This window comes from Anaerostipes butyraticus, assembly GCF_016586355.1.
Lineage (GTDB): Bacteria > Bacillota > Clostridia > Lachnospirales > Lachnospiraceae > Anaerostipes > Anaerostipes butyraticus.
In genome coordinates, this window is sequence record NZ_BLYI01000027.1 from 230,687 (window position 1) to 285,983 (window position 55,297).

73 protein-coding genes and 1 pseudogene (1 of these 74 only partly in view) are annotated in these 55,297 nt (G+C 42.7%); 8 read left to right on the forward strand and 66 right to left on the reverse strand.

Features of this window, described 5'->3' with window-relative positions:
* The 5 genes from JMF81_RS06510 to JMF81_RS06530 form a co-directional block, all read left to right on the forward strand.
* On the forward strand, positions 1–136 hold the 3' end of the coding sequence (locus JMF81_RS06510) for a sensor histidine kinase (RefSeq protein WP_201310642.1). It extends 1,220 nt beyond the left edge of the window; only the last 136 of its 1,356 coding nucleotides appear in the window; the start codon falls outside the window, past its left edge; its stop codon occupies positions 134–136.
* Entirely contained in the window at positions 114–881 is a 768-nt protein-coding gene (locus tag JMF81_RS06515; RefSeq protein WP_201310643.1) for a LytR/AlgR family response regulator transcription factor, read from the forward strand. Before JMF81_RS06510 ends, JMF81_RS06515 begins: the two co-directional genes overlap by 23 nt.
* Positions 882–959: 78 nt before the next feature.
* On the forward strand, positions 960–1,811 hold the full coding sequence (locus tag JMF81_RS06520) for an ABC transporter ATP-binding protein (RefSeq protein WP_201310644.1): 852 nt from the start codon (positions 960–962) through the stop codon (positions 1,809–1,811).
* On the forward strand, positions 1,808–2,554 hold the full coding sequence (locus JMF81_RS06525; protein WP_201310645.1) for an ABC transporter permease: 747 nt from the start codon (positions 1,808–1,810) through the stop codon (positions 2,552–2,554). Before JMF81_RS06520 ends, JMF81_RS06525 begins: the two co-directional genes overlap by 4 nt.
* A gap of 430 nt (positions 2,555–2,984) precedes the next feature.
* Complete coding sequence (locus JMF81_RS06530; protein ID WP_201310646.1) at positions 2,985–3,869, forward strand: 3-isopropylmalate dehydrogenase; 885 nt, start codon at positions 2,985–2,987, stop codon at positions 3,867–3,869.
* A gap of 52 nt (positions 3,870–3,921) precedes the next feature.
* Here the strand turns inward: JMF81_RS06530 and JMF81_RS06535 are convergent, their stop codons facing one another.
* The 19 genes from JMF81_RS06535 to JMF81_RS06615 all read right to left on the reverse strand — a co-directional run bounded on the left by JMF81_RS06535 (position 3,922) and on the right by JMF81_RS06615 (position 14,499).
* Positions 3,922–4,533, reverse strand: coding sequence for a CatA-like O-acetyltransferase, family 2 (locus tag JMF81_RS06535; protein ID WP_201310647.1), 612 nt, complete (start codon positions 4,531–4,533; stop codon positions 3,922–3,924).
* A gap of 11 nt (positions 4,534–4,544) precedes the next feature.
* The gene (locus JMF81_RS06540) at positions 4,545–4,979 is read right to left on the reverse strand and encodes a hypothetical protein (protein ID WP_201310648.1); all 435 of its coding nucleotides are present in this window, start codon (positions 4,977–4,979) and stop codon (positions 4,545–4,547) included.
* A gap of 29 nt (positions 4,980–5,008) precedes the next feature.
* On the reverse strand, positions 5,009–5,338 hold the full coding sequence (locus JMF81_RS06545) for a cupin domain-containing protein (RefSeq protein WP_201310649.1): 330 nt from the start codon (positions 5,336–5,338) through the stop codon (positions 5,009–5,011).
* 16 nt (positions 5,339–5,354) lie between these two features.
* A complete protein-coding gene (locus JMF81_RS06550) occupies positions 5,355–5,795 on the reverse strand; it encodes a GNAT family N-acetyltransferase (RefSeq protein ID WP_201310650.1) in 441 nt (146 codons plus the stop codon).
* Between the two features lie 37 nt (positions 5,796–5,832).
* Entirely contained in the window at positions 5,833–5,964 is a 132-nt protein-coding gene (locus JMF81_RS16515) for a hypothetical protein (protein WP_274954632.1), read from the reverse strand.
* Between the two features lie 6 nt (positions 5,965–5,970).
* The gene (locus JMF81_RS06555) at positions 5,971–6,768 is read right to left on the reverse strand and encodes a hypothetical protein (RefSeq protein ID WP_201310651.1); all 798 of its coding nucleotides are present in this window, start codon (positions 6,766–6,768) and stop codon (positions 5,971–5,973) included.
* 15 nt (positions 6,769–6,783) lie between these two features.
* On the reverse strand, positions 6,784–7,116 hold the full coding sequence (locus tag JMF81_RS06560) for an LPS biosynthesis protein (RefSeq protein ID WP_201310652.1): 333 nt from the start codon (positions 7,114–7,116) through the stop codon (positions 6,784–6,786).
* Positions 7,117–7,146: 30 nt separating this feature from the next.
* Entirely contained in the window at positions 7,147–7,656 is a 510-nt protein-coding gene (locus JMF81_RS06565; protein WP_201310653.1) for a GNAT family N-acetyltransferase, read from the reverse strand.
* Positions 7,653–8,201, reverse strand: coding sequence for a flavodoxin domain-containing protein (locus JMF81_RS06570; protein ID WP_201310654.1), 549 nt, complete (start codon positions 8,199–8,201; stop codon positions 7,653–7,655). The genes JMF81_RS06565 and JMF81_RS06570 overlap by 4 nt, the downstream gene beginning before the upstream one ends.
* Before the next feature lie 39 nt (positions 8,202–8,240).
* Positions 8,241–8,891, reverse strand: a complete 651-nt coding sequence (locus JMF81_RS06575) for a GOLPH3/VPS74 family protein (protein ID WP_201310655.1) — start codon at positions 8,889–8,891, stop codon at positions 8,241–8,243.
* 111 nt (positions 8,892–9,002) lie between these two features.
* The gene (locus JMF81_RS06580; protein ID WP_201310656.1) at positions 9,003–9,371 is read right to left on the reverse strand and encodes an ACT domain-containing protein; all 369 of its coding nucleotides are present in this window, start codon (positions 9,369–9,371) and stop codon (positions 9,003–9,005) included.
* Positions 9,372–9,383: 12 nt separating this feature from the next.
* Positions 9,384–9,800 (reverse strand): YjdF family protein, encoded by a 417-nt coding sequence (locus JMF81_RS06585; protein ID WP_201310657.1) that lies wholly within the window; start codon positions 9,798–9,800, stop codon positions 9,384–9,386.
* Positions 9,801–10,029: 229 nt separating this feature from the next.
* A complete protein-coding gene (locus JMF81_RS06590) occupies positions 10,030–10,989 on the reverse strand; it encodes an amidohydrolase family protein (RefSeq protein ID WP_201310658.1) in 960 nt (319 codons plus the stop codon).
* A gap of 144 nt (positions 10,990–11,133) precedes the next feature.
* Positions 11,134–11,574 (reverse strand): hypothetical protein, encoded by a 441-nt coding sequence (locus tag JMF81_RS06595; protein WP_201310659.1) that lies wholly within the window; start codon positions 11,572–11,574, stop codon positions 11,134–11,136.
* A gap of 136 nt (positions 11,575–11,710) precedes the next feature.
* Positions 11,711–12,136 carry a GNAT family N-acetyltransferase gene (locus tag JMF81_RS06600; RefSeq protein WP_201310660.1) on the reverse strand — a complete coding sequence of 142 codons (426 nt, stop codon included), beginning with the start codon at positions 12,134–12,136 and terminating at the stop codon, positions 11,711–11,713.
* Positions 12,133–12,258, reverse strand: coding sequence for a hypothetical protein (locus tag JMF81_RS16520; RefSeq protein WP_279323885.1), 126 nt, complete (start codon positions 12,256–12,258; stop codon positions 12,133–12,135). Before JMF81_RS16520 ends, JMF81_RS06600 begins: the two co-directional genes overlap by 4 nt.
* A 23-nt stretch (positions 12,259–12,281) precedes the next feature.
* The gene (locus JMF81_RS06605) at positions 12,282–12,893 is read right to left on the reverse strand and encodes a DUF1349 domain-containing protein (protein ID WP_201310740.1); all 612 of its coding nucleotides are present in this window, start codon (positions 12,891–12,893) and stop codon (positions 12,282–12,284) included.
* Positions 12,894–12,922: 29 nt separating this feature from the next.
* Complete coding sequence (locus tag JMF81_RS06610) at positions 12,923–13,531, reverse strand: Type 1 glutamine amidotransferase-like domain-containing protein (protein ID WP_201310661.1); 609 nt, start codon at positions 13,529–13,531, stop codon at positions 12,923–12,925.
* 80 nt (positions 13,532–13,611) lie between these two features.
* Entirely contained in the window at positions 13,612–14,499 is an 888-nt protein-coding gene (locus JMF81_RS06615) for an XRE family transcriptional regulator (RefSeq protein WP_201310662.1), read from the reverse strand.
* Between the two features lie 239 nt (positions 14,500–14,738).
* Here JMF81_RS06615 and JMF81_RS06620 point away from each other — a divergent pair, with 239 nt between their 5' ends.
* Both JMF81_RS06620 and JMF81_RS06625 read left to right on the forward strand, forming a co-directional pair.
* Positions 14,739–14,948, forward strand: a complete 210-nt coding sequence (locus tag JMF81_RS06620) for an ATP-binding protein (protein WP_201310663.1) — start codon at positions 14,739–14,741, stop codon at positions 14,946–14,948.
* Positions 14,945–15,517: a 4Fe-4S binding protein gene (locus tag JMF81_RS06625; protein ID WP_201310664.1), complete on the forward strand. Its 573-nt coding sequence runs from the start codon at positions 14,945–14,947 to the stop codon at positions 15,515–15,517. Before JMF81_RS06620 ends, JMF81_RS06625 begins: the two co-directional genes overlap by 4 nt.
* Before the next feature lie 22 nt (positions 15,518–15,539).
* On the opposite strand, the gene JMF81_RS16900 is transcribed toward JMF81_RS06625, so the two are convergent.
* The 30 genes and pseudogenes from JMF81_RS16900 to JMF81_RS06770 all read right to left on the reverse strand — a co-directional run bounded on the left by JMF81_RS16900 (position 15,540) and on the right by JMF81_RS06770 (position 39,597).
* Positions 15,540–16,733: a GNAT family N-acetyltransferase gene (locus JMF81_RS16900; RefSeq protein ID WP_378171627.1), complete on the reverse strand. Its 1,194-nt coding sequence runs from the start codon at positions 16,731–16,733 to the stop codon at positions 15,540–15,542.
* A pseudogene (locus JMF81_RS16775) lies at positions 16,710–17,153 on the reverse strand (GNAT family N-acetyltransferase); the annotation flags it as partial. The pseudogene JMF81_RS16775 and the gene JMF81_RS16900, both read right to left, overlap by 24 nt.
* A 21-nt stretch (positions 17,154–17,174) precedes the next feature.
* On the reverse strand, positions 17,175–17,552 hold the full coding sequence (locus JMF81_RS06635; RefSeq protein ID WP_201310666.1) for a DUF3795 domain-containing protein: 378 nt from the start codon (positions 17,550–17,552) through the stop codon (positions 17,175–17,177).
* 23 nt (positions 17,553–17,575) lie between these two features.
* Complete coding sequence (locus JMF81_RS06640) at positions 17,576–18,028, reverse strand: GNAT family N-acetyltransferase (protein ID WP_243282554.1); 453 nt, start codon at positions 18,026–18,028, stop codon at positions 17,576–17,578.
* 17 nt (positions 18,029–18,045) lie between these two features.
* Positions 18,046–18,237 carry a hypothetical protein gene (locus JMF81_RS06645; RefSeq protein WP_201310668.1) on the reverse strand — a complete coding sequence of 64 codons (192 nt, stop codon included), beginning with the start codon at positions 18,235–18,237 and terminating at the stop codon, positions 18,046–18,048.
* A gap of 47 nt (positions 18,238–18,284) precedes the next feature.
* Positions 18,285–18,881: an alpha/beta fold hydrolase gene (locus tag JMF81_RS06650; RefSeq protein ID WP_201310669.1), complete on the reverse strand. Its 597-nt coding sequence runs from the start codon at positions 18,879–18,881 to the stop codon at positions 18,285–18,287.
* Between the two features lie 221 nt (positions 18,882–19,102).
* Positions 19,103–19,474 carry a hypothetical protein gene (locus JMF81_RS06655; RefSeq protein WP_243282555.1) on the reverse strand — a complete coding sequence of 124 codons (372 nt, stop codon included), beginning with the start codon at positions 19,472–19,474 and terminating at the stop codon, positions 19,103–19,105.
* A gap of 86 nt (positions 19,475–19,560) precedes the next feature.
* A complete protein-coding gene (locus JMF81_RS06660; protein WP_201310670.1) occupies positions 19,561–19,737 on the reverse strand; it encodes a hypothetical protein in 177 nt (58 codons plus the stop codon).
* Entirely contained in the window at positions 19,724–20,395 is a 672-nt protein-coding gene (locus tag JMF81_RS06665; protein WP_243282556.1) for a sugar O-acetyltransferase, read from the reverse strand. The genes JMF81_RS06660 and JMF81_RS06665 overlap by 14 nt, the downstream gene beginning before the upstream one ends.
* A gap of 94 nt (positions 20,396–20,489) precedes the next feature.
* Positions 20,490–21,137, reverse strand: a complete 648-nt coding sequence (locus JMF81_RS06670) for a flavin reductase family protein (RefSeq protein WP_201310671.1) — start codon at positions 21,135–21,137, stop codon at positions 20,490–20,492.
* An 87-nt stretch (positions 21,138–21,224) separates the two neighbouring features.
* Positions 21,225–22,193 (reverse strand): ketopantoate reductase family protein, encoded by a 969-nt coding sequence (locus JMF81_RS06675; protein ID WP_201310672.1) that lies wholly within the window; start codon positions 22,191–22,193, stop codon positions 21,225–21,227.
* Between the two features lie 169 nt (positions 22,194–22,362).
* Positions 22,363–22,635: a hypothetical protein gene (locus tag JMF81_RS06680; RefSeq protein WP_201310673.1), complete on the reverse strand. Its 273-nt coding sequence runs from the start codon at positions 22,633–22,635 to the stop codon at positions 22,363–22,365.
* Positions 22,636–22,701: 66 nt separating this feature from the next.
* On the reverse strand, positions 22,702–23,022 hold the full coding sequence (locus tag JMF81_RS06685; RefSeq protein ID WP_201310674.1) for a DUF3784 domain-containing protein: 321 nt from the start codon (positions 23,020–23,022) through the stop codon (positions 22,702–22,704).
* A 282-nt stretch (positions 23,023–23,304) separates the two neighbouring features.
* Positions 23,305–23,979 carry a helix-turn-helix domain-containing protein gene (locus JMF81_RS06690; RefSeq protein WP_201310675.1) on the reverse strand — a complete coding sequence of 225 codons (675 nt, stop codon included), beginning with the start codon at positions 23,977–23,979 and terminating at the stop codon, positions 23,305–23,307.
* A gap of 134 nt (positions 23,980–24,113) precedes the next feature.
* Positions 24,114–24,800: an ankyrin repeat domain-containing protein gene (locus JMF81_RS06695; protein ID WP_201310676.1), complete on the reverse strand. Its 687-nt coding sequence runs from the start codon at positions 24,798–24,800 to the stop codon at positions 24,114–24,116.
* 216 nt (positions 24,801–25,016) lie between these two features.
* On the reverse strand, positions 25,017–25,478 hold the full coding sequence (locus JMF81_RS06700; protein WP_201310677.1) for a GNAT family N-acetyltransferase: 462 nt from the start codon (positions 25,476–25,478) through the stop codon (positions 25,017–25,019).
* Positions 25,479–25,497: 19 nt separating this feature from the next.
* Complete coding sequence (locus JMF81_RS06705; protein WP_201310678.1) at positions 25,498–25,947, reverse strand: GNAT family N-acetyltransferase; 450 nt, start codon at positions 25,945–25,947, stop codon at positions 25,498–25,500.
* A gap of 52 nt (positions 25,948–25,999) precedes the next feature.
* Positions 26,000–26,521 (reverse strand): methyltransferase family protein, encoded by a 522-nt coding sequence (locus JMF81_RS06710; RefSeq protein ID WP_201310679.1) that lies wholly within the window; start codon positions 26,519–26,521, stop codon positions 26,000–26,002.
* A 41-nt stretch (positions 26,522–26,562) separates the two neighbouring features.
* Entirely contained in the window at positions 26,563–28,002 is a 1,440-nt protein-coding gene (locus JMF81_RS06715) for a B12-binding domain-containing radical SAM protein (RefSeq protein WP_201310680.1), read from the reverse strand.
* A complete protein-coding gene (locus JMF81_RS06720; protein ID WP_201310681.1) occupies positions 27,962–28,681 on the reverse strand; it encodes a class I SAM-dependent methyltransferase in 720 nt (239 codons plus the stop codon). The genes JMF81_RS06715 and JMF81_RS06720 overlap by 41 nt, the downstream gene beginning before the upstream one ends.
* 126 nt (positions 28,682–28,807) lie before the next feature.
* Positions 28,808–29,143 carry a DUF3784 domain-containing protein gene (locus JMF81_RS06725; RefSeq protein WP_201310682.1) on the reverse strand — a complete coding sequence of 112 codons (336 nt, stop codon included), beginning with the start codon at positions 29,141–29,143 and terminating at the stop codon, positions 28,808–28,810.
* Between the two features lie 23 nt (positions 29,144–29,166).
* Positions 29,167–29,997, reverse strand: a complete 831-nt coding sequence (locus JMF81_RS06730) for a DUF4299 family protein (protein ID WP_201310683.1) — start codon at positions 29,995–29,997, stop codon at positions 29,167–29,169.
* Positions 29,998–30,180: 183 nt separating this feature from the next.
* The gene (locus JMF81_RS06735; protein WP_201310684.1) at positions 30,181–31,818 is read right to left on the reverse strand and encodes an FAD-dependent oxidoreductase; all 1,638 of its coding nucleotides are present in this window, start codon (positions 31,816–31,818) and stop codon (positions 30,181–30,183) included.
* A gap of 75 nt (positions 31,819–31,893) precedes the next feature.
* The gene (gene ahpC, locus JMF81_RS06740) at positions 31,894–32,457 is read right to left on the reverse strand and encodes an alkyl hydroperoxide reductase subunit C (protein WP_201310685.1); all 564 of its coding nucleotides are present in this window, start codon (positions 32,455–32,457) and stop codon (positions 31,894–31,896) included.
* Positions 32,458–32,492: 35 nt separating this feature from the next.
* Positions 32,493–33,788, reverse strand: a complete 1,296-nt coding sequence (eno, locus tag JMF81_RS06745; protein WP_201310686.1) for a phosphopyruvate hydratase — start codon at positions 33,786–33,788, stop codon at positions 32,493–32,495.
* A 170-nt stretch (positions 33,789–33,958) separates the two neighbouring features.
* The gene (locus JMF81_RS06750; RefSeq protein WP_201310687.1) at positions 33,959–35,698 is read right to left on the reverse strand and encodes an ABC transporter ATP-binding protein; all 1,740 of its coding nucleotides are present in this window, start codon (positions 35,696–35,698) and stop codon (positions 33,959–33,961) included.
* Entirely contained in the window at positions 35,695–37,458 is a 1,764-nt protein-coding gene (locus tag JMF81_RS06755) for an ABC transporter ATP-binding protein (protein WP_201310688.1), read from the reverse strand. Before JMF81_RS06755 ends, JMF81_RS06750 begins: the two co-directional genes overlap by 4 nt.
* An 85-nt stretch (positions 37,459–37,543) precedes the next feature.
* The gene (locus JMF81_RS06760; RefSeq protein WP_201310689.1) at positions 37,544–38,500 is read right to left on the reverse strand and encodes a helix-turn-helix transcriptional regulator; all 957 of its coding nucleotides are present in this window, start codon (positions 38,498–38,500) and stop codon (positions 37,544–37,546) included.
* A gap of 1 nt (position 38,501) precedes the next feature.
* Positions 38,502–39,062, reverse strand: coding sequence for a class IV adenylate cyclase (gene cyaB, locus JMF81_RS06765; RefSeq protein WP_201310690.1), 561 nt, complete (start codon positions 39,060–39,062; stop codon positions 38,502–38,504).
* A gap of 100 nt (positions 39,063–39,162) precedes the next feature.
* Positions 39,163–39,597, reverse strand: coding sequence for an Lrp/AsnC family transcriptional regulator (locus tag JMF81_RS06770; protein ID WP_201310743.1), 435 nt, complete (start codon positions 39,595–39,597; stop codon positions 39,163–39,165).
* 356 nt (positions 39,598–39,953) lie between these two features.
* On the opposite strand from JMF81_RS06770, the gene JMF81_RS06775 reads away from it, so the two are divergent.
* A complete protein-coding gene (locus JMF81_RS06775; RefSeq protein WP_201310691.1) occupies positions 39,954–41,213 on the forward strand; it encodes a Glu/Leu/Phe/Val family dehydrogenase in 1,260 nt (419 codons plus the stop codon).
* 155 nt (positions 41,214–41,368) lie between these two features.
* On the opposite strand, the gene JMF81_RS06780 is transcribed toward JMF81_RS06775, so the two are convergent.
* From JMF81_RS06780 to JMF81_RS06860, 17 genes are all read right to left on the reverse strand, one after another.
* Entirely contained in the window at positions 41,369–41,653 is a 285-nt protein-coding gene (locus JMF81_RS06780; RefSeq protein WP_201310692.1) for a nuclear transport factor 2 family protein, read from the reverse strand.
* Positions 41,643–42,488 (reverse strand): SDR family oxidoreductase, encoded by an 846-nt coding sequence (locus JMF81_RS06785; protein ID WP_201310693.1) that lies wholly within the window; start codon positions 42,486–42,488, stop codon positions 41,643–41,645. The genes JMF81_RS06780 and JMF81_RS06785 overlap by 11 nt, the downstream gene beginning before the upstream one ends.
* Before the next feature lie 189 nt (positions 42,489–42,677).
* The gene (locus JMF81_RS06790; protein WP_201310694.1) at positions 42,678–43,568 is read right to left on the reverse strand and encodes a LysR family transcriptional regulator; all 891 of its coding nucleotides are present in this window, start codon (positions 43,566–43,568) and stop codon (positions 42,678–42,680) included.
* 143 nt (positions 43,569–43,711) lie between these two features.
* Positions 43,712–44,206, reverse strand: coding sequence for a flavodoxin family protein (locus tag JMF81_RS06795; protein WP_243282557.1), 495 nt, complete (start codon positions 44,204–44,206; stop codon positions 43,712–43,714).
* A 1-nt stretch (position 44,207) separates the two neighbouring features.
* Positions 44,208–45,332, reverse strand: a complete 1,125-nt coding sequence (locus tag JMF81_RS06800; RefSeq protein WP_201310695.1) for an aldo/keto reductase — start codon at positions 45,330–45,332, stop codon at positions 44,208–44,210.
* Positions 45,333–45,335: 3 nt separating this feature from the next.
* The gene (locus tag JMF81_RS06805) at positions 45,336–45,851 is read right to left on the reverse strand and encodes a flavodoxin (protein ID WP_201310696.1); all 516 of its coding nucleotides are present in this window, start codon (positions 45,849–45,851) and stop codon (positions 45,336–45,338) included.
* Positions 45,844–46,629 (reverse strand): carboxymuconolactone decarboxylase family protein, encoded by a 786-nt coding sequence (locus JMF81_RS06810; protein WP_201310697.1) that lies wholly within the window; start codon positions 46,627–46,629, stop codon positions 45,844–45,846. The genes JMF81_RS06805 and JMF81_RS06810 overlap by 8 nt, the downstream gene beginning before the upstream one ends.
* A 160-nt stretch (positions 46,630–46,789) precedes the next feature.
* Positions 46,790–47,665 carry an aldo/keto reductase gene (locus tag JMF81_RS06815; protein ID WP_201310698.1) on the reverse strand — a complete coding sequence of 292 codons (876 nt, stop codon included), beginning with the start codon at positions 47,663–47,665 and terminating at the stop codon, positions 46,790–46,792.
* A gap of 5 nt (positions 47,666–47,670) precedes the next feature.
* Complete coding sequence (locus tag JMF81_RS06820; RefSeq protein WP_201310699.1) at positions 47,671–48,666, reverse strand: aldo/keto reductase; 996 nt, start codon at positions 48,664–48,666, stop codon at positions 47,671–47,673.
* 16 nt (positions 48,667–48,682) lie between these two features.
* Positions 48,683–49,219 (reverse strand): flavodoxin family protein, encoded by a 537-nt coding sequence (locus JMF81_RS06825; protein ID WP_243282558.1) that lies wholly within the window; start codon positions 49,217–49,219, stop codon positions 48,683–48,685.
* Between the two features lie 159 nt (positions 49,220–49,378).
* A complete protein-coding gene (locus JMF81_RS06830; RefSeq protein ID WP_201310700.1) occupies positions 49,379–50,800 on the reverse strand; it encodes an MATE family efflux transporter in 1,422 nt (473 codons plus the stop codon).
* Positions 50,797–51,246 carry a MarR family winged helix-turn-helix transcriptional regulator gene (locus JMF81_RS06835; RefSeq protein ID WP_201310701.1) on the reverse strand — a complete coding sequence of 150 codons (450 nt, stop codon included), beginning with the start codon at positions 51,244–51,246 and terminating at the stop codon, positions 50,797–50,799. The genes JMF81_RS06830 and JMF81_RS06835 overlap by 4 nt, the downstream gene beginning before the upstream one ends.
* Positions 51,247–51,436: 190 nt before the next feature.
* The gene (gene sdaAA, locus JMF81_RS06840; RefSeq protein WP_201310702.1) at positions 51,437–52,303 is read right to left on the reverse strand and encodes an L-serine ammonia-lyase, iron-sulfur-dependent, subunit alpha; all 867 of its coding nucleotides are present in this window, start codon (positions 52,301–52,303) and stop codon (positions 51,437–51,439) included.
* 2 nt (positions 52,304–52,305) lie between these two features.
* The gene (gene sdaAB, locus JMF81_RS06845; protein ID WP_201310703.1) at positions 52,306–52,974 is read right to left on the reverse strand and encodes an L-serine ammonia-lyase, iron-sulfur-dependent subunit beta; all 669 of its coding nucleotides are present in this window, start codon (positions 52,972–52,974) and stop codon (positions 52,306–52,308) included.
* A gap of 273 nt (positions 52,975–53,247) precedes the next feature.
* Positions 53,248–53,910: a flavodoxin gene (locus tag JMF81_RS06850; RefSeq protein WP_201310704.1), complete on the reverse strand. Its 663-nt coding sequence runs from the start codon at positions 53,908–53,910 to the stop codon at positions 53,248–53,250.
* A 29-nt stretch (positions 53,911–53,939) separates the two neighbouring features.
* Positions 53,940–54,854, reverse strand: coding sequence for an alpha/beta hydrolase (locus JMF81_RS06855; RefSeq protein ID WP_243282559.1), 915 nt, complete (start codon positions 54,852–54,854; stop codon positions 53,940–53,942).
* Positions 54,842–55,195 (reverse strand): hypothetical protein, encoded by a 354-nt coding sequence (locus tag JMF81_RS06860; RefSeq protein ID WP_201310705.1) that lies wholly within the window; start codon positions 55,193–55,195, stop codon positions 54,842–54,844. Before JMF81_RS06860 ends, JMF81_RS06855 begins: the two co-directional genes overlap by 13 nt.
* Between the last annotated feature and the right edge of the window lie 102 nt (positions 55,196–55,297).

The window sequence follows — 55,297 nt, forward strand, 5'->3', positions numbered from 1 at the left end:
TCTCGGATTGTACAGCTATCAGCAGATCACGAACCAATATCAAAACATTACCTGTGCTGCTTCCTGGCGGAATCAGCGTTTTTACCAGGAATTACGAATTGGAGGAACTTCTTATGATACAAATCCTGCTGTGTGATGATGACCATCAGATCCGCGCCGAAATTGAAAAACAAATCAATAACCAGATCCTGATCTGCCAGTATGATATGCAGATTGCCGAAAGCACTGCCAGCCCGTCTGTTCTCCTGAATCATCTGAAACAGATAAAACAGCGGCAGAATCTCTATTTTCTGGATGTGGAACTAAAAGACCCTGAATATGACGGTTTTCTGCTGGGACAGGAAATCCGTCTGACTGATCCGGAAGGCATCATCGTCTATGTTACCAGTTTCCGGGATCTTGCTTACAAAACCTTCCAATACCATGTAGAAGCATTTGATTATATTGTAAAAGACCAGCCGGATAAGCTGTCTTCTTCCATCGCCAGATGTCTCCGCGACATTTTGGATCGTATGTCAAGCCAGTCTGCCTCTCTCCCGGGCTTTCAGTACTTTACATTCAAAGCAGGAAATTCTCTTCGCAGCGTCCCGGTAGATGATATCTGTTTCTTTGAGACCTCTCCAAAGGCACACCATGTCATCCTGCATGGAAAAAACCAGAGAATCGAATTCCTTGGAAGCTTAAACGACATTGCGCAGCGCCTGAACGACCGGTTTATGAAAATCCATCGTTCTTATATTGTGGCTCTGGACAAAATTGATGAAATCAATCTGAAGCATAATACCGTCCGGGCCGGAGGTGAAATCCTGAGTCTCTCCAGGAAGGAAAAATCAAAATTACTGGAACGAATGAACACGGAAGGGACATTCAGGAAGCCATAACTGCCGTTTAGGAATTTGCATCCGTATCTTTTGTTTTCCATGGTATACTGATGCCATAACATAAAGGAGGAACGACAAATGAACCACGAAGTCATCCGGCTCTCTCATATTTCCAAAAAATTCAAAGACGAGCCTGTACTAAAAGACCTGAACGCTTCGCTTGCCGAGGGAGAAATTCTCGGCTTCCTCGGTCCCAGCGGCGCCGGGAAAACAACCACCATAAAAATCCTGACCGGTCAGCTGAAGCCGACTTCCGGAGACGCCTATATTCTCGGCATCAATTCCGGCCATATCGATGAAACCATCTATGAACAGATTGGAATCGTAACTGACAGCAGCGGAATCTATGAATATCTGACCGTCTGGCAGAACCTGGAATATTTCGCAAAAATCCTGAAAGTTTCCAAAGAACGGATTCATGAAGTTCTGCATCAGGTAGGCCTCTATGAACACAGGAAAAAGCCTGCCGGAAAACTGTCCAAAGGCCAGACACAGCGTCTGGTGCTTGCACGAGCTGTGCTCCACCGTCCAAAAGTATTATTTCTGGATGAACCGACCTCCGGTCTGGATCCATCTACAGCTCTGGAGATCCACAAAATGCTGTTCCAGCTGAGGAACGAGGGCATGGCCATTTTCCTGACCACTCACAATATGGAGGAAGCAGCCAAAATGTGTGATCATGTGGCTCTGCTTAACGAAGGAGTCATCGTTGAGTACGGAACTCCGAATGAAATCTGTCTGAAACATAACAAGGTAAAGAAATATACCCTGCAGCTCAGCAGCGGAAAAACTTATACCCTGGAGCAGACTGACGAAAACATCAAAAAAATCAGCCAGTGGATGGCCGATGATGTAATTGAAACACTTCATTCCTGTGAACCAACACTGGAAAGCGTATTTTTGGAAATGACAGGGAGGGAATTATCATGACAATACATATGAACAAGGTCGCTGCCATCGCGCAGGTAAAAACAAAAGCTTTTATGGGCAAAAACTGCATCATCATGCCGCTGTTTGCCATTGGTTTTACTTTCATCATGCGCCTTCTCTACCATAATATGGATATGGGCTCTGACGCTCCTATGGAAATGCTGGACGCCTATGTGCTCAGCATGGGGCTTGTTATGAACCTCAGCATGACCGGCGTCTACTGTCCATGCCTTCTGCTGGCGGAAGAGAAAGAGAAGAACACCCTTCGGGTACTGATGACTTCCTCTGTCAATGGACTGGAATTCTTCCTGGGAAGCATTCTCCCGGTATTTGTGATTTCCGTCATCATTAACTTCCTTCTGATGCCAATCAGCGGCTTTATGATTACCGGAAGCAGTCTGGCTGTTTTCAGCGCGGTTTCCATTTTATCATCCCTGACCAGCTGTATTATTGGGATGCTTCTTGGAATCTTTGCCAAAAATCAGGTCAGCGCCGGAACGCTTATTACTCCGGTCGCATTGATCTTAATGCTGATTCCAATGTTTGCGGATATGATTGATGAGCTTTCCAACGTATCCCGCTTCCTTTTTACGGGAATCTTAATGGATATGGTCTCTGATATTTCAAAGAACGCGGACAAAATCATAAAACCGGAAAGCATTGCCATCTTAATTGCGGAAGTTGTGGTTTCCATTGTTTTATTTATCTTTTTCTATCGAAAAAACGGATTTGAAAAGGATTAGAAATCGCTGATATTATTTTCTAAAAATACACGTTTATCAATCATACTTTTGATAAACGTGTATTTTTTATGTGCCCAGAAGCTATTTTTACTTCAAAGTATAGATACAATACTTAATTCTTCATAGAAATTATATTAAATAAACCAATTATTTCATTTAAATGTTAAGTCAAATTCATCTTACTTTTTCAATGGAAAAAATTTACTTTTTCTTCGAAATCTATTCACATTTTAGTATATATTTGATATTATATAGGAAAGCATATACATTTTCTATTATTATCCGGTTCTGAGGATTGACAATCCAGAGTCTCACAGCATCTCATCGCCGAATCAACGGCGTCTTTTTAGAAAATTCATGCTTCGTTCCATTCATACAGCAGGAGTTTTCGGAAAGACGGAACCTCCTGAACATAAAAAAGGTGGTCAGGATGAAAAAGAGAAAAACAGAAGCGCGGCTGCAATGGCATCCGGCATTCTATGCCGATCTGCAGATTGAATTAGGAGCAGACCATAAAAATCTGGTATGGGAAAACGAACATCAACCGGGCACGAAACCTCTGGAAATTGACATTCTGATTCTGAAAAAAGACATCCGTCTGCCAGTCCAAAAGAACATTGGAAAAATCTTTCGGCAGTTTAACGTCATTGAGTATAAAAGCCCAGCCGATTATATCAGCATCAATGATTTTTATAAAGTATACGCTTATGCATGCCTCTATAAGTCAGAAAACAACATCCGGATGGAAGAAATCACGATCACATTTGCCTGCAGCAGATATCCGAGGAATCTGATCCGTTATCTTCGAAAAGAAAAATGCTGTCAGGTAAAATCCGTGGAGCAGGGAATCTATCATATTTCAGGCATGGGAATCCCCATCCAGCTTATCCTGCTTCACCGTTTATCCAGAGGAAAGAATCTCTGGCTGCGAAGCATCGGCGGAAAGCTGTCAGGATGGGAAGAGGCAGAAATACTGATCCAGGAATACAGGAAACATAAAAAGGACGAACGATATCGATCTGTCATGGATCTGATCGTAAGGGCCAATCAGGAATTGTTTATGGAGGTGAAAAAAATGTGTCAGGCACTGGAAGAACTGATGGCAGATGAACTGGAAGCCATGAGAAAGAGCGGCTGGGAAGCCGGCGAGAAACATGGCTGGGAGGCTGGCGAAAAGTATGGAAACCAGGAAGGAATCCTCCGCTTTGCCAAACTCTCCGGAATTTTACTGCGACAAAACCAGCAGGAACAGCTTCTCAGAGCATCTGAAGATGAAGAATACCGTAAAGAACTTTTCCAAAAATATAACATCTGAATACAAGATAGGAGATAAAAACAGAGGAATGATCCGAACGATCACTCCTCTGTTAAAGTTCTGAAATATATTTCTGCAGCCTTTCTAAAAATTCACATGCTTCCATACCATCCATCTGTACATGATGGAACTGAAAAGATACCTGAAGTTTATATGTGGATCCCTCCTTACGATATCTTCCCCATATCATAAACGGATTGTTAAAAATACCGCTGTACATATTCATCACACCGTCAATTTCATATTTTACGAGACTGGACGTCCCGATGATCATATGATCCTCAATCTCATAATCTTCACAAGTCTCCCTTACCTTCTGTGTCAGTTCCAGATAGGTCTGATTGAATTCCTGCAGGTCTGAAAATCCTGGAATATCACAGGAATTGATTCCGCCGTCCCGGTTGGCGACAATTACATTGACCCCGATTTTCTCATATTCCATCATTTTCTTCCCAACAGGAAGAAGCTGAAATTCCTTCGTATCATTTGCCGCAAGACAAATACAGTAACACAGCAGCATATTGAGTTTGTATCCTGCTTTTTCCTGTCTCATCAGATTCGATATATCCAGAGTTTTAAAGATCGTAACCATAGGCATGGGCGCATCAATATACAGCTGCCAGCTTTTTGCCCGGTCCGTATCCATGGGATTTACTTCTCTCATCGTATTTCTCCTTAAAAATAATCATTCAAATCATTTGCTGTCTGTTCTGTTATCTGAAACACCATATGGATATCTCCTATTTCCAGATCAATATACGGCTGATCATACATCGTGATTTCACATACATCATATAGTTTCTCATCTGGTTTTGTTTCCCCAAATTTAATGGTTTCCTCCTGTGAGAATCCAAATGTTCCTGTCTTTTTTGCGTCATCCGGCAGTTCTCCCAGTTTCCAATGTTCCAGATCCAGAGCATTTACAAATTTTTTCAGATCTTTATCTTTCGTTATCGTCCTGGTTATTTTAGATGTATCTTCAGATACTACGGTTATCTCCTGCGCTTTGGAAAGTTCATCCTGATATTCTGATGCGTCAGAATTTTCATTTTTCTGACAGCCGCACATCAAAAAACATAAAACCGCAAGTATAAATAAAATTTTTCTCATATCAGTCTCTCTTTCTGTCTTTTTTTATTCTATCTCTCTACAACGACCGTCAGCATCACCAGATCTTCTGTTCCTGTATTAACAATGCTGTGCTCAGAACCTTTTGGGCAAACATGACACACACCTGCCTGAAGACTTTCTTTCTGGCCGTCACAGACTGCCTGCCCGATTCCTTCTATAATATAATTGATATCATCGCTTGTCTCATGTTTATGAAGCCCTATAGAACCCCCTGGATGAATCTTGCATGGAATAATCTTCCCTTTCTCGCTCCTATGCATCCTGGCCGACATTTGCCCTGTTCCTCCATTCATTCCCGGAATTTTCACTTCTGCAATTTCCTTAAAATCAATTTTCACAATAAGATTCTCCTGTTTATGCTGTAATATTGTCACATGATTCCAGTTTTTTGCACATCCAGATATGGGGACAGAATTCCTCATAATCTATATCTCCATACTGCAGATATCCCTGTTTCCCATAAAAATCTTTTGCCTGCAGCTGTGCATGAAGACAAATTTTACTGCCCTTCTCGTCCTTTATCGCTTCCTCTGCAGCTTTCAGAACCTTTGTGCCGATATTCTGTCCCCGGTATTCCTTCAGGACTGCAATCCTTCCTACTGTAAAATCTCCTGTTTCCTCATTCCGAAAAAACCTGCAGACAGCAATCGGATTTTCTCCGTCAAACAGAACAAGGTGTCTTGCATAAGAATCAATCTTATCAAATTCATCCTGAAATCCTTGTTCCTCTACAAAAACCGTTTTTCTGATTCTGACCGCTTCTTCCGGCAATGTATCATATATTTTAATGTCCATTTCTTGTCTCCTCATCTTCCGCTCAAATTCTTGGCTTTCATCTTTTCTTTTCATTGTCTGATTTCTCTTTCTTATGAGAATCCACAAATGACTGCCATGCATTTCCTTTCAGAATCATTGTATAACACAGCACAGCAATTCCGGCAATAATAAAAATAATTTCCAGCATTTTTCCTCACCTCCCGGCTGATTCACCCCTGCGATACTGAACGGTAAAATAAATCATACAGCAAAATGCCGCAAACGCACATCCCAGACTCGGGAAATACATCTCCTGCGGCAGTTTTGCAAAATATGGATGGCTGAATAAACATAATACAGCGAAGATGCAAAATACCAGAAAGCTCAAAAATATGCAGATCGGTTTCCTGCTTTTCGCAATCTCAACGGAATTTTCCCATTTCTTTTTCCGTTCCAGCACATACAGCAGCTGGCTCTCATTATCATATCCTTTCCCAAGAATATAAGTTCTCCTGCCTGTCCGTTTTTCCCCGTACTTTACCTGGCAGACCAGAGAATACGAACCGGGATGTTCTTTCATAACATCAACTTTCAGAATCTCTGTCATTCCAGCGGAACTAAACCCCTGACGCTCCGCCTGCTTTTTCAGGCCTGCCAATTCCTTCTGCGTTCGTAATGCCATTTGCATGGCGCCAATGATTCCCCTGCGGTATCCGATATACTGCCGAACATCCGAAACATACAATCTTCCCGCCGGGTCTTCATAAAAAATCATAGCGTCCCTCTGCAGGACACGTCCTAACCATACCGCAAAGAAAATGATAATTCCTGTCATTCCAGCGCACATCAAAAGAGAGATAATTTCCTTGTATTCATCCAATTCTATGATAATACGGGCGCATAGAAAAATGAGAAGAAACGCCAGCAGGATAATCCCTGCCATTCCTGCTGTTAAACGAATGACATAATGATTCTTTTCTTTCGTCTGCAGCGACATCCAGACTCTTGTCATATCCTGACTCCTTTATCAAAGAAATTCTTTTCGAAGCACCTCTTTTGGCGGTTCAATCTCATCCGCAATGGAATGTTCCGTCAATTCTGATAATATCTTTATCTTCTTATTCAGCATCGGTCTCATACAGTTTGGAACATGCTCCTGATGAGCTCTGTGGATTGCCACACATTCTTTACAGTTTCCGTGATAACGGCAGGCTTTCCTGCACGGACAGTGATCTTTATCCTTATATTCCTCACGAAACGCAGCGGCAAACTCTTCCTGAAGCCGGAGACCTTCCTGCCTGTTTCCTTTATGAAATTCTTTCATCGCGTCCAGTTCTTTTTGATTTCCTTCAATCTGCATTTCCTTTCCCCTTTATCTTCGATTTTATTTTTAAATTCCAAATGCCTTGTCATACTGAACCACGCCATTTAGATTCTCTGCCTTATCATTTAACCGGACTGCCATAAAATTTTCATCCGGCACATCGAAAGGTGATTTGATTCCATATCTGCGGGCAGGTACATATCCTGCTTTAGGATAATATTCTGCGTGATCCAGCACGACCGTATAATCGTATCCCAGCTTTCCGGCAGCCTCATGGCCTTTTGCCATCAGCGCAAGACCGATTCCCTTCTTCTGCCATTTCGGATGCACCGACAATGGCGCAAGAGCAAGTTCCTCTCTTCCGCCGATCATAATCTTTGAAAATAAAATTTGTCCGATGATCTTTCCATCCTCGACTGCCACCAGAGATAATTCCGGCACGAAAGATTCACTGTTCCTCAATGCTGTCACCAAGTCCTGTTCTGTGCCATCACTTTCTTCCGCAGTTTCAAAGGCTTTTTTTACCAGCTGATACACTTCTTCGTAATCTCTTTGCTCTTCCTGCCGTATTGTCATCTTTTACCTCCTGACAACATCCTTTTTATTTCCTTCACAATCGGCTCCAATGTCCTTTCATCCACAAAATTGACTTTTTGATTGTAGGTCTCTATCATGGCCTTTGTCTCCGCCGTCATCTCTTCCGGAGGCGTATTTTTTACAGAATTGTACAAAAGCTTCATCATCGTTTTATGTTTGAATGTAAGCTGTTTATAATCAATCCCTCCCCGAAGATGAAAGATCCTGGCTCTTTTATATGCATCATCCGGCATCTGTTTTTTAAGAGACTTTCTTATATTCTTTACATTTTCCGAATCGGCAGGATCTGCCAGGCCAACGGTAATCAGAATCAGCTCTGCCTCCTTTGGGAAATATTTCAGCGCATGTTTTAATCCTTTTACCCCGCCTGCGTATAAGCCTCCCAGATAAATCACCAGTTCACAGCCGGATACTTCCGCTGCCTGCTCATAACTGATCGGTTCTATGTCTGTCAGTTCCGACAGTTTTTCGGCATAAAAACGGGTTGTCCCATACTGTGAGCCATACACTATGATACTTTTCATGGATTTTCATCCTCCTTATGCTTTTTCAGCGGCCTCCTTTTATATATACATCAAAACTGTAGCCAGGATTATTATGATCCAGTCATTCAGTTCATCAATCATCTTTGACAGCTGTTTGTTCTGGGGATCTTTCTTTATGGCCTTTAATACTGCCTTCCATTGTTCCTGTTCATATTTCGAAAAATACTGCTTCAGATTCTTTGTTTTCTGCAGAAGAAAAATCAGCACTGTATCATGAGCCGTAATTTTGCTCTTATCCACAGCCGCAGACTTCATCTGATCCAGCAGTTCTTCTTTACTGTCCTTTTCAGAAAGATATATGACTTTTGTTCCAAACAGACCGCCTTCTCCTTTGGAAACCATGCCCTCCGCAGCCAGAGATTCTCCAATTTCTGTTATAAGCGGTTTCATCCTGATTCCGGCAGCATAATCCGTCATCATTCTGCTGACCGAACGGTTTTTTTCTTTCAGATACGCATAAATCGGTGTAAGATGCGCCAGTTCCTGCGGAAGATCACATGCCACTGTAATCCGTTTTTTGTCTACTGTTATAATTTCATTTAGAAGCAGATCCATAAAACACGCCGCTGTTAATCCCGCATTGGACTCCTCCCTGCGCATCGGCGGTATATACCCATTCTTATCCAGCACCAGCAAAAGATATTCCTGTGAAATTGATTTTCGATCCATAATTTTCCCTCCTTGCGATTTATAACGCAAGTATATCATTTAAAAAGGGAAATATAAGGAACAGTTCTCAAACGGCTGTCAGCGGTTCCTAAATGTCATTATGTTCTGATATCAATCAATGATCTGGTATCCAGCCTGCTTTAATATCTCCAGTGCTTTCTCATAATTTTCTTCCTTAGTCAGGATATAATCTGTATTATAGGTTGAAACTGCAAAAATACCGATTTCGTTTTGTGCCAGTAATCCTGCAATCCTCGCCAGAATTCCGATCAAAGAAAAATCCAGGATTCCCTGAATGCGGAATGCCCTCCAGCCGTCATCCCGTTCTGTTGCATTTTCCGGAACATTTTCTGTCATGCAGACCAGGGAATTCTCTTCCTCTGTCCTGCCGGTGAAACAAAACTCCTGATTGAAATCAACCATGGAATAATCCTCTACTTTGCATACAGAAAATTTATGTCTCAGTTTTTTTAATTCCATTATAATACCTTTCTAATGCCCTTTGTGCTTTTCCTTTCGTTTTTGCTGCTTCAGAATAAATTTCTGCCGTTTCCAGATCTCCTTTTTTTCTTTTCTCCTTCTCTGACATTCTTCTTTCAGCATCTCCCGCTGCTTCTGCAAAGCCTGCTGGGATTTTGTTCCGATTCCTGTCTGGCGCACCTGCCTTCTGGCGCTGCGCTGTCTGCGTTTGGGATTATCCGCCTTTTCCTTTCTGTCACTCTGAACCGGCGGACTGAACTCTAAGTCTTTATAATGTCTGAGAATAAAATCATATATCTCATATTCTTTTGGCTCTGCCCCAAATACAATTCTGCAGACAGACAGTTTCTCTCCTGTCCTCCGCTCAAAAACACCAATCCAGAACGGATCCTCAAAGAAAACTGTCAGCGTTTCATTTACTCTGTCCATAACGATTCCCTCCTTTAAAACTGTTATGGACAAAGAACGGACAACCCAGGAGGGGCAGGTTACTTACCCCGTCCGGGCAGGACAGGACGGCCGGGCTACCTACCGGCTCTAGCACATCTTTAAAGACGCACATTGCGTTTTTATCTTTGTCATATTTATGGTTTCTATCCTTAAGTATATCAGGATATTATCATATTGCAAACTATAATCTCTGAAAACCGATGCTGTTTTACAGCTTGAACAGTGCAGCTGCATTTCCATACAAAACAGCTTCCTTACATGATCTGAGGTCTTTTCTCTGATCCAGTATTTTTATCACTTTTTTCAGGTTTTCTTCTGCCGCAGAAGCCGGCGTAAACGGGAAATCACTGCCGTACATGATATGATCCGGCGTTGTCATGGTCAAAAGCAGATCCAGCAATTCAGCCGGATTCCCGGCAATATCGTAATACAGTTTTTCAAAACTTCCCTTAATATCGATGTCCTGCATCATCCCTTTAGGAACCAGAATATGGGAAATGCCAATAAACCTCTGATATATATTAGGCAGAAATGATCCGCAGTGAGGAATGATCCAGGTAATATTGGGGTAACGTTCTATTACGCCGTTTCCCACTAAATTCAACACAGCTCTGGTAGTATCTGCGATAAATTCAAAAAGCGGCGCCGGGCCGGCGGAGAAAACCCCTTCTTTTATCGGCTCCGGCCGATGCGGATGGATATTGCAGACAGCATGACGCTTGTCTGATTCAGCCATCAGCGGCTCTAGTGCAGGATCACCCGGATACAGGCCTCTGCTGTTGCTGGCAAATTTAATTCCATCGGCATCTAAAACATCCAGCGCATAGACTGCCTCTTCTGCTGCGGCGTCCACATCCGGAAGAGGCAGACATGCCTGAAATCCAAACCGGTCCGGATACTGTTTCTTAATTCCGGAAGCCTCCGTATTTAACTGACGGCAGGTTTCTATGGATTCTTTCTCTGCCCCCGAAAAGTATGGCTGCGGAGACGACAGGGCAATCAGCGACCACTCTATTCCGCATTGATCCATAAACTCCAGATGTTTTTCAACACTCCAGGGCGGCAGAGGAAATCCGTCTTCCATAGATGCTCCGTGTTTTTCTATCATATTCAGATAACTGTCTGTTGTAAAATGTGCATGTATATCAATGATTTTATTTTTCTCCATGTTTTTCCCCTTCCTTTTTATGTCTTTTCAGCAGACAAAATGTTTCCTGTATATCAACTCATACAATTCCGTTCTCTTCTTTATCAAAACAGGCTGAAAGATAAAACCTTCAGCCTGTTGATTCTCTTTATTCGATTGCTGTATCTATGAATGGTTCTGGTTGGAATCCATGATCGCAAAACCATAATGGGTATACATAGTTCCGTTATCAGAGTTCCATGCAGCATAGTATCTGTTTCCGGAAGCCTGGCTTCCAATATGAACATTGCTGATCACCGCATTCTTTACTGTCCCATCATTGTTATGTTCATAGCCTATGTTGTGATCGACATCATAAGATGTTGACTCATTTCCGCAGTTGCCATGGGCGAGACCATCCGCATAGACTCTGCTGCCATCCCACGTTGTATATCTATTTCCCGGCCAGCCATTTGTCCCATTAAAATATCTTGTGCTGGTGCCATCACCAATTTCCGTTGGCGAACTGCCCGGTATGGCACATACCAGTGTATAACACGCCGCCACATATTCATTTGGCGCAAATTCCTGAATCATCATTCTTGGGGTTTCCCATTTCTTTCTCATACCAAGTTCCTCCTTTGAGCGAAAACATCAAGCAACATCCATAAAAGCAGGTGGAATTTTTATTTTTCCATGGTATTTATGCTCCCCCAAATCATTATAAGCAACGCTAAAGTATAATTCAAGCCTTTCTTCCAAATCATGGAAATATTGTCATCATTTTATACTCCTGTTCTCCGGTATCAGGATCCATGCTCTTCTCCTGGACTGTAAATCCCTCCCGCAGGTAGAATTTCATCGCTTTCTCATTTTCAGCATATACATTTAAACTTAACTGTCCTTTTCTATTCTTCACAAAATCCAGCAGCTGTTTTCCAATTCCCTTAGAACGCTCCGTTCCGTCCACAAAAATGCCTTCTATATGATGTTCATTTAAACCAACAAATCCCTGAATTCCTTTCTCATCTTCCAAAACATAGATTTCGGCGGATGCCAGCATTTCTTTGACCATATCGAAGTGATCTTTCCAATATTCTTCCGCAATAAAAGAGTGTGCCTCCAGATTCCCGTTCAGCCAAATCTCTGCTACTCTGTCAAGATCTGCCTTTTGAAATTCTCTGATCATATTCTTTTCCCTCCAAAATACCCGATCAAAGACGGTTCATAATAATCAAAGGTCCTAAAAACCTCCTCTGCAATTTTCCTGATTTTATCTCCATCCGTCAGTGCCAGTTCCTCAAATTCCATGTTGTCCTCTATCCTGCATGATCTTATTGTTCTTCTTCATCCGGCTGCTGTCCGTCATGAGCTTTCCACTGGCATTCCATCAGTTCCATATTGGAAAATACCGCTTTAAAGGAAGAATCTTCCGGTGAACAGGCATAGATGCCAAAACGGATTCTGCCTTTTCCCTGATGCATATGACAAATCCGCATCTGCTCAAAATTCACCCCATCGGCCGAACACTCAATGCAGTAATCATCTTCCCTGCGGCTGAAACGATACCACATGGATTTTACAGACGCATCAATGACCGTTGTTGCCCAGTCAGAATATCCCTGATTTGTCACCACACTTCCTAAATGCTGGTATTCTTCATTTTCATATTCAATGGAACCTTTCAGCCAGTTCTCGCTGTCCAGATACATTACAATCCCGCACTGGTCAAACCGGTGATGGCTCTCCTGAAAATCTGTTTTCACTACGAAACTGAAATACTGCTCTTCTGTTTCCATCTGAAATACCGGCGCATTATCATTACGGAAATGATAGTATGTCCTCTGCCAAAGATCCGTGTGTGGCTTCGTCACAATTTCAACTGTATCTTTTCCTATTTTATAACTTTCAGGGTCCCTGATCCATTCAAATTTTGTTAAATCCATCTTTTCCATTCCTCTTTCACCTTTCCTTTTTAAAGAATTGTAATATCCGATCCCTCGATCCAAACCGCCTGATCATCCCGGAGAACTTTCAGTTCCATCTTATCTCCATATTTTTCTGTGATTCGTTTCGCTCCCGGCCCCATGCCTTCATTATCAATATGCGGCACGAGATAAAAATCTACCAGATTCAGCCCCGCATAATCCTTTAAATCCGGGGCTTTTTCCACGCTGTCTATCTCTGCGCAATATCCGATATCCGGACACATCACCACAGCTCCTGCTGACTCTCCGATATAAAGTTTTCCGTTGTTTATCTGATCTGTCAGAATCTGATCAGCTCCTGTTTCCCTCAATTCCTGCAGCAGAAAAAAAGTATTTCCGCCGCTGACAAAAATCAGATCATCCTTTGTCAGACTTTCCTTTATTTTCTGACAGGAAGCGGCGGAAATCTCTAATACATCCACTTCCAGTCCCAGACCGTTCAGTATTTTTGTCTCTTCTTCAACGATTCCCTCAATCTCTTCCGCAATGCTTGCTGTTGGAATATAGGTTACCACCTTTCCTGCCAGATCCGGCTCTGCTTTCTTCACCAGATCCGCAGAATGCTGCAGCATAGATACTAATAACATTTTCTTCATCTTCCTGTACTCCTTTGATCAGACTAACGTTCTTTTACCATAATATCATAACACGGATAGTCCCGACTTTCTTTTTATTTTTATGAAGATATTCTTCCATGCATTTTCCGCCGGTAGAAAATATAAGAGATTCCTCCCGGGATGCAGATCCAAAGCAATACAGCCGCAAGGGTTACCTGCTGAAAAGATTCTATCGTCAATGAACATGCAATATATAATAAAGCCAGAGGAAGGGAAATATAGCCTAAAATCCTGTGGGCAAGATTCCATGTTTCCTCATCTCTGATGGTCCATGGAAGCCTTAATCCGGTATGTCTCGTAAACGGAAGTTTCGGGGAGACAATGCCCGTAAAAATCATAATACATGCCGTCACAAACATCGCCGTCATTTTTTCTTCCTGCTCTGAAAACTGAAGCACGCCAGATGCCGTCAGCGCGGATAAAATGATTCCTGCCGCCAGAATGCAGATATTAAAGATCGTTGTGATTCGAAGAACCTTTAATTTTATATCATCTGTGGTGACACTGGTCATCAGAGCAAGGTTATGATACAAAATGAAAACCGCTGCCAGAATACATCCTCCTGATAATACAGCAGAAACCACCGGTTTATGAATCGCAAGCGCCGCCAGCATAGCCGCAAAAGACAGGAACAAAATCAGACCTCTTTTCTCACTGGCTCTTTTCACCAGATTTTCTTTCTCATTTTTCTTTGCCAGGACTGCATTGACACGCGCAAGTTCACTGGTCAGGTCTTTGACATCATCCTGTTCCATCTCAATTCCTAAAAGATCATGAACAGAAACATCCAGAATCTCCGCTATACGGATCAGCACTTCCGCGTCTGGAACAGACCGGCCGTTTTCCCATTTAGACACGGTCTGCCTTACTACATGGAGTTTTACTGCCATCTCCTCCTGACTGTACCCTTTTTCTTTCCGATACCGTTTGATATTATCGTTGATCATACGCAAAACATTCCTTTCAAAACACATTTTTGCTCCGAAGCTGCTTTTAATATATCCACAGAATGAATCTTTTTGCAAGCAACGATCATTAACATCGGACTTTTATCATGATACAGTCAATCTCATGATACCGGATTCTTCTTCGTTCTTCCTTATTAAGTGATTTTGTCACAGAAAAGCACAGGTCTGCTGATGTATGATAGAGCTGCAAAATTCATCAATTGAAAGGAGAACAAAACATGACTTCAATTCAAAAAAAACGAAAGGCATTTGTTGAAGCGTCATATTGTGTGGCTTGCGGCTGTTGTGTAAAAGTCTGTCCGCTGGGAGCCATTCAGATTATAGATGGCATCACCGCTCAGGTATCTATGGAAAAATGCGTCGGATGCGGTAAATGCGCAAAAGAATGTCCGGCCAGCGTAATTGAAATTCGGGAGGCAGAAGCATGAAAAAAAGATGGTATGATTATTTATGGATTTTTTCTCTTACTTATCTGATTTTAGGATTTTTTAATATTCTGTCTGCATGGCTGGGCCTGATCTGTTTTTTTGTTCCTCTGATCATTTCGCTGACGAAAGGAACAAAGGGATACTGCAATCGTTACTGCGGGAGAGGACAGCTGTTCGGACTGCTGGGCGGCCGATTTGGACTTTCCCGAAAAAAGGATATCCCAGGATGGATGAAACATAAATGGTTCCGATACGGATTTTTAATATTCTTTTTCGTAATGTTCTTCCTGATGCTTTGGAATACATATCTGGTATTTTCCGGCATTCAGAATCTGCAGCAGGTCGTAACTCTTTTATGGACTTTTAAAGTACCATGGCAGTGGGCCTATCACGGCACACTTTTCCATGCAGGAACAGCCCAGTTTGCCTTTGGATTTTACAGTGTAATGCTCACCTCCACGGTACTTGGACTGCTCACAATGATACTGTTTAAACCACGCAGCTGGTGTGTCTACTGTCCGATGGGGACAATGACACAGCTTATCTGTAAAGCAAAAAGTCAGCATTAACTGCGCTGCATTGTTATCCTCCTTACGCAAAGCCGGCTGGAACGATATATTCAAACAGCCGGTAATCCGTCCATCCGGTATCCTCATAAAACATGGCTGCAGTGCCCCGGTAAGCAAAGCCCATCTGAGTGTATACTCGTTCTGCCGGGATATTTCCGGCAAGAACGTCCAATCGGATTGCTTTTATTTTCTGCTCATGTGCTGTTTTGATTACTTTGCGGATCATCTGCTTTGCGATTCCTTCCCCGGAATACTCCGGATGAACTCCCAGTGCATGGATTACAAAAAGTTCTGAATCTTTCGCTTTGACAGACCACGAAATCTTTTGATAACCATCATTATATTCGTGGTTTACCGCCATACAGGCAGCAATACTTTCATTTATCTCTCCGATATACAAATGGTTGTTTTCGATAGAGTGAATCAAAAATTCCTGTGACGGATATACATCTTTTTCCCATCCCGGCTTATACTCTGCATCTTCCATTGCATCAATCAATGAATCATAAAAATCTCTGACCCGAACATAATCATTCCTGTCTGCGGTTCGGATTTTTAAAGCATTCTTTAAGTCCAGTTTTTCTTTCAACATGATATTTTTCATCCAGCAGTCTAAAAATTCAAGCTGTCTTTTTGTGTGAAACCAATGCTCTCCTTCTTCCATCACAGTAAGTCTGGCATTATGACAATTCACGAACTGCTCTATGGTCTCCCGGGATGTAAGATTATCTCTCTCTCCGTATAATATCTCTGTCGGTATGCCCCAGCAGATCGGATGTTCCCGCACAAAACATAAATATTCCCATGATAAAGTTTCACCAAAATCCGTCGGAATTTCTCCTTTCCCGACAAGTTCATCCTCTGATACCCCCGCCCAGCTCATCATATCAAGGATCAATTTCTCCATATCCACAATTGGCGAAATAAACAAGGCCTTTTCTATATGTTTTTTCTGTAAAGTATGCATTGCAAAATATGCTCCTATGCTGCTGGCAATGATAACTATACGCTGATACTTTTTATCTGCTTCATCATACGCCTGCCGTATCTTATCTTCTACGGTCCATGGGACGTCGACTTCATAGTCAATTCCTATTACATCAAATCCGGGACAGTTTTTCTTATATTGTTCTGCCTCCAGATAACTCCCGCCCTTTCCATGAATATATAAGACTGCGTCTCCGCCGTCAGACAATTTTTTCTGCAGATAAATCATATCGATCAGCTGAATCCCTGCTTCATAAATCGGATGATCGTAATGATCCGTAAAAAAATTTTTGATTCTGTGAGACCAGTGGAACCCGCATTTCTCGTAAAACGGAACAGTCAGAGGGCTGTCCCCGGTTCCGACCTGCAGCAAAGAATACTGTCCCCGGTACTGCTCCGAAATAAACTGAATCAGTTTCCTTCCGTATCCTTTTCCCTGGAATGCAGGCTCTGTAGCCATATTTTTCAATTCAAGAATTCCATTTCCTTCATCCGTAACGACACATTCACTCTTCACACTTCCATCGTCCAATAATATGTACATGGTTCCCCGTTCCAAATAACGATCGACCATATCTTCCTGTTCATCTGCCAGTAATAACAGGTGAAGATATTTTTTCTTATTTTCTCTGACTTCTCTGATTTCCATTTTGAGTCCTCTCACTGTTTTTTAAATTTCAGTCTGCCGGTTATTTTCTGTTGTGAAACCATCCTGCGATCCCTTCAAATGATGCAGTGCATCCGGATTGTTGGCGATGATCGCCCCAACTGTCTGACAGTGATTCAGTTCTGAACATTCACCGCATGTTGTTACCCTTTTTTCCAGAGCGCACTGCCGAATACCGCAGAGACTGTCACAATATACTGTTTTCACTCCATCCGCACGGCACCCTTCGCAATTAATATGTTCAGGCAGGATAGGCGCATTGTTTAACTCCGCCCATTTTTTTGCGGTTCTTTCCCGAAGTGCCTGATCATCATTGATGGTTGCGCGATATGCATCACATGTTTCACAGTCCAGTCCGCAGTATGCAATCATGTCCTTCATAACATTTACCTCCGTACTCTGATTCATATTTTCTTCTTCATACAAATGGACTCTGGCATATCCTGATATGGTCCATAGTTTGGAACAATAGTGTACCCGATTTTTTTGTACAAGGCCATCGCTGCTGTCAATGGCTCCCCGGATTCTAAAATCAGATAATGATATCCCTGTTCTCTGGCACGATCTTCCAGTAATTCCATCAGACTTTTAGATATTCCCTTTCCTCGATACTCCTTTTTTACAAACACTCTCTTAATCTCCGCACACTCATTATCATATTTTTTGAAACTGGCACTGCCAACAGGCAATTCATTGTCATATGCAACAATGACATCCTGAATATCATTTAATTGATTATAAGGAATATATTCTGCCCTGTTTTCTTCACCACCTGCGATTTCATTCAAAAACTCATCCCGTTCATGACACAATGTTATAAAATCGGCATTACCTCCATCTGTATACTTAAATCTCATTTTTATCCTTCCGCAGCTTACATTTTCTTTTTTCGTTCCCATGCAGCTGCCGCAAAGACTGCTATGCTGAATCCTGCAATGCAGACTGCCGTTGTGCCCCATGTCAATTTTGAATTTATAAAGCCAGTAAACCCGTTGATCACTGCTAAAACAATCAGGAATGCACATATCACTATAACAATCTTTGAAATCATCGTACTCTTTTTCATTACCGTCATCCTCACTTTCCCAATCTGCTTTCTTCTTCCGAATTCTTTCACAAAATCGCAGCAATCGCTTCCGGCGCTTCTTTATTGATTTCATGTCCGGCGCCGGGAACAATATGCAGTTCTGCCTGCGGTAAAAGTTTAGCCAGCCGTTTTGATGCTTTCAGATTTACAGTATCCTTTTCCCCGCAAATGATAATTACCGGACACATTATATCCTTTAATCCGGCACTGAAATCCAGAGTCCGCATGGAATGAGACAATTGAATGGCATCTTTCTTTGACATTCCCATATTGTCAAATGCTTTCTTTGGCATGCACCGGAATATGAAATTCTGAAAATCAATCATTCGAGTCGGAACTTTATACTGAGCACCAATAAGAACCAGAGAATCCACCTTATTCCTGTGACGAATCGTATAATCAAGCGCAAGAAGCCCTCCTAATGATAAACCACAGATACAGAAAATTTCAGTCTCTTTTTCATATCGTTTTTCCAGTTTTTTCAATATTTCGGAATAGGACATATCTCCCTCCGGCAGTGAAAATAGTTCCGGACAGTCAATATCTGATAACGAGGCCTGTTGAATCACAGCCCGCCAGTCATCCGCTGTCTGTCCAAGGCCATGCAAAAAAATTGTTTTCATTCTCCTTCTGCGTCCTCCTTCTTCCTGCAAGATAAATGATCTAAATCAAAACATACGCTTTTTCTGTTCCGGACGCAGACCATTACAGGGGATAAAATGCAACAAAGAAAAACTGCTGCAGTACCGGTTGTCGGAACAATGAGTACCAGATAAAAATGACATTACCTGCACTTCTTTTTCAACCAGCATTCTCTATATAACAATTCCATAAACGACCTGTTTTATTCTATTGTTACTCGAAAACGACATTTCTTTGCTCCACCTAAAACTGTTTCTATTGTTTTTACCGTAATCGTTTTATCCGGCAGCAATTGTTCCAGAATATACAACACACTTTGCCTGGAACATTCACAATGTTTTGCGCTGCCTACTTTTCCAGATAATACTTCAGAGCATACACACTTTGGATAACCAATTTCATATACATGCCCTGATTCTATTACTTTTCCGAAGAAACTTTCTGTATTTCCATATTTTTTATATTGTTCGTCTAAACTGCAGCCACATTCTTCGAATTGACCCTTTTGTAATGGCAGCACAGTATCCTTTACACAATTTATAGCTTTGTTTTTATAATCTATTTTATTTGACAAATACTTTACTCCTCTTCTATCTATTCATTTTGGCAGCTGGGTTTGTGAATTTTTGAATTAATGGATGAAATAAGCTTCTTTATCAATTATTTCTTTCCCCTATTTTTAAAATTAGGCAGACATCCCACTATTACGCCGCATGCTATACCAAGGGCAAGGTCGTCCAGCAGGAGTCCAAACGCCACTCCCAAACTTAATCCCACTGCCAGATAATTATTTGAACTATGATCCTTTTTCTTATTTTTATCTTTATTGTCCTGCATTCCCATTTTTCTTACTATATCTCTTCCCGTTTTCTTCATTCAACTGATCCCATATTCTGTCATCTATTTTTCTGTCTTTATAATAATATTTCCTGTCATGCCCGCTAATTTCGCGCAGGACTCTGCATGGATTCCCAGCAGCCAGAACATTGGCGGGAAGATCTTTCGTAACAACGCTTCCTGCGCCTACAATTGTGTGATCTCCAATTGTCACACCAGGTAAAATAATCGCACCTGAGCCAAGCCAGCAGTTTTTTCCAATATGAATCGATACATTGTATTGAAATCCTTCCCTGCGAAGTTCCGGCAAAATAGGATGTGTTCCTGCAGCGATTACTACATTCGGCCCGATCATTGTATCGTCTCCTATATAAATATGTGTGTCATCTACCAATGTCAGATTAAAATTGGCATAAACATTTTGCCCCAGATGAACATAATGTCCGCCCCAGTTTGCATGCAGCGGCGGTTCAATATAACAGCCCTCTCCTATCTCCGCAAACAGCTCTTTCAGCAGTTTCTCTCTCTTCTTCGTTTCCTTTGGACGTGTATGATTATAATCATATAATTTCTCCATATATTTCTGTTGTTCTTCCAGTAATTCTTTATCTGCCGCCTGATAAAGTTCCACATTATGCATTTTATCTTTATTTGTCACACCCACTGCTCCTTTACTCTTATCTTTTCTTTTGATACGCTTTATCTCCTTCCAGCCTCTCTCAGAACTTTATCTTCATTTTTCTCCTCTGATTTTAATCATATTTCTCAATTTTTACCGTGGCGATTGCAGACTGGCCGGCATCACCTGTTATCAGATTCTGCTGCCCTGGCACTAACATCATAAAACCATCTTCTCCATATCGTTTTTCACTGCCCCGCGCATACTCTTCCTCCACCGAAATATACTGAACTTCTCCTATGATCATCGATGTGATCCCCGCCCCGCTTAAGTCTTTCATTTCTTTCAGACTGCATTCGATGTTCATAAAAGCCTCCCGGATCAAAGGCGCATGAATCGTCTCCGCCTCTTCCATTGTAAAATTTCCCACGGCAAATTCATCCTCTGCCTCTTCATTATGATGGATCGTGTCCACCAGTCTGTCATAATAGCTGACAGGCAGAAAATTAATACAGAAGCATCGATCCCTTTGAATATTGGCATAAGTATGCGTATGCTGGTACAGATTTCCCATGACTGCAAAAAACGCCGTCTTATCTCCGTGAAAACAGCTCCATCCATGAAAACACACATTTGGTTTTCCGTTTTTCTTCCATGTCGTTATGGCAAATAAAACATTTGGAATTCCCGATGTTGTCTCAAAATGAGAAAACAATTCAAACTCTTCCGGATACAAGGATTTAAAATAACGTGGAAATTCCTTTCCAATTCCAATTTTCATACCGACACCTCCTCATTCGCGCCGTTTCATTTTCTTTGTCCTTTGCATCTTTTTCACAGGGTATCTATTTTTGTTCCAAACTGGAATCTATGAATCTGAATCCAACTGACGAAAGATTTTGTCCATATTGGAATAAAACAATGGCAAATCTAACTTTTTCTCTTTTCCCGTCTTATAGATACTTCTGCATGTATACATAATGTCATTTATATCATTATGCAGTGTCATAATTCTGCTTGTAAGTTCATTTCCCGAAAACATCTGTTTCATAATGATCCCTGCAATAGCAGAAGGTACTCTATAAGGGAGAAGTTCATTTTTATACAATCCCAGATTGACTCCCCGGGCTTTTACCACTTTGACAGTTTCTCTGATTGATTTTACTGCGATCGCTAATGCACGGGAATCTTTCATAAGATCAATCGCAAGCTGTTTTGGGTCATCAATGTTTCCTTCTCTTGCAGCAGTCGAAGTAACACCAGCATTTATTGCCATGTGAATCCATATCCACTCCACCATATCATAAGGAATTTCTGTTTTTATGTCTGCTGATTTCAGAAGTCCTTCCAAATCTTTATAATTTGAAATCATTGCTTTTTCTTCACTTTCAAGCATTATATGATCAAACAGTACACAGTTCAGCTTTTGCCCCATCATGTTTCCGCCTGCTGTCGGAAATCCTATAATATATTTATAATTACCGGTCATTTCTTCAATTTCTTCACGACGGTTCCAAAAGTTACAGAATAATACCAGACTTCCTGTCACATTATTTTTTGAAAGTGTTTCTATGGCATCTTTTATTCTCCCACTTGCAACACTTAAAAAGATGAAGTCATAACTCGTATCTGGCTTCGCCAGCTTTACCGTGTATATATCTGTTTTCTCTTCTCCTTTATTGTCATACCTTCCATCTAATATCGTTATATCTAATTTCAGCGAAACATCCTGCTTTTTATTTTCTCTGACTAAATGTTCGACCTGATGTCCTGCTTTTTGGAATGCATATCCATAAGTTGTCCCTATTACGCCTAGTCCTAAAATACATATTTTCATTTCATACCTCTGTTCATTCTGTCATTTATGCTCTTAATTATCTCAGCAGATAAGATGGAAGGTTCAAGTTCTTTATCGCCAATTCTATACTGCATCTTTCTAAACACCTTTCCTAAATTTCATACTCCTTTAATTTTTCACAGTAGAATTTTCACAGATTTTGTGAAGCTTATTTTTTAATAACCTCATTATCTGGATCTGTGTCGTCATCTTCCACATAAAAATACAAAAAATCCTCTGAAAAAATCACCCGGGCGTTTTTTCCCCGGTAATATTCCTGTATGCACATTATCGTCTGTTCTTTCATATCCTGCGTCAGGCAGCATTCACCCGGAGGCTCAATACAGGCTGTTGTTTCATTCTTATAATCAATATGATACCTTGAATTCAGCTTCTTCAGTTCGTCATTTAAAAGTACAAGATCTGCAAATTCTATTTTCATCGTCTTCCTCCTGCCGGCGGCGATATTACATTCGAAACTCCCTGATTTTTTTGCAAGCCGGACTTTCTAAAAGATGCCGTGGTTATATTTTATCTGCCCGTATATCATAATGCAGAGTCCAACAACAAATGTGACGCATGCCGGAATTCCGCTCTCAACTGAAACTGTAAACACGCCGATCACTCCTGAAACGGTCATTCCAATTCCCATTAATATCATTGCCTTTCCCATAACGCTTGTGTATGCTTTTTTATCTTTTTCTTTTACCTTTGTATAATGGTAATCATGCATCACATTAATTTTTTCTTTTTTCCACAGCAGATAGCCCAGGTATAAAAACAATGCGCTGCATCCTTCCATCACAACGAAAAAGAGTACATTTTCCATATCACATCACCCTTTCTTCTTAAGTCCATTATAGCGGAGGATATTCCGCCGGGCAAGAAATCCCGCAGTGATAATACAATTTTTATTCCTTCGAAAATTAACATAAAATATAGGTTAATTGAAACTAATTTTAAATATCATATCCAGACCACTTATTCCAAACCGGATATAAGGCTCATCATAAAGAGTAACAGCTGCCGCATCATATAATCTTCCATCCATCTCAGTCTGCCCGTTTTTCACGGTCTTTTCTTCAATTTTCAATGCCGATTAACGGCTTTTCTACTTAGTAATTTCTATTTTTTCATTCTCCGTTCCCGGATTTCTTTGAATCACAGTATAGAATAATGTCTTATGCTCCACTACATCTTCGCCATAACTTTTTTCATAACTAAATCTGGGAACCTGATGAAACTGCGCCGCGGCAATATAATCCATCATGGTAAAAATTCCCAATAACGCAATGATACATCCGGCAATACTCAATATTCGCAGAATTCTTTTTGTAAAAGCAGCCTTAAGCATGAAATATATGCCGATGATCAACGTCATTCCTCCAACGACCGCATAAATACTTCCCCAGCTGCTTTCATTTGGAACTGCTGCAAAAGCAGAAATCATAATGAAAACGCCAAATACCATAAGAATCACACTCACTGCTTTTTGTCTCTCTCTGCTGAGTTCATTTTTGCTGTATTCTGCCATTTTCACCGCTGTACTTTTCGTTTCCTGACCCATATCCTCACTTTTCCTTTCTCCATCAATAATCTCAGCTATACTGACCTGATAAAATTCTGATAGTTCCACTAACAAACTAATATCCGGCATATTTCTTCCGGTTTCCCATCTGGATATTGTTCTGGTGGATACATTCAGTGTTTCAGCCAGATTTTCCTGCGTTATATTTTTTTCTTTACGCAATGTTTTTAAAAACTGGCCTGTTTTCTTCTGATCCATTCTCTGTACCTCCCTGGTTTACAGATTACGCTAAAAGATCTCTTATTTACACGACATAAAGTGAGAAAATATCGTATCTTCAAAACCAGACACCTTTGTCCGGCTGTAAATTTTATCCCGCGGGTGTCAACTTTTCATTCAACATGCAAATTTCTGCTTCTGAAGTATTCCTGCATAAACGCTCTCATTTCTTTCTTTTTATCGATATCCATTCCTTCTCCCGGCACAAAATCGTCCAGATACATGCTCTTATTGCTGAGTCCTGGATATGGTTGTGCATAACGTCCTCTTCTCGCCCAGGCTGCATAATCTGCGCCATGCTCAATCAGCAGATCAAGAATTTTAGCCAGCTGTTTTCGCACCGCCTCCTGAGATTGTGGATATACCGTCGGCCGTTCAAACAGCAGTTCCGCCTGATTTACGGCCCATTGCATCGCGTCAAATCCATTGGAAGCACATTTATTTACATCTGCTCCTTTTTCAACCATCTTGTCTATATATTCAAACGCAGTCTCTGATTCATCGAATCTTTTATAACAAAGTGAGATAATCGCAGCGCTGATGGCATCAAACAAAACCGGCGCCCGCAGTCCCGGATCATCATCGTCTGCCTCCATAAAATTTACATCCGCACCATGCTCAATTAAATAATCGGCAATTTCATATTTCCCTGTTTTCAATGCAACCTGAAGGGGCGACTGTCCATGATCTTTCTTTGGCAGCGGCCCTGAAACACAATGGACCAATTCAGGCTTTTTTTCAATCAGCCGCTTCACTTCGTCCAGTTTCCCCTGTCGAATTACAGTAAACAATTTCTTCATTTCCCTCTCCTCTTTTTGTTAAAATCGTTTGTCTATGCGCCTTATTCTTTCAATATATTTTATGGCGGCCATCCGGCTGAAATTCCCGGCCGGACTGCGGCAGGCATTCTTCTGAAAAATGCAGCAGCATCTCCTGGCCATTTTCTTCATACTGTCTTATCAGATACATTTTCCCTCCTGCAAAACAGACATATCTAAACATTTCCATTGAATCACTTATAAAAAAAGCTCCATTTCATTATTTTTCTGTAGGAATCCCTTTTTCATATATAAGTGTTTTCCCTGTTCACTACTGTTGAGCCATAATCTTTTGATATTATTTTTATAACTGTATTCAATCATATTATCTAAAATCTGATTTGCAAAACCATTTCCTCTAAATTGTTTAGAAGTATATATATTTAAAATATATCCCTCCAATCCACTTAGATTTTCATTATACGGAATCCGGGTAAACAGACATAAAGATCCTGTCGCGGCCAGTTGTCCTTCCTGAAAGACTCCCCAGCTGATCAAATCTTTATTTATATGTGATACATAATATTGTTTCGTTGCTGATTCTAATTGGGTGCAGTCTGCATCTTTGCTGACTTCCTCTAATTCTTGAAACAACTCTATTCTTAAACGCCAAAAATCATTTACCGATTTTTCATCAAGTAATAAAATCTCATTTTTCATGTTATCATCCCTTTTCCACTTATCGTTCTTTTACCATAACATAATTGGTCAGAAAAATTCCCTGTCTTTCTACCTGCTGTTCTTTGAGAACTCTGTATCCTCTTTTTTCAAAAAAAGGTTTTGCTGTGATAGAAGCGTGAGTGGTAATATTCCCTTGAACCGCCTGCTCCAATTGGTCGCAAATAGCTGCTGCAATCCCTTTCCTCTGATAATCTGCATGAACAAATAAGTGATCAAGGTAACCTGTCAGATCTATATCACCAAATCCTGCAATCGTTTCATTCTCAACAGCTACTATACTGTAATGTTCCTGGAATGACTGATTCCATTTTTTTAAATCTGCTTTCCCATCTGCCCATACATCAAGCTGCTCCTTTGTATAATCTTTGGCATTAACAGTATGGACTGTATGATAAAACAATTCTGTTAAAATCCTACAGTCTGATTGTTTATACTTCCTAATCTCCATTTTCATCTCTCCAATATCTCAATGTAAACTTTCTGCAGCAAAAATGAGTCTATCATATATAGCGTCTTACCTGATTCATATATTCGATATACTCTTCTCCAAACTTTTCTATACACCATCTCTCTTCCGCAAGAATAATCCAATGAGCGGAGACCTGAAATATCAGTACAATTCCCAGCAGAGTCAGCGATCGGGTTAAGAGACACATTCCAAGGAAACAGATGAAATATGCCAGATACATTGGATTTCGTGAAAGACGGTAAATTCCGTTTTTATTGAATCCCGAATGGTCTGGTGAAGAGAAACTTACCATGGCTGCAGCACATAAAAGCAGGCCAAGAGAATATAAGAATATTCCCATATAAAACTGTATCGAAAAATCGATTAGAACACTCAAAAAAAACAAACCTGCAAAAATTCCAACATTCGATATCTGATAGATCCAGTATGCAGTTCGTTCCTTTCCCTGCATTGGCGCAAAATAAGCCGCTCTGCCAACCGCTTCTTTATCTAAAATTGAAAGCAGCAGGAACCTTATCAATAAGAATGGAATCACTAACAAAAATCCGTTCAATATTTTCTCCTTCATATCCACATATCAAACAACACTTAAGTTTAATCTATCTTTATCCTTTTCTGTCTTTTTCGCGATGCTTCTTTCAGATACGGAAGCTGTTTTTTCAAATCCGACCGTACACTCATATACCAGAAAAATTCTCCAAAAAACAAAACTTTATGGATATAGTCTTCATGAATCAACGCATGAATCAGCCGTTTTACAGAATAAATTTTTTTGCTTGCCCGGATATGTTCCAGCTGCAGTTCATATGCCGTCATATTTTTCGGATGATGAACTACATTTCCATTGTAAAGAGCCCAGTTCTTATGCAGAAGTCTCTTCCTGTGAGTTTTGTAAACGGGCGTCCCCGGAACAAAATACATGGATTGAATCAGAACGCCCTGGATGTGATTTTCTATCACAAACTCTGCAAGCTGATCCCCTGCGCCCTTCTGCTGATCATCTGATCCCAAAATAAAAAGCCCTCTGACACTGAGACCATGCTTCTGAATGTTTCGAATGGATTTGATAATCTCATCTCTGGTACTTTTCTTGTGATAGGTTTGAAAAGACTGATCATCCAGAAATTCGATCCCCATATCAAGTTCAAAAAATCCGGCTTTTTTCAGCAGATCCAGCATCTCATCATCAAATCCCACTTCATATCTGGCCTGAACATTAAACCGATACCGGATTTTACTGTCAATGATTTCATTCAATACTGCTTTTGCCCATTCCCTGTCTGCAAAAAAATTGTCATCAGTAATCCAAAGGCCTTTGGTCAGGCGAAAATGCTTTTTATCAAAAAATTCAATAGACCGGCGGATATCTTCCACAACATTCTCAGGTGACCTGGTCCGGACTTTATGACCGAAATGACGAACTAAAGCGCAATAATCACAATTATGCGGACATCCTCTGGATGCATGCACCTGCGGCCATATGGTGCTGTGCCCTGCCATTTTCTGATACCGGTACACCAGATTACGGTCAGGGATTGTTTCAATATTCTTCGGCGGACAAGGGTATCCTGTATACACAATTTTCCCATTCCGCCGGTATGCAATCCCCGGGAAGTCCATCGATTCCTTATTCTTCAGTGCCCTGAGAAATGTAAGAATCGTCTCATCTCCTTCTCCGATCAGCACATAATCACAATAGCGCACCGCTTCCTTGTAATTCATAGAAGCATGAAGGCCTCCCATTACAATCACTGCACGGCTTCTTTTTTTCAGATATCGGGCAATCTGATAGCCCCGGACTGCAGCAAAAGTAAAAATTCCTATAAATATAACATCCGCATCCAATATATCATCCTTTGGAATTCTGGAAATGGACTCACTGTACATTAAAGTGTCATCTTCCTCTTTTTTCACGATGGTTGCCAGGGTATTCAGGCCGACCGACGGTGTTCTGATATATCTGTCATACACAAAATAATTCAATGGCGTAGGTTTATACGGACGATTTCCCGGTTCGATGAAACGTATTTTCATTATAATCCCTCCCTTTTATTCCCAGCAGGCCCGCCTGCATGTTGGAGACCCAGATGATCTCACAATCTTTAAATCCACATTGTTTTAAGCTGTCCATTTGTTCCGATATTGTCACCGGGTAATATTCTTTTCCATATCTCTGAAGATGTTTTTCACATTCTTCTTTGCTCCTTCCCTGCTGCATCTGATAGGCTTTCCAGCGCTTCAGAAAGAGTTTTTTTCCTGCTTCTGAATACGGAGCAAAATTCTCAAAAGTGAGAAAGATTCCCCCAGCATTTAATGCTTCAAAACATTTTCTGACTGCTTTCATCCGCTCCTCACCTTTAAAATAATGCAGAACCTGAATGGCAGTTACTACATCAAACGTCTCTTCTATGTCCATATCCAGCAGTGAAGCGGTCAGAAACTCCACATTTTTGCTCTGAAAGCGTTCCCTGGATGTCCTTACCATCTCCGGCGAATGATCGCAGCAAAGAAGCCGGTCTATTTTTACCGCTTTCCATGCTTCCTCTGCCATTTTTCCAGTTCCGCACCCCACATCCAGCCATTTTACAGGGCGGTCAAACTTTGCTTTGACCACATCAATTACCTGTCTGTAGAATTCTTCATAATATGGCAGTGTCTTTTTTATCTTTTCATCATACTCTTCCGCACAAAACGCAGAAACATTATCCTTCATTTTCTATCTCCCTGCAGTCAAACAGAACATTCTCATAGTCTTTTACAAAATATCTGATATTCTTACGTCCTTTTTGAATGATGGTATGCCCTTCCGCTTCCAGTTTCTTTCTCTGCGCTTCTATCCCTATTTTATCCGATACTTTTCGAACGCTTTGTGCGGATCCACATGAACCTCCCGGAAAAAGAAATATCCCCAGATAAGATAAGCTGCCGCCGCTGAATATGGACTGAGAATCACAGAAAAAACTGCTCCAAGCAGCATAATCAATGCGTACAGCAAATAAGAATTTCTCATATCTTTCGCCATTGCCTCCTGATCATAGAGAGGCTGTTCTTTTTTAGGCAGACTGCTGAATCCAGTAATATATTTCGCACATTTTCCTTTAAAGACCGCAAATAAAATTGCTGTAATAAGATAAGCAGGCACTAAAGCAATACAGCACCAAAAACCTATATTCATATGATTGCTCACCTTCCGTATTTTTAAATCTCCACTGCATAATGATCCGCCAGCATCTGTACCTCTTCTTCTGTCAGCACAAACAGAATATGATCAGCGTCAAAATATTCCATATCACGGATTAATCCAATAAAATCCTGATACGGTATAGTCCTCTGGTCTTTCAACATAACATACCATTCCTCGATTCCTTCCACCTGGTTCATGACAATATATGGTTCCGTCGGAAAAACCGTTGGAAGATTAGCGTCTGTAAAATAAATACCGGTCAGCCTGCCGCGGACATCATAAACTTTAGGCGCAGAATAGTAAACATTCATCGACTGCAGCCGATTCATAAAATCAGCAAATTGATTCAAATCGTTCGCAATCTCTTCCAGTTCTCTCTTTCCCAGTGAAATGGGGAAACACACACCAAATACCTGAAAATGTTTATATTCATCTTCCTTTACTTTCTCCCACAGATCTTCCAGCGCACCAGTACTTGCCCGGATATCATTTTCTATGAGACCGGGAATATCATCCAAATCCTTCCATCCCTCCTCGTGGAGAAATTGTCTGGTTTCCTTCCGATCACATATTTTACGAATCGTTTCATAAAAACAATGAATCTCTTTCCTGCTGGTCGGCAGACTGAGTCTCAGCAGAATATTCTGCTGATCAAATGAAACTTCAATGCCTCTGGCCAGCCGTCCTGTTTCAAACAACAGCGTATAATCCCCGGTTTCATTGTCAATCAGCCGGTAACTGGCATCCGCTATTCCATAAGACAATCCTGAAATCCGTATGATATCCTCTAATGTCAATTTTTTACTGTCATCTTGATTCTGTTTTATTTCTACAGCAACGGACATAACTCCACCCCTTCTCCTTTTTTCTACATCATATCATAGTCTGCAAATCCGGTCATTGTTTTTTCAGACTTCTTTCTATATTTTCCGTCATTTTAAAGAAAACAGCAGACCAGGACATAAAATTCCGATCTGCCGCTTTATTTAAATTATTCTTTTCCCCTTAATACAGATTCTAATAAACTTTTATTCCCCTTCCAGTATTCCCGTCAGTTCTTCCAGGTTTTTCTTTCCAAAGTATACGTCCTTATCGTTTATGATCATGCACGGAACGCTCATCACCTGGTATTTTTCCTTCAATTCCGGATAATGCATCAGATCGAACATTTCCGCTTCTATTTTATCAGAAACAGCTGCTGCCTTCTGTGATGCCATGACCAGTTCCGGGCACATGGTGCAGGATAAAGATACTAATACCTTGATATTAACCGGCTGATCGATCTTTCGGATCCGTTCTTCCAGTTCCGTGCTGATTTCCTGCCCCGGTCCTGCCGTATTATAAAGAGCTGCCACAAAGGAATTAAATTCATGGCCTCCCGGAACCCCATGAAACCAGATACCGCTGCTTTGTCCATTTTCATAGCATAATTCCATGGCAGGAAGCATCGGCTCCCTGCTCTCTGAACCTTTTGCTTCTTCCCATGTTACCTGATCAGTCATACTCGTCAGTTCCCTCAGGAATCCCCGGATTTCTCCGGAGATCGGCTGATCATCCAGCCACGCCCTGATCTTTACTTTCTGTTCAAACTTCCGGAAAACCGGCTTCAGCTGACGATAAATGGAAGCATCAAAAAATCCGTTTTCCTGCAGGTTTGGTGCCTCATCTTCCACTGCGGTTTCAGCAGTTTTTTCCTGCACCAGATCCGGAAGATTCAGCTTTGTATGCAGTTCTGCCGCGGCTTTTTCCAGTGCGGTCGCCGCAGAAGCGCCATCGGAGACTGCTGTTACCACCTGTCTTAATTGTTTGACGCATACATCACCTGCCGCATATACGCCGTCCAGATTTGTTTTCTGATTGCTGTCAGTGAGCAGGTATCCCTGTTCATTTTTCTCCACTTCCGGACCGATCCACTCGGTGTTCGGCACATATCCCGCAAATACAAAGATTCCAAAATTTCCATCGGCTCCGGCTTCATATTCCCATGTTTCTTTCGTCTGATTATTATAAAATTCTGCCCGGGTCACCAGCTGATCTCCATCGGCCTCCACCAGCTCTGTATGGAATTTCACATCTATCTTATCGTAATTTTCCAGCTGATCCGACACTGATTTCGCGCAGGAGAAAGAATCGCCCCTCACCAGAATCGTTACTTCTCTGGCATATCTTGTCAGAAAAATGGCCTCTTCCACCGCGGCAAATCCTCCTCCGATTACAAACACTTTCTTTCCGGTGAAAAATTCACCGTCGCAGGTGGCACAGTAAGCGACGCCTCTTCCCTGAAACTCCCGTTCCCCTTTGAATCCGATTTTCCTTGGATTGGCTCCGGTTGCCAGGACCACTCCCAGGGCTTTGTAATCTCCCCGGGTTGTTTTAATTTCCTTAATTTCTTTTTCAAGTTCCATATGAAGAACTTCCCCGGTCACAAATTCTGCACCGAAATTTTCTGCCTGTCTTCGCATGGAAGCGGTCAGTTCCTTCCCGCTGATCTTCTCAATTCCCGGATAATTAACAACTTCTGATGTGATGGAAATCTGTCCCCCAGTTCCATCCTTAGCCACAATCAGCACACGATATTTTGCGCGGGCAAGATAAATCGCTGCTGACAATCCTGCCGGTCCGCCTCCGACGATGACCGCATCGTAAAGATTCTTTTCTATTTCCATAATGTTTCTCCTTTTTGATAAAATTTCCCGCCTTCCATAAAAAGGCGGGAAACATCTGTAAATATGTAATTGAAATCAGATCAGTCCTACAAGATCGAGACTTGGCTTTAAGGTCTCTGCTCCCGGTTTCCATTTTGCCGGGCAAACCTCATCTCCGTGCTGAGCAACAAACTGTGACGCCTGAACCCGGCGGAACAGTTCGTCCGCGTTTCTTCCGACATTTCCGGCAATCACTTCATACGCCACGATCTTTCCTTCCGGATTCACGATAAAACTGGCTCTCTCTGCCACTCCGTCCTCTTCGATCATCACATCAAAGCTTCTTGCAAGCGCTCCTGTCGGATCCGCCAGCATCGGATACTGAATCTTCTGGATGGTTTTGGAAGCGTCATGCCATGCTTTATGAACATAGTGCGTATCACAGGATACACTGTAAATCTCACAATTGATGTTTTTGAATTCTTCATATTTATCTGCCAGATCTTCCAGTTCTGTCGGGCACACAAATGTAAAATCTGCCGGATAGAAGAAAAATACGCTCCATTTTCCTAAAACATCTTCTTTGGTCACTTCTTTAAAGCCGCCGTCCACATATGCCTGAACGGTAAAATCACTGATTTCTTTCTGGATAAACGACATATCCATCTCCTTTCTGCGTCTCTTATTCTCAGTCTCTATTTTGAAATATTGAATGCTGCCATTCCCGGATAAACTGCTGCTTCTCCCAGTTCTTCCTCAATACGGATCAGCTGGTTATATTTTGCCACACGTTCGCTTCGGCTCGGAGCGCCTGTCTTAATCTGGCATGTATTTAATGCAACCGCAAGGTCCGCAATGGTCGTATCTTCTGTCTCTCCGGAACGATGGGATGTAACTGCCGTATAACCTGCTTTATGGGCCATTTTAATCGCTTCCAGAGTTTCAGAAACAGAACCGATCTGATTCAGTTTGATCAGGATAGAATTGCCGCATCCCATATCGATTCCTTTTTTCAGACGTTCGGTATTGGTTACAAACAGATCATCTCCTACCAGCTGGACTCTGCCGCCTAATTCTTCGGTCATCATGACCCAGCCTTCCCAGTCTTCTTCATCCAGGCCGTCTTCGATGGAATAGATCGGATATTTCTCACACAGCTGTTTCCAGTGCTCCACCAGCTCTTTTGATGTAAATTTCTTTCCGGATTTTGGAAGAACATATTCTCCCGTCTTCTCGCCCTTCCACTCACTGGAAGCCGCGTCCATTGCAAGAACAAAGTCTTTGCCCGGCTCATATCCGGCTTTCTTTACTGCCTCTAAAATATATTCGATCGCTTCTTCATCGCTGGCAAGATCAGGTGCAAAGCCTCCTTCATCTCCAACAGATGTCGCAAGATTTTTTTCTTTCAGAAGAGAAGCTAAAGCATGAAACACTTCTGTACACCAGCGCAGTCCTTCGCTGAAACTTGGCGCTCCCGCCGGCATAATCATAAATTCCTGTACATCCACCGTATTTGCCGCGTGTGCTCCTCCATTTAAAATATTCATCATCGGCACAGGAAGCCGGTTTGCGTTGACTCCGCCTAAAAATTTATAAAGAGACATTCCGAAGGAAGCCGCTGCCGCCCGGACACACGCGATGGAAACCGCCAAAATCGCATTGGCGCCCAGATTGGATTTGTCTTTGGTTCCGTCCGCCTGGATCATTGCCTGATCGATGGCATAAATATCTGACGCATCCATGCCTTTTAATACTTCAGCGATGGTTGTATTAATGTTTGTCACGGCTTTCTGTACGCCTTTTCCGCCATAACGCCCCGCATCCTGATCTCTTAATTCAAGCGCCTCAAACTCTCCTGTAGAAGCACCGCTCGGCGCCGCACCGCCTCCAACCGTACCATCTGCCAGATATACCTCTGCCTCAACCGTTGGATTTCCTCTGGAATCCACTATCTCTCTTCCAATCACTTTTTCAATCTCTAATTTCATCATTTCCTGTCCTTTCCCATGGCACTGCCTTCTGCGCTGGGGTAAAGTCAGGCAGAAGGAGTTCCACGATTTATTCACATGATAGTTAGTCATCGCTAACTATCTTGAATGTACCAGACCCGAGAGAGAAAATCAAGACATGCTGCCGGCTATTTTTCTCATTTATTCTTCCGCTATATCTTCCACTGTCCGGCTGCGTGCTGCAGATCCGTCATCCGTTTATAAATACCATCCTGTTTCAGCAGTTCTTCCGGCGTGCCTTCCTCCGCAATCTGCCCGTCTTCCAAAACAATCAGATGGGAGGCTTTTGCCACAGTACGCATGCGATGAGCGATCATAATAACCGTTTTGCCTTCGATCAACTTCGATAATGCCTGCTGAACATAGGTCTCACTTTCCACATCTAATGAAGCGCTGGCTTCATCCAGCAGAATCATCGGCGCATCTTTTAACATGGCTCTGGCAATAGAGATCCTCTGCCGCTGTCCTCCGGACAGTCTGGATCCGTTTTCTCCTATGACGGTCTGATATCCATCGGGCATTTCCTGAACAAATTCATCACAAAAGGCCATTTGGGCGGCTCTCATAACCTCTTCGTCTGTGGCGTTCTTTTTCCCGATTCGGATATTTTCCATAATACTTGCATTAAATAAAACCACATCCTGAAATACAATGGAAAAATCAGATAAAAGCACTTCCGGATCCACCGTGGAAATATCAACTCCTCCAACTGTGATCCTTCCGGCATCCGGCTCATAAAACCTGGCCGCAAGAGACGCGCAGGTTGTCTTTCCTCCTCCGCTGCCGCCGATCAATGCGGTGATTTCATTCTGTTTCGCCGTAAAACTGACATTTTTAAGGACCGGCTTTCCTTTTTCATAAGAAAATGTTACATTTTCAAATTGGATATCATATCCGTCCGGTTCCATACGGTCTTTTCCTTCCTGGAGCGGGTATTCATTGATTTCATTCAGACGGTCAATCTTCGGATCACAGCTTATGATCGCAGCCAGATTCTGAAGCGTCGCATTTAACGGATCATAAAGCCTGGAAGCTACAATTAAAAACAGCATAAAAATTTCCAGAGAAATCTCTCCGCTGATCAGATATTTCACTCCAAAAATCACTACGGTCGCAATTCCAAGTTTTAATATTAGCTGAGAGCTTACAACAAACAAGGCATTGGTCAGTTCCGTTACAATCTGACTTTTTTCACACCGGTCAATGGCGTCATCCACTTCTTTTATATAAGATTCCATATACCGGCCGGCTTTCAGATCTTTTACAGACTCCAGTCCTTCCTGAATTTTTTCTGTTCTTATCAGCTGGATCTTCCGGTCTTTCTTCCCTGCCTGGCTTAATTTTTTCTTCGCCAGAAATACCAGCAGAAAAGATACCGGCACACACCATACAGCTGCTGCCGCCATTTTCACATCGAAGAAAAACATTCCAATGGAAAGCAGCGCAGTTGAAATGACCGAGCCGGCAAATTCCGGAATAAAATGTGACAATGCCTGCTCCATTCCTGTGACATCCGATAAAATCGTTGTTGTCAGATCAGACAGATCTCTTCTGGAAAAGAATCGAAGCGGGAACTTCCTAAGCCGCTCTGCTACACTGATCCTCAGTCTTGCACTCTCTGTATAAGTATTAAAAAATGTCATATTATACTGTACATAATGCGCCGCAAAAATCAGAATCACTACAACCGCACATTGTACCGCATAGATTCCATATTCCGGCATTCCGGTGCCGGTCCGGAATATTCCGATCAGATCACAGGTAAAGAAATACAAAATACCTATGGACATGGCTATGACAAGGTATGATATGGTACAGGACACACACGCTTTTACAAGGTTCACCGCGCCGGGCCGTGTCAGCGCAAATCTTCTTTGAATTTTCTCTATCATGCTGTCTCACCTGCTTTCCATTCAACGGACTGGCTGTATTGACGCCACATCCGAGCATATTCTCCATTTTTCTTTAACAATTCCTTATGGGAACCTGCTTCCAGGATCCTGCCGTCATCGATCACATAAATACAATCTGCATTTACAATGGTGGACAAACGGTGTGCAATCATGATCGTTGTTTTATTTTGGGACAGTTCCCGGATTGCTCTCTGCATCAGCAGTTCATTGTCGCTGTCCGCATATGCCGTTGCTTCGTCAAGAAGCAGGATCGGCGCATTTTTAAGAATCGCTCTGGCAAGAGTCATTCGCTGAGTTTCTCCGCCGGACAGGTAAACGCCGCTGCTTCCAATCTCTGTATCCAGTCCCTGCGGAAATTTCTCCAGTATTTCCATGCACTGCGCCTTTTTGGCAGCTTCCAGAACAGCCGGATCATCTGCTTCCAGCCCCATTTTGATATTTTCTCTCAGCGTTTTTTTCAGGAGCCGGTTATCCTGGAACACGAAAGAAACCTGATCCATCAGTTCTTCTTCTGTCATATTTTTTACATTCACACCGCCAATCAAAACAGCTCCTTCTGTCACGTCATAAAATCTTGGGATCAGAGAGACCAGCGTCGATTTGCCGCCTCCACTCTTTCCTACAAATGCCACCGTGGTACTCTCTTTTATCTCCAGGCTGATATCGTGAAGCACTTCCGCTTCGCTTCCCGGATAGGTAAAGGACACGTGATCAAATACAATATCGTGATTCTTTATCTTCCGGCCCTTTTCCGGATACTGAAATGCTTTTTCTTTTGTAATCCCTTCCATTCTCTGCACCGCGTCTTTTGCCAGCATGTTATTTTCACTGGCAAACATCATTTTATTGGCAGTAACCGCTACGATCGGGGTAAAGATCACATAAAACATAAAATCCGGCATCAGCGCTCCTGCGTCGAATCCATAAGCTATAAGCAGCGCCATGGTTCCAATCAAAAAGACAAATACGCTGTTGATCAATGTTGTAAACAGCGTCATCGGCATCCTCATCTGGTTGGTATACCCAAGAGCAAATTTCTCATAATTTTTAATCGACTTATAAAATCGCTCAAAAGAATACACTGTCTGCTGAAATGTTTTTACTACAGGAATCCCCCGGATGTATTCCACCGCTTCATTGCTCATTCCCTCCAGGGCATCCATATAAGCTTTCATAGATTCCTGCAGTCCCTTTCCAACCATCTTCATCATATTTAGGAAAGCAAAAATAAGAGCGATCAGAACTGCTGCACCGAATCTCCAGTTAAAGACAAACAGACAGATCAGGACTCCGATCACTGTCGTCATAAGCTGGACACTGTCCGGCAGCTGATGCGCCAGATATGTCTCAGTGGAAGCGGCGGATTCATCGATGATCTTACGCAGTTTTCCGCTTCCTTCTTTTGAAAAGTATCCCAGCGGCAGTGTAACCACATGGTGCATGGCCGTTTTTCTCATATTTGCCGCAATCCGAAATGCCGCAAGATGAGAACACAGCAGCGATGCTACATAAATAAGGATTCCTGCTGCCGCGCTTATCAGTGCGTACCAGCCATATTTTGCCGCGTCTGCCGCCTGCCCAAAATCAGGATACACTTTTAAAATTTCTTCCACTACTTTCCAGATCCACAGAAACGGCATCAGCAGAAATACCGCACTGATAAAAGAAAAAAGCAGTGAGAGCATCGTCAGATACTTATGTCTGCCTGCATATGCAAACAGTGATCTTAATACTGACATTGAAATATCTCCTCCTTTTTTAGTTAGCTTTTACTAACTTTATGGTAGAAGTGTATCTCTCTCCGCTGCTTTTTTCTACTCCATTTTATTGAAATCCATCCATTTTAATATGGGACTTCCGATACTTCTGAGGTGTTATGCCAAAAGATTTTACAAATGCTTCCGTATATTTGCTCGGATTGGAATATCCCACCTGATTTGCTATTTCCAGAATACTCTGTCCGGTTTCCAGAAGAAGTTTTGCGCTGCATTCCATCCGGTACTCTTTCAGCCATCGATATATGGCAACCCCATAAATATCTTTGAATGTCTTTCGAAGAGTGTGAACATTGATATGATAGGCTTCTGCCAGTTTCCGGATGTCATGATGCTCCGATAAATGCTCCGCCATATACTTCTTCATTTCCTTTATCAGCTCAATCTGCTTTCTCGGATAATAACTTCTGCTTCTCTGAGGAATTTTAAAATCCGTATTGGATAAAAACAGCAGAAGCTCCAGTACTTTGATCTTCAAATAATCCAATTTGATATTTTCTTCTACTTCATACATTTCCAAAAAGATATGCTGAATCTGATCAGTCGCTCCAAACAAGACAAGATTATGACTGCTTAACAGCCTTTGCTCCAGTTCCTCCAGGTCAATATGGAAATAAGAAAGAACAGGATTCTCCACCGCCCGCTCCAGATCAATCAGAATTTCCATTCCTTCATAATATCCAAGAGGAAAAGATTCATCCCCCCTGTCCATCGACCATTTACTGACTGATAATTCACCGGGAGATAAATACGCATAATATTTCTTATCCAGCATGCCCTCATATTTTCCGCGCAGACAGTGATTGATTTCAATATGCCGTTTTTCTCCGGTACTGTTCGATGGCGTATCAAAACTGTGAAACCGGTTATGGATGACCTGGATCCCCGGATACACAATCATGCAGTCCATTACCGCATCCCCGGAAATTCCTCCAACATAATATTTTGTTTCATAAGAATTCACCTGCTTTTTCTTCACAACAGGTATTACCGCATCTTCCAGCATATCAGCCCCTCTTTCCAAACAGCATGGACAGATAAGATGTCCTGACGGTCTGCTCCATTTTATATCCGATCGCTCGCAGAACCCGGCTAATTTTTTCCAGACATTCTTCCCTCTGATTCTCTCTTTCTGCTATGATCTCCAGTTCCAGAAATTCTCCCAGTCCTTCCACCCGGTCTGCAGCTGCCGTGATCTCCCCATTAGAGAGTGTACGCCTTGTTTTGATGACCTGAATGCTCAGCGGTTCAAATCCCAGTTCTTTTAAGATTCCTTCTATGATTTCCGGCTCCCGGATCTCTGTTTCCAGTTCTTTTCTTGCCATGGAGATCTGATCTAATTTTGCTCCTTTGCAGTTCAGCTGAGCCCATTCTTCACCTGTCTGCATATTCCGGCTTCTGCGAATTCTCAGGGCCTTGTCTTTTTCCTTCATATCATAATATGGACTATTAAAGTACGTATCTTCTTCCCGGCAAACCTCTGTTTCCTGAAATCCTTCCTGTTTCAGCCGTTTTATCACTATTTCCAGATCATTCACAGGAATTTTAATTTCTGCTTCCAGTGCCATTTCATTCTGCCTCCTGCTGCAATATATTTATTTATGGTTAATATCTCTTGTTTTTAAATTATCGTATCTTATTACATTGTCAGAATCAAGCATAAACAATTCAAAGCACATGAATTCCTCTGTGTTCCACTGACGTGGAGAATACGATCAGGGTTTTTGTTCTTCCAAATCTCTGCAGTTCTCCGATAAACTGATCCAGTTCTACCGTGCTTCTGAATAACACTTCCAGGATCATGGAATAATCGCCGGTCACACAATTGCACTCAATCACATTCGGACACGCTTTTACATAGGGATAGAATTCTTTTTTATCTTCCGGTGCAACTTCCAGATTGATAAATGCTTTTATATAGTATCCCAGTGCCTCCGGATTGATCTGCGCCTGATATCCTGTGATAATTCCTTCTTTTTCCATCTTTTCAATTCTTGCGGATACAGCCGGTGTGGACAAATAGACCTGATTTGCAATTTCCTTTAAAGGTGTTTTTGCGTTTTCCTGCAGGATTTTCAGTATTGTCTGATCGATTTTGTCCAAAATGTCTTTTTTCATCGTATGTCACTTCTCCTTCTATCCTGGTTTATTTAAAATACCGGATCTCCTTTTGCCCAGCAAAAGAAAAAGGCGTTCCACCACTTTGGTGGATACGCCATTGTACCTCTCACATTCTGTAATTATTTTACATTTTCAGGATAACAGTCTGTTTTCTAATTGTCAATGCCGGTTCATTTTTTTATGAAAAGATCCTCTTTTGCCTTTTGTTTTTAAGTATTTTTTTCAAATCCCTGATTATTTTTTGTTGTTTTTTGCTTTTCTTGACTTTCTTTCTGCAAAAGTTTTACGATTTCTATAGTTGATGCGCACCAATGAATCTACAACCAAGGAGAACAAACATGTCACACACTTATGACCCGTACACAAATGTAATTGACACTATGACAAAAGCAATGGAAATCGGCCATATTGACCAGTCCATGTTCGAAATATTAAAAAATCCTCAGCGCGAGACCAAAGTCTATCTTCCCGTGGAGATGGATGATGGAAGCGTAAAAGTTTTTGAGGGATACAGGGTGCAGCATTCCAACATCCGCGGTCCTTTTAAAGGAGGAATCCGCTATCACCAGGATTGTAATTTAAATGAAGTAAAAGCACTGGCCACATGGATGACGCTGAAATGCGCTGTTGCGGATATTCCATACGGCGGCGCTAAAGGCGGCATCAAGGTAGATCCTCACACCCTTTCCAAAAGAGAGCTCAGAAGCCTTACCCGCCGCTATACCTTTGCCATTGCCCCGATCATCGGTTCCGATACTGATATTCCTTCGCCGGACGTAAATACCAATCCCCAGACCATGGCCTGGGTTCTGGACACCTACAGTCAGCTTAAAGGCCATCCATGTCCGGGCGTTGTAACCGGAAAACCAGTGGAACTTGCCGGTTCCAGAGGAAGGAATTTCGCTACCGGCCGCGGTGTTGTGATCAGCACCAAACTTCTTCTCGCCAGAGAAGGAAAACAGCTTGCAGGAACTACCGCTGCAATTCAGGGAATGGGAAATGTAGGGGCAAACGCTGCCCGTGTATTTTACCACAGAGGGGTGAAAGTCGTTGCCATCAGTGATATTTCCGGAGGTCTTTTTTGTGAGGATGGTCTTGATATCGATACTATTTCTGTTTTTCTGGAAAAAGAAAATGCACTTTTAAAGGACTATGACGCACCGGGCATCCGGCATATTTCCAACGAAGAAGTTCTGACCTGTCCATGCGATGTTCTTGTCCCGGCTGCCATGGAAAATCAGATTACAGAACAAAACGCAGATCAGCTCCGCTGCTCTTATATTGTAGAAGCCGCCAACGGTCCAACTACAGAAGAAGCAGACGCTATACTGGAAAAAAGAGGCATTACACTGATTCCTGATATTTTTGCCAACAGCGGCGGCGTCATTGTTTCTTACTTCGAGTGGGTTCAAAATATACAGGAACTGACCTGGGACCGTGATCAGGTTAATAAAATGCTGGAAAAACTTATGAGCAGATCTTTTCAGAGCATTCTGGATGTAACCGAAGAATGTCACTGTTCTTTCCGTATGGCCGCATATATCGTGGCTCTTCGAAAACTCGTTTATACCGAACAGATCAAGGGAATTTTCCCGTAAAAGAATACTGTCTTCCGAATACAGAAGATCGTAATTTCCTGCTCTGTTCCCAAATTCTTTTTATACATTTGAACTGCAAAACAGGCATTCCCTCTGCTGCTTCTGCCTTTCGCAGACAGCATGGAAATGCCTGTTTTGCTGTATTTCAGGATATATCAAAACGTTGAAGCTTTTGCGCTTGTGATCATCCAGATATTATTTTCTTTTTTCAGGGAACAGTTAATCTGCAGGCGCCATGTATTCCATCTGCCTCCAAATACCGATGCATGAACCAGGCTCTTCCCGGTCAGTTCTGCCTCATTCTCATGAAGGCGGACATCAATAGATCGATGGCGGACAGAGTCATAGTTAAGCGTTCCATTCTGAACTGCCTGAATAAATTCTTCCTTTGTCTGGTACATTTGTATATAACGGTTTCTGATTTTATCTTTATCTGACATTTGATTCCTCTGGTTTCAGCGGTCCATAGAAATAAGATGCTGTTGCACCGCCATCGATCAGGAAATCTGAACCGGTAATGAAGGCCCCTTTATCGCTCATCAGCAGTTCTGCCACATTGGCAACTTCATCTGCGGTTCCCGGACGTCCGGCAGGGCATTTTGCAAACATATTTTTATAGAAATCACCACGCGGACCATTGAACTCATCGATTGCCAGCGGCGTCACAATGATTCCCGGAGAGATAGAATTAACACGGGCTCCTTTTTCTCCCCATTTCACAGACTCTGCCATCACTCGTTTTTCATTGCAGCGTTTTGCCATCTGATAAGCATGCAGTGTATCTTTGATATTTTCCGGCTGGAGAATTTCCAGATTTAATAATTCTTCTGTTGGAGTACCTGCAAGCTGCTCGTCTTCTTCCGGGGTAAGCGCCGGCATTCTATGTCCGGACTGGCTGGAAATCGTAACTCCCACGCCGCCTTCTTTGATGACTTTTCCGACTTCCTCCAGAAGAACAGCCGTTCCATATAAATCAACTTTTAAGATAGCTTCAATCGGAGCCTGACTTGGAGATACCCCCGCCGCATTAACAAGCATCGTAATATCACCATATTCCTGTGCTTTTGCAATCAGATTTTTGATAGATTCCCTTGAAGAAAGATCCATTTCCATGGCTTCTGCATCAAATCCGGCCTCCGTCATAATTTTCGCGATTACCTGTGCATTTTCCGGTTTTTTATCTCCGATCACAATTTTCTTTCCATATCCCATACGACGCGCGATTGCCATTCCAATCTGCCCTGCGCCTGTTAAAATCATTACATCTTTTTTCATGAAATATACACCCTTTCTTGTTTTATTTCTTTTGTTACTTCTATTTTAATATTTCCGAAAAAATCAGCAATCTCGATTCAAAATAGTCTCCATAAGTAAAACTTATGAATCGTATGGCACATAAATCGTATGAAGACAGAAAGAGCAGGACTTTCGTATCGAACGTCCTGCTCCTGATCACTCCTGATTCTATTTGTCATGAAGAAGTTTTCGCAGCATCTGCGCGAACTCTTCAATATAATAATTGGTCTGTTCCTTTCGCCAGAAAACACAGTAATTACGCTGCAGTTTTCTGCCGTTCTGCACGATCGGAAGCCTTCGGACCGCCGCTCCCGGAGGCGGCAGGGTTCCCACACTTTCAATCGGCAGAAATCCCCGGTTCCCGGCTACCATCAGCCGCCCTTCTTCCAGATTCTCCGCAAACAAAAACGTTCCGCCAAATCCAAGGGTATTCTGGAAATAATCTTTCTCTGTATTTTGCTGTTCCTTTGAGGCAATCAGGATACATGGCGTCCGCTTCAGACTGTCCACTTCAATCACCTCCTGCTGACTGGCCGGATTCCGCACGGATATTTCCGCGTAACAGTCACACTGAAGCAGCTGATAATTGGCATACTGCTCGGAAAACGCTCTTCTCTGGTCACTTAAAATCAGATCCACGCCCCCAAAACGCAGCAGATCGTACAATTCCTCGTGGGTTCCATTGACAATACTGATCGCTGTTTCCGGATACAGCTGCGAAAACTCCGCAACTGCCTGATAAAGTTCCTGACCGCTGTACCCACGCAGATAGCCGATTCGAAGTTCCGACTCATCATCCTGTCCGATCCGGATGGTCTCTTTCCGGATGGTCTCCACTTCATCCAATATTCCCTTGCTCTGGCTGTAAAAATATTCTCCTGCAGGAGTCAGAGAAAATTTACGTTTTTCTCTGTGGATCAATTCGACACCCAGTTCTTTTTCCAGTGAACGAATCTGCTGGGAAATGGCGGACTGAGAGATATAGCACTGTTCTGCTGCTTCTGTGAAACTATTGCAGTCCACAACCGCAGTAAAATATTTCATCTGTCGAAACAGCAAACAACCACCTTTCCTTTCATTGACCATTCATTATCGTATCATTTACACTGTATCAAAGAAATGTATCCTTCGTCAATGAAAAGAACTTTTTCTCTAACTGTTTTTTCCGGCTTCGTATGCCTGAGTCATCGCCGGGTTATCCTTTATGCTCCCTTTGCCTGTGCTCCCAGACCTAAAATAATGACTTTATCCTTCATATCGGAAAAACATCCGATAAATCCATGGTATGTATCAATTATGGTCTGAAAATACTTCTCCTGATCCCCGGCTCCTGCTATGATCAGATAACATTCTTTTCCGGAAATTTCCGTCAAGGCTGAGTATGTACGGTCAATCAGTGTTTTTAACTGTGCCGTGACAGAATAATAATAAACCGGGGAGACCAGCACAAGCACATCGCATGCTGCAATCTTATCTTTAATTTCCTGAAAATCATCTTTCTTTGCACATCCGCCGCCTTCGGTCTGACAGACTTCACAGTCCACACAGTAACCAATGTTTTTCTCTGACAGATATATTTTCTCTGTCGCATGGCCGGCTTCTTCTGCTCCTTTGATGAATTCATCGCTTAGAAGACCTGTATTTCCGTGCTTTCTCGGACTTCCTTCGATTACCAGTACTTGCTTCGAAGTTTTCATTTTATTCATTTCCTTTCTCGAATTCTTCTGCCACATCTTCCAGCAGTTTCCGGATCGGAAGATGCTGCGGACAGGCCTTTTCACATTTACCGCATTTGATGCAGTCGGAAGCCTTTCCGTTATTCACTGTATGGACATTGTTATAGTAGTAATCCGTATTCCAGTCGTGAAAAATCTTCTTGGCGTTCATACATGCAAAAAGATCCGGTATTGAAATGTGTTTCGGACATCCTGCCGTACAATAACGGCATGCTGTACATTGAATCATATTTTGGGACTGAAAGATTTCTGTTACTTTTTGAACTGCTTCCTGTTCTTCCTTTGATAACGGCTGAAAATCTTTCATATAACTGATGTTATCTTCCATCTGTTCCAGGCTGCTCATTCCGGAAAGCACCATTCGGATTCCATCAAAGCCTGCCGCAAAACGGATTGCATAACCTGCAGGACTTCCGCCATGGAGCTTATCGAAAACAGCCCTGGCTTCGTCCGGAAGCTTCACCAGATTTCCGCCTTTCACCGGTTCCATCACAATGACTGGTTTCCCATATTTGCAACAGACTTCATAGCATTTTCTGCTTTCCACTGCCGGGTCTTCATAATCCAGATAATTAAACTGAATCTGCACTGCCTCGATTTGCGGATATTCTTTCAGAATCTGTTCCAGAACATCGGCCCTGTCATGGAAAGAGATGCCGAAATGTCTGATCTTGCCTTCTTTTTTTAATTCCAGCGCCGTCTCATAGGCATGACATTTTTTGAAAAACGCAAAATTGTCCGCACTCTGGGCATGCATCAGATAATAATCAAAATAGTCCACTCCGCAGGCTTCCAGCTGACTTTCAAAAAACGGACGGATATCTTCTTCCTTTTTGAAAAAGAAATTGGTCAGTTTGTCTGTCAGAATATACTGATCCCTTGGATATCTGCTGGTAAGACACTCTTTAATCGCGGTTTCACTCAGCCCGCCCAGATACCCATGAGCTGTATCAAAATAGTTAAATCCATTTTCAATAAATGTATCCACCATTTTTGAGAATTCTTCTGTATCGACCTTGTCACCTTTCATCGGCAGTCTCATACAGCCGAATCCGAATTTCTTATTTACATTTTCAAAAGCTTCCATTCTTTACACCATCTTTCTAACCCAGGCTTCTACTTTGGAACGTGACTGCGCCGCTTCTGCACCATGAATGGATAATCCTTTTTCTACTTTCGCTCCCTTACAGATTTTCTTCAGATCACGTTCGCTTCCTCCCATACCGCTTCCTTCGTTTGTGCAGAAAGGAATGATTCTCTTTCCAGATAAATCATAATGCTCCAGAAATGTAAACATCACCATCGGCATGGTTCCCCACCAGTTCGGATATCCTACATAAATAGTGTCGTAATCTTCCAGATCATCAGCATATGCTTTCACTTCCGGGCGGTCTCCCCTTTGAAGTTCTGCTTTTGCCTCATCAATGCACTGGTAATAATCTTCCGGATATGTTTTTACGGTTTCTACCTCAAAAAGATCTCCTCCTGTCATGTCAGCGACCATTTCTGCTACGGTTTCGGTATTTCCCTTCTCAAGGTTTTTGATGCTTCCGTTCCAGTAATTTTCTCCTGTTCTTGAATAATATACGATCATTGTTTTACACATGTTCTTTCGTCTCCTTTTCCTTTTTTAATGTTTCTGCTGCCTCATTGACGCATCTTAACGCATTCAGACTTCGCGGGTATCCGATAAACGGAATGCACTGGGATATGATTTTTATCAGAAATTCTTTGTCATTTCCAATCAGCATATTATTTGCCGCATGAGAAACCAGCTGCGGTTCACATCCGCCCTGTGCTGACAGAAAACAGAAGGTAATCATCTCTCTTTGTTTAAGATCCAGACCCTTTCTTGTATAGTAATCTCCAAAGCAGTTGTCTGTCAGCCATCGGTTGATATGACAGCTTTCTTCCGGCCCGGATTCCGCAAATCCTTTCATGGATTCTCCCATAATATCCACCATGGCCTGTTCCCCTGCCTGCAGCCGGTTTTCTGTTGTCGTGACCGCCTGTGGTTCCAGAGGAAGTTTTATGCCCCTGTCTTCCAGCACGTCATTGATGCCATGAAGAAGTGGAAAAACTCTGCCGATTCCCAGATACGGCACTGCCTGATATACAATTTCCTTCATCTCCACCGGCGTCACTCCGAAATTAAGCGCCGCAGGAGCCATCGCCTGAAACTCATCGATGCTCTGGCTTCCGATCAATACGGCAATCATCGCCATCATACGTGTCCGGTCATCCAGATCATCACTGCTGACCACTTCATCAAAGGCGAAATTATCAAATCGTTCTATAAACTCCGGATCTGTTTCCAGAAATTTAGACTGATATCCGGGAAACATCTTTTCATGATATTTCCTGGCCGCTTCTGTTATGCTCATTTCCATCACTTTCCCTTCATTGAAACTTCTCTTTATCTTATATTTTAGTTTTTTCAAAGAAGAAGACAATTCCGATTTCAAATGGAATCCATAAGTAAAACTTATGAAAAAAAAGACCGAAGAACCGGAGACACCCTCTCGTTTTCTTCGATCTGTCATTTCATATTAATATGTCTGTGATGTTCTGCTGTTCAAACCGGATATGAAACAGCCGGTATACCTCTGCCAGACTTCTGATTTCCAGAATGTGACTTCTGCCTGTATCCATCTGGGAAATCTGTATCATATCTTCCGGAGATAATGCAAAATCATCAATAGCATAGTTTTCTCTGATTCTTTCTTCATGGACGGATTTCGGAATGGCTATAATTCCATTCTGTCTCATCCACCTTAAGATAACCTGCGCCGGACTCTTTCCATATGTTTCGCCGATGCTTTTCAGCAGTTCATTTGTAAAAATCCCATTCATTCCCTCGGCAAACGGCGCCCACGCCATCATTTTTATCTGATACTGTTCCATGACGTCTCTCAGGTTTTTCTGCTGACAGAACGGATGCATTTCCATCTGATTGACTGCCGGCGTCACTTCATTGTTTAAAATGAGATCCGTCAGCCGGTCTGCCTCAAAGTTGCAGACTCCAATGGCTCTGATTTTTCCTTCTTTATATAATTCTTCCATGGCCTTCCAGCTTCCGTAATAATCACCGTATGGCATATGGATCAGATAAAGATCCAGATAATCTGTTCCCAGATTTTCCAGAGTCTTCTCAAACGATTTTTTCGTTTTCTCATAACCTGCATCCTGGATCCATACTTTGGAAGTAAGAAATATTTCTTCCCTTGCGATTCCGCTGTCTCTGACTGCAGCGCCCACTGCTCTTTCGTTTCCATAACATGCTGCGGTATCAATCAGCCGGTATCCTGTCTTAAGAGCATTTAAAACACTCTGTCTGCACACCTCTTCATCGGTAATCTGAAAAACACCGAATCCCAGCTGCGGCATGCTTACATCATTATTTAAACAAATGGTCTCCATGTTGATCACTCCTTTTCTACCAGACTTTCCTGCTGCGCGTTATATCTGGCGCCGGTTATTTTAATTTTCCCCAGTTCCTGATTCATTTTCTGCAGTTCCTCTTCTGTTATGGTGATGCTGCCTGCTTCCAGATTTTCTTTCAGGCGGTCTATTTTCGTAGTTCCCGGAATCGGCACAATCCACGGTTTCTGCGCCATAATCCATGCCAGGGCAAACTGCGCCGGCGTACAGCCTTTTTCTTTTGCGTGTTTTTGGACAAATTCCACTACTTTCATGTTTTCTTCCATTACCTTCTGATCGGAAAACCGCGGCATTCGCGCACGCACATCGTTTGAATCAAATTTTGTGTCCGGCCGCAGGGCGCCTGTCAGATATCCTCTTCCAAGAGGGCAGAAACATACCAGCCCGACTCCCAGTTCCTCTAATACCGGAAAATATTTTTCCTCCGCGGCCCGGTACCACACAGAATATTCATTCTGTACTGCCGTCAGCGGAAGAATCTGATGTGCTTTCCGAATCGTAGAAACAGATACTTCACTCATTCCCCAGTGAAGCACTTTTCCTTCTTTCACCAGCTCCGCAACCGTGCCTGCGACTTCCTCCACCGGTACCTTTGGATCCGCCCGGTGCTGATAAAGCAGATCGATATGGTCCGTTTTCAGGCGGCGCAGAGATCCTTCCACTGCCTTTCTTATAGTTTCCGGCCGGCTGTCCAGACCGACGGATTTTCCATTTTGTATGCGGAAACCAAATTTTGTTGCAATGACAACATGATTTCTTATCTCATGAAGAGCCTCTCCCAGAATCTCTTCTCCTGTGTAAGGCCCATATACTTCCGCTGTATCGAAAAATGTCTCTCCGCATTCTGCTGCCTCTCTTGCAAAACGTATCATATCCTTCTTTTCCGGAATCGGCGGATATTCTGATACCATTCCCATACAGCCTAAGCCGACTGACCCAATGGTCAGAGGATTTTCTCTGCCTAATATGATCTCTTTCATTTGAACACCTTCTTTTCTATAACTGTCTGCCCAGTTCATAGGCTTTTTCCGGATAACCGCTGTTTCTTGTCATGGAAGGACTTCCGCATCCCCTTCCCAGAACCATTCCCTGATCTTCGAAATCCAGATATTTCACCAGAGTCTTATAATGACTTTCCAGCGCATCAAACGTCCAGTTATCGCTGTTCCATGCAACAGTCAGAAGAGCTGACTTCATATGTTTCCTTGTAATGCTGCTGTTATAAGCACAGAAACGGTCAATGACAATCTTAAGCTGCGCTGACATTCCATAATAATAGAGCGGAGTTGCAAATACAATCATATCTGCATCCAGAACCGCTTTCCGGACTTTCTGATTATCGTCTTTCTGCACACACGGTCCTTCATAGCCGCACGCCACACATCCGGTACATGGATTTACCTTATAATCTGTCAGGTCAAACCGCCGAACCTGATGTCCTGCTTCTTCGGCTCCCTTTGTAAATGCTTCCGTTAAAATATGAGTGGATCCGTTTTTATTGGGACTTCCCTGTAAAACAACAATCTTCATCATAGCGCCTCCATTTTCTTTTATCCAGTTTTCATTCTTCTATTCTTATTTTGACACAGTGTCATAAAGATTACCAATACCCAGTTTTTATTTTTCATCATGCTCTGAAAACATAATAAGGAGATATTGCCTCTGGGGCTGATATCTCCTTATCAGAGTGATCTATATATTTTTTAATGTTTTTCTAAACTGTACTGCAAACAATATCGCTGTAAATGTGACGGCCAGCAGATCGGCAATCGGTTCTGCCATGTATACAGCCATTGTCTGATTTGCTCTGAGAATCTGCGGCATAATGTAAATCAGCGGAATCAGGAGAATAAATTTTCTCATAACAGCAACGATAATGGATTCTGCCGCTTTTCCCAATGCGTTAAATGTCATCTGGCATGCCATCTGGATTCCAAATAAGAACATGGATCCCATATAAATACGAAGAGCCGTCTTCGTATATTCCATCAGCTGGGCGTCCGATGTAAACATCGCCGCGAATCCTCCCGGAAAGATCATAACAAACAGCCATAAAAGAATGGAATATCCCAGGCTGACTTTCAGCAGAAGTTTAAATGCACTCCGCACTCTCTGAGAATCTCCGGCCCCATAACAATAACTGATAATCGGCTGAGCCCCCTGGCCAAGTCCCTGAAGAGGAAGCATCGCAAACTGCATGACACTGGTAAGAATGGTCATGGCCCCTACTGCAATGTCTCCGCCATAGTTCTGCAGAGAACTGTTGAAGCACACTGAAATCACACTCTCACTGGCCTGCATAATAAAAGTAGCCACGCCTAAAGCCAGACATGGAAGTATGATTTCCGGCGTCAGCCCCAGATATTTTTTCTTTATTTTCAAAAATGTTTTCTTTCCGCACAGGAAACTTACGACCCAGATGCAGGACAATGCCTGTGAAATGATAGTTGCCAGAGCAGCGCCCCGCACGTCCATGTTAAACCCGAAAATAAAAATCGGATCCAGTATAATATTAGCAACAGCTCCTATCAGCACAGAAAGCATACCTGTTTTAGCAAATCCCTGCGCCGTAATGAAAGCGTTCATTCCCAGAGTGACTTCCACAAAGATTGTTCCCAGGGCGTAAATATTCATGTAGTGAACGCCATATTGAATCGTATTTTCACTGGCGCCAAATGCCATAAGAAAATCTCTGTTCCAGATCAGCAGCACCGCGGTAAGTACGATGGAAATGATAATCTGAAGAGTAAAACAATTCCCCAGTATTTTCTCTGCGGAGTCCTTATCCTTTTTTCCCATATAAATAGACGCTCTTGGCGAACCGCCGTATCCTACCAGTGCCGCAAACGCAGAAACGATCATGATCAGCGGCATACACACACCTACCCCTGTCAGTGCCGCTGCTCCGATTTCCGGAATATGTCCGATATAGATTCTGTCGACAATGTTATACAGCATGTTGATCAGCTGAGCCGCTACTGTTGGAAGCGCCAGCCTCAAAAGAAGTCTTCCCAAAGGCTCTGTCCTCAGGAATTCCTTATCTTCATTTGTTCCATCTGTGCTGTCATTTGACGGATTTTGAATTTCTGTCTGGTTGTATTCTTCCTTTTTCATAATGTTTTGCCCCTTTCCAATGCGTTTTCTATATTATGAAACAATCTGTCGAAAAACTGATCGTACATTTTCAGTTCTTCTTTTGTAAATCCTTCCAAAACAATATTTAAAAAATCCTGTCTGACTTCATTAATGCTTTCCATGACTGGTTCCGCCTGTCGATTCAGTTTCAGGTGTATTCTTCTTCTGTCCTTTGTATCCGGAATTCTCTCCAGAAGTCCTTTGCGGATCAGCGCGTCCACTCCCTTGGAAACCGCTCCTTTGGAAAGCATCCGGAGTTCTACGATATCAACTGCTGTATCTTTGCCCGGATTATTCTGCAAAAAACTGATAATGTCGCCCTCGATCACCGTAAGATCATATTCTGTACAGACTCTTTTCAGCATCTTATCATACAGGCGGAATAAGCTGCGCATTCCCATAAATAATTCTGTCGTATGGCTCATTGTCTCATCTCCTTTTAGTTTCTTTAGAAACTGTTTCTAAAGAAACATTTTACCACAATTCCTCTTTTCGTCAAGCGGCTGCCTGGAAAAACAGTTCTTTTCCTCACTTCTCATATACCTAACAAAGAGTCAAAAAAAACAGAGAGCTGTCCAGCTCTCTGCCATCTATCCTCCATCATAATTCAATGTATCAATTCAGAGTCTCCGCCATTTCCTGTCCTTCCCGGGTTCCCGCCAGTCCTCCGCGGCCGGTTTCTTTTAATCTGACGTCCATCAGATCGCCGACTTCTTTCATGGCGTCAATGACCTGATCCGGTGAAATCCGGCTTTTGATTCCTGCCAGAGCCATATCAGCTGACGATAGGGCAATGACAGCTCCTGCCACATTTCGTTTTACACAGGGAATTTCCACCAGCCCGGCGACCGGATCGCAGACCAGGCCAAGCAGGTTTTTCAATGACATGGCTGCCCCGTGTATGATTTGTTCGCCGGTTCCTCCCCGGAGATGAATCATGGCTCCTGCCGCCATGGCGCTGGCGGTTCCAATCTCTGCCTGACAGCCGCCGGAAGCCCCTGCAATACTTGCCCGCAGTGCAATCACCTGGCCGATGCCCGCCGCCGTATATAACGCTTCCAGGATCTTTTGTTCCGGTATCTTTCGTTCCTGCTCATATGGTACCAGAACCGCCGGCAGCACTCCGCACGCACCTGCCGTAGGCGCTGCCACAATTCTTTTCATGCAGGCATTTGATTCTCCCATCTGCAGCGCTCCGGCAATGACCTTGCCGACAAATGGTCCGCTGAGTGCTTTCCCATCTTTTACGTACTCTTCCATCTGCTTTCCTGCGCCTCCTACAAATCCGCTGTGAGAACGAATTTCTCCATCATAACACCGGGCAGCCTCCTTCATCGCATGCCAGAGTTCCCGCATCTGTTCCACAGACTCCTCACGGGTCGTATTTCTCTCGTTCATATCATCCAAAAGCACAGCTTCCCAAAAAGGAAGATTCTTTTCTCTGCATGTCTGCAGAATCATTTCTAAACTTTCAAATGCCATGACTAAATTTCACCTCCTACATTAATGTACGTCACTTTAAGCACCCCTTCCAAATGCTCCAGCCATCGAATGGATTCCTCCGGAATCGGCTGATCAGTCTCGATTACCATAACTGCGCGTCCGCCTCTTTTATTCCTGTAAAGCGACATATTTGCGATATTAACCGAATTCTGTGACAGCATGGTTGTAACATGCGACACATGCCCCGGCTGATCCATATTGTGTACAATCAGAGTCGGCATCTCGCAGGTACAATTTACATCAATATCATCCAGACGATTTATCATAATCCGCCCGCCTCCAAGAGAGGATGCCTGCACGGTCAGTTCACGCCCTTTTTCGCCTCTAACCCGGATCATCACAGAATTCGGATGAGCCTCCCGAAGCTGAATGGTTTCAAAAGAAAATTGAAATCCTGCTTCCTTGGCATACCGAAAGCTGTCCGGTATCCGCATGTCATCCGGCCGCATTCCAAGTAGTCCGGCGACCAGTGCTCTGTCTGTTCCATGCCCCCGTCCTGTTGCCGCAAAAGAACCATACATGCCAATGACAGCTTCAACAGGCCGCTGTGCCAGCAGCTTTCTGGTCATCAGCCCGATACGAACCGCTCCGGCCGTATGGGAACTGGATGGTCCGACCATAACCGGGCCAAGTATTTCAAAAACATTCATATCTGCACTCCTCTGCTGTTATTATCATTTCCCGATTTTTTAAAAAGGATCCTGCTTTTTGGGATTTTCTGCCTGTGGCGGACCTCATGAGCGATATTTTCCACTTCAACGCCGTGTCATCCTCCCGGAGCATTTTCCTTTTATCGGAATTCAGTTTTCTATGAAAGAAAGGCAAAGAAACCCTGCCGGCCTCTTTGCCTGAAATCATTATACTTCGAATTAAATTCGTTTACAACAGATAGTTTTCCGAATCTTTCCCAAAGGTTTCTCATTCTATAAATCCAGTCCGTCAACCCATTCCTGGATGTCCTCATCAGAAAATCCTGAGCCGAATCGTTCTCCTTCCTGCCAGTTTCCGGTTCCTGCCATTTCTTCCAGCAGGTCTCCGCTTTCTCCGATTCCTGAAGATGCGGCGGTACAAAACGGTATCACCGTTTTTCCTGTGAAATCATTATTCTCTGCAAATCCATTGACCGGCCATGCTGCGATTCCCCACCAGATTGGATAACCGATAAAGACCGTATCATAAGAATCCCAGTTATCGACCGTTATTGACTCCAATTCTACATCTCTCTGGTCTTCATTTGCATATTCCTGAGACACACGGCTGTTGTCATCGGTCCAGTCCAGATCATCGTCTGTATATAGATCCATCGGCTGCAATTCAAAAATATCCGCGTCTGTGGCGTCTGCTATGACTTTTGCCACACGCTCTGTATTTCCTGTTGCGGAATAATAAACAACTAGTGTTTTTCCGCCGCTTCCTTCTGTATTCTGTGCGTCCTCAGAAGAACTGTCTGCCGCTGTGGTACTTTCTGTTGTGCTTTCCGCTGTATTCTCTTCTGTGGTACTGCTTCCGCCGCTCGAACTGCAGCCTGCCAGCATTCCCACCATAACGCCGCAGAGAACCATCATCATCACTTTTTTCAGTTTCATCTGCATCACTTTTCCTTTCCGCATTACGCTTAACTTAATTGCTGTTTCCAAAATTCAACTGCATCGTAAATCCATCCCTCTGCTATTGTTCCAACGCCAAGACCAAAGCCATGCCTTAATCCTTTATATACATGAAACTCCGTTGGAATCCCGATTTCATCCAGGATTCCCAGACGATGTTTCATGACTCTCCAATCAGCAATCCCATCCCTGGTGCCGACACACGCATAGGTCGGCACCTCACTGTAAGATGCTGATGAATAACCTGTATACTGCATAATCACCGCAGCTGCCTGCTGAATATCTGACCTATCCGTCAATTGCCGGAGATAATCCCGGTTTCCCAGCACCGCAGCCATTCTGGCGCCTGCTGATCCGCCCCATAAAGAATAATGGTTCGGATCCATTTGAAATTCTGCCGCATGATCATGCAGGAAACAGATAGCTCTTGCCAGATCATCATATGGTTCCCGGGTTCTGTAAATCAAAGCAAAACCATGATACCCCAGCCTGCTTATTTCCAGTGCATGGGGAAAACTGTCATGCATTGCACCTACATAATAAAATCCTCCCCCGGCATTCATAATTCCAAACGGCTTTCCCGGTTCTCCCCGGAAGTAAAAAAGTCCTGTATTTTTTCTGGAAGGCTCCTGCTGCATCTCTCTGTCCGTATAAATCGGATAAAATATCTGATGTCCTTTTTGGACCTCCTGTTTCATATAGTTCAGGATTTCCACTGTTTTTTCTGTCCTGATATCCGAATACCACAGATAAATGCTGCTGGAACTTAATTCCTTTAATGTCATTCTTTCTGAAATAGACAGATCCATCGGAAACAGCAGCCGTCCAAATCCCCGGAATGCCGGATCACTGATAACTTCACCTGCCCTTGTATTTTCTGTAAATTCGCTGTACCTGATATTATCATCTCCTATTCGTTCCATATCCAGCATAAACCGTTATAAAAGTACTGCTCTGCATACCTTCCATTATGGGTTCCTCCTTCTTGTTCCAGAAAATAAAGGTTCCCTTCTGTCTCATTGTCTGCATAATGAAAAACATCTTCTTCTCTCATGGCATCAATCTGCTGTTTGAAAGAGGAATATGCAAAATCATCGGTTCCGGATGCCGCAAAGATAAAAAAGTCATTCCAGTCATGTCCGGATTTTTCCACGATGGATGCCATATAATCTCCGTCTGTTGTCAGACTGCCGCTGGACGGCATGAAATACCGGAAATAATCCAGACAGTATTCAAAGGTTCTCCAGGTTGCCACTGAACCCATGGAAAAACCGCAAAATGCTCTGTGATCTCTGGAATCCCGAAGTCCTTCTTCTGATGTATCTTTGGCATATGTACTGTAAGTTCCTTCGACTGCGGGAATCAG

Coding starts and splice junctions, on each gene's coding strand:
- JMF81_RS06685 (WP_201310674.1), bottom strand. CDS start 23,022: ATGGAAAATGTACTCTTTTTCGTTGTGATGGAAGGATGCAGCGCATTG.
- JMF81_RS06835 (WP_201310701.1), bottom strand. CDS start 51,246: ATGAGCCATACGACAGAATTATTTATGGGAATGCGCAGCTTATTCCGC.
- JMF81_RS06540 (WP_201310648.1), bottom strand. CDS start 4,979: ATGAGAAAAATTTTATTTATACTTGCGGTTTTATGTTTTTTGATGTGC.
- JMF81_RS16515 (WP_274954632.1), bottom strand. CDS start 5,964: ATGCTGGAAATTATTTTTATTATTGCCGGAATTGCTGTGCTGTGTTAT.
- JMF81_RS16900 (WP_378171627.1), bottom strand. CDS start 16,733: ATGATTTATCTGCAGAAAAAATTGTCTGACGGCGGAGACGCAGTCTTA.
- JMF81_RS06585 (WP_201310657.1), bottom strand. CDS start 9,800: ATGGACAGAGTAAATGAAACGCTGACAGTTTTCTTTGAGGATCCGTTC.
- JMF81_RS06860 (WP_201310705.1), bottom strand. CDS start 55,195: ATGGGTTCAGTGGCAACCTGGAGAACCTTTGAATACTGTCTGGATTAT.
- JMF81_RS06600 (WP_201310660.1), bottom strand. CDS start 12,136: ATGATCAGAGAATTTCAAAAGGCAGATCTTGACAGAGTAGCAGAGATT.
- JMF81_RS06605 (WP_201310740.1), bottom strand. CDS start 12,893: ATGGATTTAACAAAATTTGAATGGATCAGGGACCCTGAAAGTTATAAA.
- JMF81_RS06850 (WP_201310704.1), bottom strand. CDS start 53,910: ATGAAACTGAAAAAAGTGATGATGATGGTTCTCTGCGGCGTTATGGTG.
- JMF81_RS06650 (WP_201310669.1), bottom strand. CDS start 18,881: ATGAAAACAATTTTTTTGCATGGCCTTGGACAGACAGCGGATGACTGG.
- sdaAB (WP_201310703.1), bottom strand. CDS start 52,974: ATGAATGTTTTTGAAATACTTGGCCCGGTTATGGTCGGACCATCCAGT.
- JMF81_RS06735 (WP_201310684.1), bottom strand. CDS start 31,818: ATGGAAATAGAAAAGAATCTTTACGATGCGGTCATCGTCGGAGGCGGA.
- JMF81_RS06830 (WP_201310700.1), bottom strand. CDS start 50,800: ATGAAAAAGGAAGAATACAACCAGACAGAAATTCAAAATCCGTCAAAT.
- JMF81_RS06755 (WP_201310688.1), bottom strand. CDS start 37,458: ATGTCAGTATTAAGATCACTGTTTGCATATGCAGGCAGACATAAGTAT.
- JMF81_RS06520 (WP_201310644.1), top strand. CDS start 960: ATGAACCACGAAGTCATCCGGCTCTCTCATATTTCCAAAAAATTCAAA.
- JMF81_RS06705 (WP_201310678.1), bottom strand. CDS start 25,947: ATGGAGATTAGGAAGTATAAACAATCAGACTGTAGGATTTTAACAGAA.
- JMF81_RS06730 (WP_201310683.1), bottom strand. CDS start 29,997: ATGTCCGTTGCTGTAGAAATAAAACAGAATCAAGATGACAGTAAAAAA.
- JMF81_RS06715 (WP_201310680.1), bottom strand. CDS start 28,002: ATGAAAATACGTTTCATCGAACCGGGAAATCGTCCGTATAAACCTACG.
- JMF81_RS06760 (WP_201310689.1), bottom strand. CDS start 38,500: ATGCTGGAAGATGCGGTAATACCTGTTGTGAAGAAAAAGCAGGTGAAT.
- JMF81_RS06645 (WP_201310668.1), bottom strand. CDS start 18,237: ATGAAAAAGAGTACGATGATTTCAAAGATTGTTATAGTGATATGTGCA.
- JMF81_RS06695 (WP_201310676.1), bottom strand. CDS start 24,800: ATGAAGAAATTGTTTACTGTAATTCGACAGGGGAAACTGGACGAAGTG.
- JMF81_RS06680 (WP_201310673.1), bottom strand. CDS start 22,635: ATGAAAATAGAATTTGCAGATCTTGTACTTTTAAATGACGAACTGAAG.
- JMF81_RS06620 (WP_201310663.1), top strand. CDS start 14,739: ATGACTTCAATTCAAAAAAAACGAAAGGCATTTGTTGAAGCGTCATAT.
- JMF81_RS06575 (WP_201310655.1), bottom strand. CDS start 8,891: ATGGATCGAAAATCAATTTCACAGGAATATCTTTTGCTGGTGCTGGAT.
- JMF81_RS06780 (WP_201310692.1), bottom strand. CDS start 41,653: ATGTCAGATAAAGATAAAATCAGAAACCGTTATATACAAATGTACCAG.
- JMF81_RS06560 (WP_201310652.1), bottom strand. CDS start 7,116: ATGCAGATTGAAGGAAATCAAAAAGAACTGGACGCGATGAAAGAATTT.
- JMF81_RS06795 (WP_243282557.1), bottom strand. CDS start 44,206: ATGAAAACTTCGAAGCAAGTACTGGTAATCGAAGGAAGTCCGAGAAAG.
- JMF81_RS06610 (WP_201310661.1), bottom strand. CDS start 13,531: ATGAAGAAAATGTTATTAGTATCTATGCTGCAGCATTCTGCGGATCTG.
- JMF81_RS06750 (WP_201310687.1), bottom strand. CDS start 35,698: ATGATAGAGAAAATTCAAAGAAGATTTGCGCTGACACGGCCCGGCGCG.
- JMF81_RS06810 (WP_201310697.1), bottom strand. CDS start 46,629: ATGAGCATAACAGAAGCGGCCAGGAAATATCATGAAAAGATGTTTCCC.
- JMF81_RS06565 (WP_201310653.1), bottom strand. CDS start 7,656: ATGACAATACGGCAGGAAGAGCAAAGAGATTACGAAGAAGTGTATCAG.
- JMF81_RS06640 (WP_243282554.1), bottom strand. CDS start 18,028: ATGAGATTTAAGTATACAGATGGAGGTAATGCCGATTTTATAACATTG.
- JMF81_RS16520 (WP_279323885.1), bottom strand. CDS start 12,258: ATGGAATTTGAGGAACTGGCACTGACGGATGGAGATAAAATCAGGAAA.
- JMF81_RS06775 (WP_201310691.1), top strand. CDS start 39,954: ATGTCACACACTTATGACCCGTACACAAATGTAATTGACACTATGACA.
- JMF81_RS06580 (WP_201310656.1), bottom strand. CDS start 9,371: ATGGAATTAAAAAAACTGAGACATAAATTTTCTGTATGCAAAGTAGAG.
- JMF81_RS06530 (WP_201310646.1), top strand. CDS start 2,985: ATGAAAAAGAGAAAAACAGAAGCGCGGCTGCAATGGCATCCGGCATTC.
- JMF81_RS06670 (WP_201310671.1), bottom strand. CDS start 21,137: ATGAAAATTGGAATTGGAAAGGAATTTCCACGTTATTTTAAATCCTTG.
- eno (WP_201310686.1), bottom strand. CDS start 33,788: ATGATGAAATTAGAGATTGAAAAAGTGATTGGAAGAGAGATAGTGGAT.
- JMF81_RS06690 (WP_201310675.1), bottom strand. CDS start 23,979: ATGGATCAGAAGAAAACAGGCCAGTTTTTAAAAACATTGCGTAAAGAA.
- JMF81_RS06660 (WP_201310670.1), bottom strand. CDS start 19,737: ATGCAGGACAATAAAGATAAAAATAAGAAAAAGGATCATAGTTCAAAT.
- JMF81_RS06700 (WP_201310677.1), bottom strand. CDS start 25,478: ATGAAAAATGAGATTTTATTACTTGATGAAAAATCGGTAAATGATTTT.
- JMF81_RS06625 (WP_201310664.1), top strand. CDS start 14,945: ATGAAAAAAAGATGGTATGATTATTTATGGATTTTTTCTCTTACTTAT.
- JMF81_RS06515 (WP_201310643.1), top strand. CDS start 114: ATGATACAAATCCTGCTGTGTGATGATGACCATCAGATCCGCGCCGAA.
- JMF81_RS06570 (WP_201310654.1), bottom strand. CDS start 8,201: ATGAAAAGTATCATAGTGTATGGCTCACAGTATGGGACAACCCGTTTT.
- JMF81_RS06675 (WP_201310672.1), bottom strand. CDS start 22,193: ATGAAAATATGTATTTTAGGACTAGGCGTAATAGGGACAACTTATGGA.
- JMF81_RS06725 (WP_201310682.1), bottom strand. CDS start 29,143: ATGAATATAGGTTTTTGGTGCTGTATTGCTTTAGTGCCTGCTTATCTT.
- JMF81_RS06720 (WP_201310681.1), bottom strand. CDS start 28,681: ATGAAGGATAATGTTTCTGCGTTTTGTGCGGAAGAGTATGATGAAAAG.
- JMF81_RS06820 (WP_201310699.1), bottom strand. CDS start 48,666: ATGAAAGAGATCATATTAGGCAGAGAAAATCCTCTGACCATTGGGTCA.
- JMF81_RS06785 (WP_201310693.1), bottom strand. CDS start 42,488: ATGAAAAAAGATGTAATGATTTTAACAGGCGCAGGGCAGATTGGAATG.
- JMF81_RS06825 (WP_243282558.1), bottom strand. CDS start 49,219: ATGATGAAGATTGTTGTTTTACAGGGAAGTCCCAATAAAAACGGATCC.
- JMF81_RS06590 (WP_201310658.1), bottom strand. CDS start 10,989: ATGGAGAAAAATAAAATCATTGATATACATGCACATTTTACAACAGAC.
- JMF81_RS06800 (WP_201310695.1), bottom strand. CDS start 45,332: ATGGAAGCTTTTGAAAATGTAAATAAGAAATTCGGATTCGGCTGTATG.
- JMF81_RS06535 (WP_201310647.1), bottom strand. CDS start 4,533: ATGAGAGAAGTAAATCCCATGGATACGGACCGGGCAAAAAGCTGGCAG.
- sdaAA (WP_201310702.1), bottom strand. CDS start 52,303: ATGGCATTTGAAAGTTTAGAAATGATTCTGCAGACATGCAGAGAAAAG.
- JMF81_RS06815 (WP_201310698.1), bottom strand. CDS start 47,665: ATGGAGACCATTTGTTTAAATAATGATGTAAGCATGCCGCAGCTGGGA.
- JMF81_RS06595 (WP_201310659.1), bottom strand. CDS start 11,574: ATGAGAAAGAAATGGGAAACCCCAAGAATGATGATTCAGGAATTTGCG.
- JMF81_RS06855 (WP_243282559.1), bottom strand. CDS start 54,854: ATGGAACGAATAGGAGATGATAATATCAGGTACAGCGAATTTACAGAA.
- ahpC (WP_201310685.1), bottom strand. CDS start 32,457: ATGTCGTTTATCCAGAAAGAAATCAGTGATTTTACCGTTCAGGCATAT.
- JMF81_RS06525 (WP_201310645.1), top strand. CDS start 1,808: ATGACAATACATATGAACAAGGTCGCTGCCATCGCGCAGGTAAAAACA.
- JMF81_RS06615 (WP_201310662.1), bottom strand. CDS start 14,499: ATGATCAACGATAATATCAAACGGTATCGGAAAGAAAAAGGGTACAGT.
- JMF81_RS06635 (WP_201310666.1), bottom strand. CDS start 17,552: ATGAAGGACATGATTGCATACTGCGGACTGGACTGTGAAACATGTGAT.
- JMF81_RS06805 (WP_201310696.1), bottom strand. CDS start 45,851: ATGTGTAAAACAATGATCGTATATTATTCAAGAACAGGAGAAAATTAC.
- cyaB (WP_201310690.1), bottom strand. CDS start 39,062: ATGGCACTGGAAGCAGAAATTAAAATTCCTGTGAATGATCTGGAAATA.
- JMF81_RS06550 (WP_201310650.1), bottom strand. CDS start 5,795: ATGGACATTAAAATATATGATACATTGCCGGAAGAAGCGGTCAGAATC.
- JMF81_RS06555 (WP_201310651.1), bottom strand. CDS start 6,768: ATGACAAGAGTCTGGATGTCGCTGCAGACGAAAGAAAAGAATCATTAT.